Source organism: Ramlibacter henchirensis (genome assembly GCF_004682015.1).
Lineage (GTDB): Bacteria > Pseudomonadota > Gammaproteobacteria > Burkholderiales > Burkholderiaceae_C > Ramlibacter > Ramlibacter henchirensis.
This window is the reverse complement of record NZ_SMLM01000001.1, coordinates 1,934,187-1,990,839: the sequence shown is the minus strand read 5'-3', so window position 1 is coordinate 1,990,839 and position 56,653 is coordinate 1,934,187. Positions and strand designations below refer to the sequence as shown.

Genomic DNA, 56,653 nt, shown 5'->3' with positions numbered 1-56,653 from the left:
GCCGGCGTTCTGGCCCTGGTAATCGCCGCCGACGCGCACCTGGCCTCCGCCGGACTGGCCGCTCGCGTCGAGGTTCGCGCCGGCGAGCAGACCCACCCGCTGGCCGAAGACGTCGATGCTGCCGCCCTGGTCGCCGGCCTTCGCAACGATGGCGCCGTCCACCAGCGCATCGCCCCCGGCCCGCAGTACCACCTTGCCGCCCTGCACCGTGGCCGCGCTGGCGTTCACCAGCCCGCTGTGCCGCAGCGTGCCGGCGAAGATGCCGACCGCGTCGCCCTGCAGCGTGCCCAGGTTCACCGCCTGGTCGGCCGGCGCCTGCACTTCCAGGCGGATGCCCTCCAAGCCGCGCCCCGTGACTTCGACCTTCTGTCCCGCGGCCAGCACGGTGGCGCCCTGCGGGCTCTGGATCACGGCTTGCGAACCAGCCTGGACGTCGGTGCCGATCAGCACCACGTCGCCGACGCGGGCCAGGATCTGGCCATCGACGCGCAGGGCGCCGGCCACGCTGCCGTCACCGAAGCGCAGCAGGCCGGCGATCGCGTCGGCATCGCTCATGCGCAGCGTGGAGGCGGTGAATCCCGCCGTGTCCACCACCGCGCCGGCGCCGACCGTGATGCCGGCGGGGTTCACCAGCACCAGCCGGCCGTTGGACGACAGCGTGCCGAAGATCGCGCTCGGGTTCGCGCCGATCACGCGGTTGATCGAAGTACTGGCCGCATCCGGCTGGGCGAAGTGCGTCGTCGAGCCGCCCGGGATGCTGAAGCTCTGCCAATTGATCGCCGAGTGCCGCGTGCCCGCGCCATTGGTCGTGGTGACGACCAGGCTGGAGCCCTGCGGCTTGAGCGCGGCGCTGCCATGGATGGCTTGGGCACCCGTCGGCTGCGCCCGTGCGGGCGGCGAGGCGGCGAATCCGGCGGCTAACGCCATGGCCAGCAGCAGCGGGCGATGGCCAGCCGCGGCCGGAGCGGGCGCGGCTGCCTGGGCAAGGAGCCGGGAGGGGATCTGGCGTGTCGTCATGGCCGTGCCACCTGTCAAAGTTGACATTGAAAGTATCATATTGTTACGAGACAGGACAACGGCAGTCCTTGACATACTTGAGAGCCGAGCTTCCGAAATCCGGCAACCCTGCGGCAAAAGTCACGGCGCCGCGTCGCGCAGCCCCGCATGTCCGTCTTCGTCAGCATCGCCGCCTACTGCGACCCGGTCCTCGGGTTCACGCTCGGGCGGGCACACGAGAAGGCGCGCCGGCCGCAGGACCTGCATTTCGCCATCGTCGACCAGAGCCCGCAGGGGCCCGCCGTCTCTTCGATCACGGCCGCGCTGACGCCTGCCCGCGTGAGCTACCAGCGAATCGATCCGGTGTTCGCCCGCGGGCCCTGCTGGGCACGGACGCTGGCGATGGCGCTCTACGACGGCGAGGACTGGTACCTGCAGCTGGACTCGCACATGGACTTCGAGCCCGGCTGGGACGAGCGGCTGATCGATCAGGCGCGCGCGCTCGCGCCGGGACGCAAGGGCGTGGTGCTGTCCGCATATCCCAATGCTTTCGCCTTCGAGAACGGCCGCCCGGTCGCGCGCCCGACCACGAACAAGGTTCTGGCGCATGTCGTGAAGCCGGGGGTCAACTTCGAGGCCGACCACCTGGTGCTGTCGTTCGAGGCACAGCCCGTGGAGACGGACGAGCCCGTCCCAGGCTTTCACCTCGGCGCGGGCTGCCTCTTCGCGCCGGGCCGCTTCGCGCTGGAGTTCCCGTACGACCCGGCGATGTACTTCCACGGCGAGGAGCAGGCGCTGGCCGCGCGCCTGTACACGCACGGCTGGGACATCTTCCACATGCCCGGCCTGCCGGTCTACCACCTCTACAACGACGGCAGCGCCGGCGTGCCGGCGCGCCCGCTGCACTGGGATGCGGCGCATGAAGCCGGCCGCACGCAAAGCTGGTGGGAGCTGGAGCAGCGCTCGCGCGCGCGGCTGGGCGCGCTGCTGGCCGGCCAGCCGCTGGGCGTGTACGGGCTGGGCCGCGAGCGCACGCTGGCGCAGTACGCCGACTGGTGCGGGATCGACTACGCGAACCGCACGCTGGGGCCGCAGGCCTACCGGCCGCTCGTGGCTTAGCAGTTCAGGCGTCCACGCCTTCCATCAGGTCCATGGCCAGGCACAGGTCGGCCCAGGCCTTGGCCTTGTCCTGCAGGTTGCGCAGCAGGTAGGCCGGGTGGTAGGTGACCACCACCGGCACGCCTTCGTAGCGATGAACGCGTCCGCGCAGCCGGCCCACGGGCTCCTGCGACTGCAGCAGCGTCTGGATGGCGAACCGGCCCATGGCGAGGATCACGCGCGGCTGCACCAGAGCGACCTGCCGGCGCAGGAAGGGCTCGCATTGCGCCACCTCCTGCGGCTCCGGATTGCGGTTGCCCGGCGGGCGGCACTTGAGCACGTTGGCGATGTAGACGTTGCGGCGGCGGTCCAGCCCCGCCGCGCGCAGCATGTTGTCCAGCAGCTTGCCGGCCTGGCCGACAAAGGGCTCGCCCTGCAGATCCTCATTCTCACCCGGCGCTTCTCCGATCACCATCCAGTCGGCGCGCGCGGGGCCGACGCCGAACACGGTGTTGCGGCGCGACTCGCACAGGCCGCAGGCGCGGCAACCGGCGACCGCTTGCGCCAGGTCTTCCCAGTCCAGCGATTCGATGCCGGCGGGGCGGTCGCCCAGGACACGCGGCGCGGCGACGGGCGAAGCTGCCGGTGCGAGCGCCTGCGGTGCGCGCGTATCAGGCAGAGTCGCCACACGCATTTCGACGGCAGCTTCGGTTTCACGCCCCGTCGCCTCGGCCACCGACACGGGCGGGAGCAACCGCAGGCCCATCTCCCGCAGCATCGCGATGCGGCGCTCGTCCAGTTGCAGCGTCACAGCTTGAGACTCATCACGATGGCGTCTTCGCGCCGTCCTGCAGAGGACGGGTAGTACGCCTTGCGCTGGCCCACGCGCCGGAAGCCGCTGCGCTCATAAACCTTCTGCGCCCGCACGTTGCCCACGCGCACTTCGAGCCAGAGCCACTGCGCTCCCTGGCCGCGCGACCAGATGGCCAGCGCATCCAGCATCAACCGGCCCCAGCCCTGCCCCTGCAAGTGCGGCGCGACGGTCAGGTTGAGCAGGTGGACCTCGTCGACGCCCTTCATCGCCACGAAGTAGCCCAGCACCTCGTCGCCCGCGCACAGCAGCTGCGCTTCATAGCCCGCGCGCAGCGAGTCGGCGAAGTTGCCAGAGGTCCAGGGATGCTCGTAGGCGCTGCGCTCGATCGGCAGCACCTGGCCGAGCCGCGCCTCGGTCATGGGCTCGAAAGCCGCTTCGCGGGTGTCCAGGACGGCGCTCATGGCGACATTCTGGCCTGCGCAGCCGCCGCCGCGCGGACCGCCTCGCGTTCTGCCGTGGTCTGCGCCACCTTGTCACGCACATAGAGCGGCAGGGCCTGCTCGGCGGGGCGCCCCTCGCCGTCCGCCAGCAGGCCCGGCGCGAGCCTCAGCAGAGCCGCCGCGAGCGGCGTCGTGACCACGGCCTGGCGGCCCTCCATCGGGATGCGGCTGCCGTATGCCGCGAAGACGTTGCCCGCCAGGAGGGAGTCCGGCGGCAGCTGCAGCGCCTGCGGCGCGGTGAGCGCGATGTCGCCGTCGCGCCGCCAGAGCCGGCCGTCGTGGCGGTAACGGGCCGCGTACACCTCATCCATGCGCGCATCGAGCAAGGCCAGCACATCGGTCGCGCCCATGAGGCGCCGCGCATCTTCGGCGACGGCCATGAGGGTCTCGACCGGCAGCACCGGCACGCCCGCGCCGAGCGCCAGGCCCTGTGCCACCGAACACGCCGTGCGCAGCCCGGTGAAAGACCCCGGCCCGCAACCGAACACCACCGCGTCGAGTTCGCGCAGCGTGAGGCCGGCGCGTCCGAGCAGGGTCATGGCCTGCGGGATCAGCGCGGCCGAGGCGTTGGCGCCGCCCCGGCCCAGGTACTCGAGCACGGGCGCATCGCCGTGGGCGACGGCGATGCTCAGGGCTTCGGTGCTGGTGTCGAACGCGAGCAGGTTCAAGGGAGGAAAAAGCGCGGGCGCTGGGGAAAGCCCCGGATTATCGAGCCCGGGATAATCCACCGATGCGTTTCCTGCTGCTCCTGGCCGCCTTCGTGTGCGGCGGCGCCCTGGCGCAGTCGCTGCCGCCCGAGATCGACATCGCACTGGCGCGTGCCAAGGTTCCGCGCGATTCGGTGACGCTGCTGGTCACGGACGTGAATCCCGCGGCGCCGCCCCGCCTCAGCCACCGCGCGCAGGAGCCGGTGAATCCGGCTTCGATCGCCAAGCTCGCCACCACCTTCGCGGCGCTCGAAATGCTCGGCCCCGCCTTCACCTGGGCGACCCCGGTGTTCGTGGACGGCCCGGTGGTCGACCGCACGCTGCAAGGCAACGTCTACATCAAGGGACAGGGCGATCCCAAGCTGGTGCTGGAGCGGCTGTGGCTGCTCTTGCGGCGGCTGCGCGCCCTCGGCATCGACCGCATCGCGGGCGACATCCTCCTGGACCGCACCGCCTTCGAGCCGCTTCCGACCGACCCCTCCGCCTTCGACGGCGAACCGCTGCGGCCTTACAACGCGGCCCCCGACGCCCTGCTGCTGAACTTCCGCTCGGTGGTCCTGAACTTCACGCCGCAGATCGCGCTGGGACAGGCGCGCGTGGCCGCCGATCCGCCGCTGGCCGGCGTGCAGTGGCCGGCGCAACTGCCGCTGTCCACCGGCGAATGCGGCGACTGGCGCAGCACGCTGCGCCCCGACTTCAGCGATCCGCTGCGGCCGCGCTGGAACGGCAGCTACCCGGCCGCCTGCGGCGAGCGCAGCTGGGCCGTGGCCTTCGCCGATCCAGCCAGCCATGCGGCACGCGCCGTCGCCGGTCTGTGGCAGGAAGTGGGCGGCACGCTGGAGGGCCAGGTGCGCGAGGGCCGCGTGCCGGTCGGCCTGGTGCCGGTGTTCGAGCATGTGTCGCCGCCGCTCGCGGAGGTGGTGCGCGACATCAACAAGTTCAGCAACAACGTGATGGCGCAGCAGGTCTTCCTGACGCTGAGCCTGCAGCTGCGCGGGCAAGGCAACCGCGAATCCTCGCGCGAGTTGCTGCGAGGCTGGTGGCGCGAGCGCATCGGGGCGGACACGCCCGTCTTCGACAACGGTTCCGGCCTCTCGCGCGACGAGCGCGCGACGGCGGCGCAGCTCGCGCGCCTGCTGCAGTACGCGTGGGCTTCGCCGCTGATGCCGGAGCTGGTCGCTTCGCTGCCCGCCGCGGGCGTCGACGGCACCATGCGGCGCGCGCGGGCCACGGCCGCGGCGCACCTGAAGACCGGCAGCCTGCGCGACGTTTTCGGCGTGGCGGGCTACGTGCACGCCGCGAGCGGCCGCCGCTACGTGGTGGTGGCCATCGCCAACCATCCGAACGCGCACCAGCTGCGGCCGGTGATCGAGACGCTGCTGGCCTGGACGGGACAGGAGCGGTGATGCCGGGCTGGATCGAATGGGTCGGCTACCTGGCGGCCTTCCTGACCACCTGCAGCTTCGTGCCGCAGGCGTGGCTGACGTTCCGCAGCCGCGACGTGCGCGGCATCTCGCTGGGGATGTACAGCGTGTTCGCGACCGGCGTGGCGCTGTGGCTCGCGTACGGGCTGCTGCTGCGCGCCTGGCCGCTGGTGATCGCCAACGGCGTCACGCTGGCCCTGGCGCTGGCGATCCTGGCGATGAAGCTGCGTTACGGCTCAGCCGGCGCCGCGGATCACCAGCGCTCGCGCGCGCGGTCGAAGGCGTAGTTGCCGAAGGACACGTTGCCCGCGGGCGTGAAGTACACCGGGTCCGCGAACAGCGTCGTGCCGGGAGCGCCCGTCGCCAGCGTGCCACCCGTGCAGAGGGCGGAGTTGACCTGGCCGGCACCGATGCCGATGCCCGCGCCGGCGTCGACCGAGTTGCAGGCCACGGTGGTCACGTCGGTGAAGCCGAAGCCGGCTGGCGCGGCGGTCACCAGGTTGAAGTGGAGCGCCGCGTCGACGTAGAGCACGTTGGCGCCCAGGTTGGCGATCGAGATCTTCAGCGCGTTGTTGAACTCGGTGGTGAGCGACTCCACGAAGCCTTCCTGGCCCCTGCCCTTGGCCCAGGGCGAGCGGCCCAGGTTGTAGGGGCCGACGACGATCAGGCGGTCGGCGCCCGCATCGACCAGCCGGCGCGCCTGCGCGCCGAGCTCGCGGCCCGCCTGCCTCACGGCCTCGATGGCCTGGGCCTGCGACTGCGATCCAGCGTTCAAGGCCGCCATCTGCACCAGGATGTCCGCCACGCCGCCCGCCAGGACCACCAGGTCACCGGAGCCGGGGGCGCCGGCCGCGAGGAAGGTGCCGATCTGCTCGGTGATGCTGGGAGTGGCTGCGTCACCGCCTGCGTCCGGCCGCACCGATATGCGCGCGCTGCCCGTCGCGAAGGAAGTGCCTCCGCCGTTGCTCGGCGCCAGCGTGAGCCCATAGCGGCCGGCCAGTTGCTGCGTCCAGTTCGTCGCGCCGGCGTCGTTGATCGTGTAGCGCACGCCGCGCTGGCCGGCGTCAGCGAACGCGTCGCCGAACGCCACCACCCGGGTCGGCTGGAACTCCGACACGATGTCGCCGCCGCCGCAGGCGGCGAGCACGATGGGCAAGGCACAGGCGGCCGTGAGCAGCGCACGGCGCAGCGGGAAAGGCATGGGGATCTCCGTCGGAAAGCTTGGGGTAGTTTAGCGAGCGCTCATGCGGCGGCCGCGCGCTGCAGGCGGTCGCGCACGCCGTCCCACTCGATGCCGTCGGGGGGCGTTTCGACCCAGATCAACTTCACGCCCTGGTCGTCGAACTCGCGCAGCACCGCGAACAGCAGCCGCGCCGCCTCTCGCGCATCGTCCGGCATGCGTCGCCGCAGCACGCGCGACGAGCGGGTCTGCAGGATGACGCGCGACCAGGTGGCGATGCCGACCGCCTGCTCGCCGAGCACGTCCAGCGCGGCCTGCAACGCCTTCGCATCCATCAGCCGAACTTTCGCTCGCGGCGCGTAGTGCGATTCCAGCGTGCCGGAAGCGCGCGGCGCCGCCTGCTCCACTTCCTGCGGCAACGCCAGCCGCTCGCCGCCGGCCGACTCGACCTGCTCCGCGGTCAACACGCCCGGGCGCAGCAGCACCGGGCGGCCGCGGGTGCAATCGACGATCGTCGATTCGATTCCCACGTCGCACGGCCCGCCGTCGAGCACCAGCAGCGCGTCGCCGAATTCGGATTGAACGTGTGCCGCCGTCGTGGGACTCACGCGGCCGAACTTGTTGGCGCTGGGACCGGCCAGGCCGAGGACCGGCGGCGACGCGTGCGCGCAAGCCTTCAGCAGTGACTGCGCCACCGGATGCGCGGGACAGCGCACGCCGATCGACCCCTGGCCGGCCGCCGCGGCGCCCGCCACTCCTTCGCGGCGGGGCAGGATCAACGTCAGCGGCCCGGGCCAGAAGGCCTGTGCGAGGCGGCGGGCGTAGTCCGGCATCTCGCTTGCGAAGTGCGTCGCCGCGGAGAGCTCGGGCACGTGCACGATGAGCGGATGGTCGGCGGGTCGGCCCTTGGCGGCGAAGATGCCGGCGACCGCGTCGTCGTTGCCGGCGTCTGCCCCCAGGCCGTAGACCGTCTCCGTCGGGAATGCGACGAGGCCGCCGCCCTGCAAGGTTTGCACCGCCTCGTGCAACGCGGCGGGATCGCCCGGGTCGCGGATCATGGCTTCAGAACGGCTCGAGGCCGAGCAGGCCGCAGGCACGCAGCGCCGTGTCGCGTGCGCTGGCCAGGTCCGCCGCGGTGAAGGTCAGGTGCCCCATCTTCCGGCCGGCGCGCGCCTGCGCCTTGCCGTACAGGTGCAGGTGCGCGCCGGGAAGCTCCAGCACTCGGTCCCATGCGGGCGGCTGCTCGCGTCCGCCGGTGAACCACAGGTCGCCCAGCAGGTTGAGCATGACGGCGGCGCTGTGCTGCCGCGGCTGCGTGAGCGGCAGGCCGGCCATCGCGCGCACCTGCAGCTCGAACTGCGAGACGTCGGCGCCATCGAGGCTCCAGTGGCCGCTGTTGTGCGGCCGCGGCGCCATCTCGTTGACGACGAGCGAGCCATCCTGCAGCAGGAAGAACTCGACGCACAGGACGCCGACGTACGAGACACCTTCGGCGATGGCCCGCGTGGCCTCGATGGCCTGTCGCGCAGTCGCGTCCGGCAGCACGCCGGGGCCGACTTCCGTGACCGCCAGGATCCCGTTGCGGTGCAGGTTGCGCTGCACCGGCAGATGGACCATCGCGCCGTCGGCGCCGCGCGCGACCACGACCGAGCATTCGGCCGCGAGCGGCAGGAGTTTCTCCAGCACGCAGGGCACGCGCCTGAGCTCTTCCCATGCGCGCGCGAGCGCGGCGCGGTCCGCCACCCGCACCTGGCCCTTGCCGTCGTATCCGAGGCGCGAGGTCTTCAGCACTCCGGGCAGGAAGTCGTCGCTGACCGCCTGCAGTTGTTCGGGTTTCTCGATGACGGCGTGCGGCGCGCAAGGCACGCCGCAGCGCGTGAAGTGCGCCTTTTCCTGCGCGCGGTCCTGCGCGATCGCGACGGCATCTGCCCCGGGCGCGACCGGGCGCTGCTGCGCGAGCCGGGTGAGCGCCGCCGCCGGCACGTTCTCGAATTCGGTGGTGATCGCCTGCGAAACCGACGCCAGCTGCGCGAGCCCGGCCTCGTCGAGGTAGCCGGTGCGCACGTGGAGATGGCTCACCGTACCGGCGGGGCTGTCCTCATCCGCATCGAGCACGGCAGTGCGGTAGCCCAGCTGCTGGGCGGCGTGCACGAACATGCGGCCGAGCTGGCCGCCGCCCATCACACCCAGCGTCGCGCCCGGCAGCAGGGGACCCGATGGCTTGCTCGTCATGCGGCAGGCGGAAGCGCCATCGCGCGGGCCGCTTCGGTCTGGCGGGTACGGAAAGTCTCCAGCTGCGTGCGCAGCCGCTCATCCGAAGCGGCCAGCATGGCCACCGCGAACAGCGCCGCGTTCGCGGCGCCCGCGGAGCCGATGGCGAAAGTGGCGACCGGGATTCCCTTGGGCATCTGCACGATGCTGTGCAGCGAATCGACACCCTGGAGGTGGCGGCTGGGGACCGGCACGCCCAGCACGGGCACGGTCGTCTTGGACGCGAGCATGCCCGGCAGGTGCGCGGCGCCGCCCGCACCGGCGATGATCGCCCTGAGCCCACGCCCGGCCGCCTGCTGCGCGTACGCGAACATGTCGTCGGGCATGCGGTGCGCGGAGACGACCTTCGCCTCATGGGCGATTCCGAATTCCTGGAGAATCTGCACTGCGTGCTGCAGGGTGTCCCAGTCGCTGCTGGACCCCATCACCACGCCGACCTGGACCGGGGGCATGAGCTGCTCCTAAAGGTCGAATTTTAAGGTTTGCGAGTCCCTGCCCATGATCGACGTCACCCTAGAGAACTTCGAATCCGAAGTGATCGCCGCTTCCATGACCCAGCCCGTGCTGGTGGACTTCTGGGCGCCCTGGTGCGGCCCGTGCAAGGTGATCGGCCCCCTCCTCGAGAAGCTCGAGACCGCCTACGAGGGCCGATTCAAGCTGGTGAAGATCAACTCCGACGAGGAGCAGCAGCTGGCCGCGGCCTTCGGCATCCGCAGCATCCCCACCTGCGTCCTGCTGATGAACGGGCAGCCGGTCGACGGCTTCATGGGCGCGTTGCCCGAGGGCCAGCTGCGCCAGTTCCTCGACAAGCACCTGCCGCCCGAGGATGAAATGCAGGAGGAGGAAGCGATCGAGGAAGAAGCGCCGCCCGACGCACAAGGCCAGCTGGAGAAGCTGCAGCAAGCCGTCGCCACCAACCCGGCGGACGACGAGGCTCGCTTCGAGTACGTCAAGGCGTTGCTCCTGATCGCCCGTCTGCCGGAAGCCAAGTCCGCGTTCGGGCCGCTGGCGCCCAAGGCGGCGGGCGTGCGCCGGTTCGAATCGCTGCAGCGCGTGATCGATGCGATGGAGTTCGCGTCCACGCAGGGCGACGCTGCGATGGCCGTCGCCGCGCAGGACGCACGAATCGCGGCCAACAAGCGCGACTTCGAAGCGCGTTTCGCCCGCGCGCGCCTGCTGGCCGCGCAGCGCCGCTGGACCGACGCCATGGACGAACTGCTGGAGATCCTGATGCGCGACAAGGCCTGGAACGAGGACGCCGCGCGCAAGACCTACATCGGCATCCTCGATGTCATCGAGCCGCCCAAGCCCAAGGTGGCCGAAGGCCAGATCCCGCCGGACGATCCGACGGTGGCGACGTACCGGCGGCGGTTGTCGAGCGTGGTGCTCAGCTGAAGCGCTGAGAGAGCGGCTGCGACCGGCGCCGCGTCGGCCGAGCGACGTGTGCGCTTGGCGCGCTATTTCTGCGGCCCTTCCTTCAAGCGCTGGTTGAGCCAGTCGCGCATGTCGTGCCACTCGACGGTCGGGTCACCCACGACGACTCGGCGCTGCCGGGCTTCATCCCGCAGCGCGAGCGTCCACTCGGCTTCGTCGACCTTTTCCGCCAGCGCGCGCACCATGAAGCTGTGCGGCGTCTGCTCGTTGGCCGCTGCAACACGCGCGATGCGCTCGCGCAAGTCATCGTCGATCCAGATCTTGGCTGTGCTCATGGAAAGCTCCGTGACGCACAGATGTAGCACAAGCCTTCCGTTGAGGGCATGTGGCCGGATCAGGCCGTCAGCCGCTCCAGCGCCTCGCGGTACTTCGCCGCGGTCTTCTCCACCACTTCCTGCGGCAGCCGGGGCGCGGGAGGGGTCTTGTCCCAGGGCTTGCCGTGGATGCGCACCTGCTCCAGCCAGTCGCGCAGGAACTGCTTGTCGAAGCTCGGCGGGTTGCGGCCCTCGCGCTGCGCGTCTTCGTAGCCTTCGACGGGCCAGTAGCGCGACGAGTCGGGCGTGAGCACTTCGTCCATCAGCACGACGTCGCCGTTCTCGTCCAGGCCGAATTCGAACTTGGTGTCCGCGATGATCAGGCCCTTGGCCAGCGCGATCTTCGCGGCTTCCTTGTAAAGCGCGATGCTCACGTCGCGTATGCGGGCCGCGATGTCGGCCCCGGCGATCTCGACCGTGCGCTCGTAGGTGATGTTCTCGTCGTGCTCGCCCGCCTCGGCCTTGGCAGCCGGCGTGTAGATCGGCTGCGGCAGCCGGCTCGCGTTGGTCAAGCCCTTGGGCAGCGGGACGCCACACACGGCCTGGGTCTGTTGGTACTCCTTCCAGCCGCTGCCCGCCAAGTAGCCGCGCACGACGGCTTCCACCGGTATCGGCTTGAGGCGCTTGACCAGCATCGATCGCCCGACCACCTGCTGCACTTCGGCCGACGACACCACGCTTTCCGGCAGCTCCCCGGTGAGGTGGTTGGGGCACAGGTGCGCGAGGCGGCCGAACCAGAACAGCGCCATGTGCGTCAGCAGCTCGCCCTTGCCCGGGATGGGCTCGCCCATGATGACGTCGAACGCCGAGATCCGGTCGCTGGCCACCATCAGGATGCGGTCGTTGCCCACCGCGTAGTTGTCGCGCACCTTGCCGCGGGCCAGCAGCGGCAGCGAAGTCAGCGAGGAGGTATGCAGGGCGTTCGTCATGGCGGGTCCGGAAAGAAAACGGCCCGCGACGAGGCGGGCCACTGATTATCGCAAGCGGGGCAGGCGGGTCAGTTCACCGTCTGCGCCAGCTCGCCCTTCTCGTACTTCTGCGCCACCACCTGCAGCGGGTGGCCCTTGATCTTCTTCGCCTGCCCTTCGCAGCCGAACTGGAGGTAGCGCTGCTTGCAGATCTGCCGGGCGGCCTCGCGCGCGGGCTTCATCCACTCGCGCATGTCGAACTTGTCCGGGTTCTCGGCCATGAACTTGCGCACGGCGCCGGTCATCGCCAGGCGGATGTCGGTGTCGATGTTGATCTTGCGCACGCCGTGCTTGATCGCTTCCTGGATCTCCTCGACCGGCACGCCGTACGTCTCCTTCATCTTGCCGCCGTACTGCCGGATGATTTCCAGCAGGTCCTGCGGCACCGACGAGGAGCCGTGCATCACCAGGTGCGTATTCGGGATGCGGCGATGGATCTCCTTGATCCGGTCGATGGCCAGGATGTCGCCGGTGGGCTTGCGGGTGAACTTGTACGCGCCGTGGCTGGTGCCGATGGCGATGGCCAGCGCGTCCAGCTGGGTCTTCTTGACGAAGTCGGCGGCCTGCTCCGGATCGGTGAGCAGCTGCTCGCGCGTCATCGTCGCCTCGGTGCCGTGGCCGTCCTCCTTGTCGCCCTTCATGGTTTCCAGCGAGCCCAGGCAGCCGAGTTCGCCTTCCACGGTGACGCCCAGCTTGTGGGCCATGTCGACCACCTTGCGGGTGACGTCCACGTTGTAGTCGTAGCTGGCGATGGTCTTGCCGTCGGCCTCGAGCGAGCCGTCCATCATCACCGAGGAGAACCCCAGCTTGATGGCGCCGGCGCACACGTCCGGGCTCTGGCCATGGTCCTGGTGCATCACGAGCGGGATCTCGGGATACGCCTCGAGCGCGGCCTGGATCAGGTGCTTCACGAACGGCTCGCCCGCGTATTTGCGGGCGCCGGCGCTGGCCTGCAGGATCACCGGGGCCGCCGTCTCCCTGGCGGCCTCCATCACGGCCTGGACCTGCTCGAGGTTGTTGACGTTGAACGCCGGGATGCCATAGCCGTTCTCGGCGGCATGGTCCAGCAGTTCGCGCATGGAAACGAGGGGCATCGTGCAGTCCTGTAGTTGGTAAACCGGCGCCGCGCGCGAGCGCGGTCAACTGCTGAAAATTCTAGCGACTGGGGTATGCGCCGGGGCGGCGCACGGTCGCGCTGGGGCTGGCCCGTTCAGGCTACCCGGCAGATCTTGAGCATGTTGGTGCCGCCGGGCGCGCCCATCGGTTCGCCGCAGGTGATGGCATAGATGTCGCCGGACGAGACGATGCCGCGCTTCTTGAGATGGGCCTCGGCATCGCCGAGCGCCGTGTCGCGCTCGGCGCTCTGGTCCATCAGCAGCGGCCGCACGTTGCGGTACAGCGCCATCTTGCGCTGCGTCGCGACCTTGGGCGTGAGCGCGTAGATCGGCACGTGGATGCGGTGCCGGCTCATCCAGAGCGCCGTCGAGCCGGAATCGGTGAGCGCCACGATCGCCTTGCAGCCCAGGTGGTGCGCGGTGAACAGCGCGCCCATGGCGATGGACTGGTCGATGCGCGCGAAGCTCATGCCGGTGAAGTCGGCATCCAGCTGCACGTCCTCCGCCATCTCGGCTTCGGCGCAGATGTTGGCCATCTCGATCACGGTCTCCAGCGGGTACTTGCCGGCCGCGGTCTCGGCACTCAGCATCACCGCGTCGGTGCCGTCCAGCACCGCGTTGGCCACGTCGCTCACCTCGGCGCGCGTGGGCACCGGATTCGTGATCATCGATTCCATCATCTGCGTGGCGGTGATCACCACCTTGTCGCAGTTGCGGGCCAGCCGGATCATGCGTTTCTGCAGCGCCGGCACTGCGGCGTTGCCCACTTCCACCGCCAGATCGCCGCGCGCGACCATGATGCCGTCGCTGGCCTTGAGGATGGATTCGAGGTTGGGGATTGCCTCCGCGCGTTCGATCTTCGCGATCAGGAACGGCTTGTGCCGGTAGTCGGCCGCGGCCACGTTGCACAGCTGGCGCGCCATCTCCATGTCGGTGGCGGTCTTGGGGAAGCTCACCGCGACGTAGTCGGCCTGGAAGCTCATCGCCGTGCGGATGTCCTCCATGTCCTTGGCCGTCAGCGCCGGCGCCGACAGGCCCCCGCCCTGCTTGTTGATGCCCTTGTTGTTGGACAGCTCGCCGCCGAGCTTGACGGTGGTGTGGACCTGCTCGCCCTTGACCTTGTCGACCGTCATCACGATCAGGCCGTCGTTGAGCAGCAGCGTGTCGCCGGCGCGCACGTCGCGCGGCAGCTCCTTGTAGTCCAGGCCCACGCCTTCGAGGTTGCCCAGCTCGGTCCGCGAAGCATCGAGCACGAACTTCATGCCCGGTTCGAGGAGCACCTTGCCTTCCGCGAACTTGCCCACTCGGATCTTCGGGCCCTGCAGGTCGGCCATGATGGCCACCTCGCGTCCGGCGCGCTGCGCGGCCTCGCGAACCAGGGTGGCGCGGTCGATGTGGTCCTGCGACTTGCCGTGGCTGAAGTTCAGGCGCACGACGTTGACGCCGGCGCGAATCATCTGTTCGAGCAGCTTGGGGTCGCTGGACGCGGGGCCGAGGGTGGCGACGATCTTGGTGGCGCGACGGGCCATGGGACTTTCCTGCGGGCGATTGGCGGAGGGCGGCATTCTCACACGCCGCCGCGGCCCGGGTGCCGGGCCGGGGTTGGGCATCAGCCGGCGGCGCGCCTGGCCAGGATCTCGAACGCGGGCAGCGTCTTGCCCTCCAGCACCTCAAGGAAGGCGCCGCCGCCGGTGGAGATGTAGCCGACATCCTTCTCGATGCCGTACTTGGCGATGGCGGCCAGCGTGTCGCCGCCACCCGCGATGCTGAATGCAGGCGACTGCGCGATGGCGCGGGCGATGGTCTCCGTGCCCTTGGCGAAGGCGTCGAACTCGAACACGCCCACCGGCCCGTTCCACACGATGGTGCCGGCGGCCTTGAGCTGGGCCGCGAGGCGCTGCGCCGTCTGCGGGCCGATGTCGAGGATCAGGTCGTCGGCCTCGACGTCCCTCGCACCCTTCACGGTGGCCGGCGCGTCGGCCGCGAACGACTTGGCGCAGACCACGTCCGTGGGGATCGGCACTTCGGCGCCGCGCGCCTTCATCGCTTCCATCACCGCTCGGGCCTCGCCGACAAGATCGTGCTCCGCCAGCGACTTGCCGATCGGAAGACCCGCCGCGAGCATGAAGGTGTTGGCGATGCCGCCGCCCACGATCAGCTGGTCGACGTTCCTGGCCAGCGACTGCAGGATGGTCAGCTTGGTCGACACCTTCGACCCCGCGACGATCGCGGCCAGCGGACGCTTCGGCTGCGCCAGCGCCTTGGTGATGGCGTCGATCTCGGCGGCCAGCAGCGGCCCGGCGCAGGCCACCTTCGCATGCTGCGCGATGCCGTAGGTCGATGCTTCGGCGCGGTGCGCGGTGCCGAACGCGTCGTGCACGAACACGTCGCACAGGGCCGCCATCTTCTTCGCCAGCGCCGGGTCATTCTTCTTCTCGCCCTTGTTGACGCGGCAGTTCTCCAGCAGGACGACCTCGCCCGGCTTCACGTCGACACCGTCGATCCAGTTCGACTTCAGCGGCACCGGCCGGCCGAGCAGCTGCGACAGGCGCTCGGCGACCGGCGCAAGCGAATCCTCCGGCTTGAACTCGCCTTCGGTCGGCCGCCCCAGGTGCGACGTGACCATCACGGCCGCGCCGGCATCCAGCGCCAGGCGGATGCAGGGCACGGAGGCGCGCACGCGCGTGTCCTCGGTGATGCGACCCTGGTCGTCTTGCGGGACGTTGAGGTCGGCGCGGATGAAGACGCGTTGGCCGGCCACCTGGCCGCGGGCACACAGATCGGAAAAGCGCAGGACGTTCATGCTGTTGCTGTTGAGGAAGACGCCGACAGGGCGAAGCGGCGGATTGTAAAAAGCGAAGGGCCCGCTGGGGGCCCTTCTGGTGCTTGCGTGCTAGCGAATCACTTCGAAGGCTCCGAGACCGGTGCTGCGCCCAGCGGTGCGCCGCCCGGACCGGCCTTGAACGTCAGCGGGGTCACCGCGACCTGCTGCCCCACGCCGGGCTTGCTCCAGTCGCACACGCCGCCGGGGAACACGGCCGCAAGGCGCGCCCACTGCGCAGGCGTGAACACGGCGCTGCCGTAGTCCGATGCGGACAGCGGCTTGAGCTGGCACTTCAGGATGTTTTCCGCGCGCGGACCGCCGGCCACCTGCCGCGGCGAGAGGCTGGGCTTCAGGTACGGATCGGCATCGCACTGGGCCTGGTCCTTGACCTTGACCGACTGCGTCGGGTCGGTGCTCAGGTAGCAGAGGTCGGCGGCCGCCGCCGGACGGGCATCGCGCACCTTCTGCTCCAGGGTGGCGGCGCTGGTATCGGTCACGAGCGTCGTGAGCCACTGGTCCATCACGTTCAGGGCTTCGATCCCGAGCGCGCTCGGCGCCGGGAAAGTCGGCCGCGAGAAGCGCCACATCGCCTGGTTGCCCGCGTCGCGCGATGCCGACTCCGCGGCCAGCCGATCGCGGATGGCGAAGCTGTACCAGATGTGGTGGATGCCGGTCGCGCCGAAGAAGCCGGGCGGCGTATTGGCGGGCAGGAGCGACTCGTCCCAGCCGCGCAGGTCGATGATGGCCGTCTTCGCAAGCTGCGCGCCGCTCATCACGATCCCCGAGCGGTAGGCGATCTCGAGCGCTTCAGGGTCCGCCGTGCTGCGCTGCGCGCGCGCAGTGGAATCGCGGTCGATGCCGCCGATCACCTCGTTGAGCGTGACGAACTCTTCCGCGCTGATCACGCCGTCGCGCAGCGCCTTCAGGCCGTACTGCACCCCGACGTTGTCGCGCGTGTCGCGCGCCTGGTTCGTGCCGGGGACCTTGCCCCAGATGTTCTCGGCCCAGCTCCATGCGTTGCAGCGCGGCAGGTTGGCGGTGGCGGGGTTGGCCGGGTCATAGACGGCCGTGTTCGGCAGCTCGCAGTTGTTCGTCGGCGTGGGCGACTGGCGGATCACGCCGGTGATGTGGTCGGCAGCCGTGGCGGCTGTCGCACCGACAACGCGCTGGAAGTACAGGCCCGCCTTGCCGTTGCTGCCGAACAGGTTGAACCAGGCATGGCACGCCGTCTGGTCGACGTGGCCGTTGATCGCCGCCTTGCGCGCGTTGACCTGCTCCTGGTTCAGTCCCAGGGTCGTCCACGCGTTGAGCATCCTGGCGTTCTGGTAGGCCTCCACCAGCAGCACGCAGTCGCCCACCTCCATCGACGTGGTTTCCGAATCGGGATAGGTGCAATCCGTGATCACGCCATCGAGCAGGCCCGGCATGATCGACGCGTTCATGTTGGAGTTGATCGAGCCGCCCGAGCAGCCCCGCGCCACCGTGTAGCGGATCGGGCCGTAGCTGTCGGCCACGTGCTCCTTCATCATCATCGTGGTCTCCGCCATCAGCACGCGATTCGAGTTGCGGGCCGAGTCGGTCATGCTGTTCATCGCCACGAGGTAACCGCGCCGGATCTGCTCGTCGAGCGAGACCCATGTGGTGGCGGGACGTACCTGGCGGCGGGGCTGGCCGGTGCTGGCGCCGAACGAGAAGTACAGCTTGCCGTTCCATCCGCGCTGGGGCGCCAGGGCATTCCAGGGCTGGGCGGGATCGAACAGCACCGCGATGTCGTAGATGCCGCGGTTCATCGTGCCGCGCTCGACGCGCACGATGTAGTCGACCTCCACCCCTGCATCCGTGGTCGCCTTCGCCATGTCGGCGGGTTTGGGCGCGGACGGGTCGTAGGGCTTGAAGCAGGCGGTCGCGGCTTGCGTGGGCTGCGCGGGAATCGACGTGGAGTTGTGGCTCTGCGGGGCCCACACCGGGTCGGGCATGGCCGTGGAGCCGCTGTTCGAGCAAGGGGCGCTTGTCCGGTAGTACAGCTTGTATTCGGTGGCGATGGAGCAATTGGCGTCGGGCGTGCCCGACAGGCCGCTGGCCGGCGTGGCGGGCGTGTTGCCGTTGACCGGCTGCGGCGTTGGTTGCGCGCAATAGAACGGCTTCACCTGCTCGCCGGACAGCACCGGCCCGCTGCGCGGCGAGTTGGTGATCGCCAGCTGGGCCTTCTTGCCGCCGCCGACTTGGGCCTCGAGGAGGTTCGCGCCATTCGCCAGCCCGGTGAGAAAGCCGAGCACGCGGCCGTCGTCGCGCGGTGCGAAGGCGCTCGTGACGTCCTTGCCGCCGAGCGACACCTTGAGCGAGGCAAGCGCCGCGCGGTCGGGCAGGATGAGTTCGACGAGCGCATCGCCGTCGCTGATGAGATCGGCGCGGTTGTTGACCGTCCGGATCTCGAGCACCTTCTCCAGCTTGTCGGAGCGCAGCTGAACGGCCGTGGCAAGGCCACCGCCGTTTGAATCTGCACCACCCCCGCAACCGGCCACCACTGCGGCGGCAATGGCCACTGCCCAGCGTCCATTGGGCCCGAGCGCTTCCCTTTTCATGCTGACTGCCTCCCTGTTGAGATAGGAGGCTCAGCTTAAAAAGCCGTCTCGTTACTGTGTGTCAAACAGGCCCGGTGGTTTTCACTAGGAGCCTGTCGCGCAGACGTCTGCTACCAGCCGAGCGCCAGTCGAAGCGGCAAGTAAACCGCCATGCCCGCGACGATGGTGGCGAGCACGCTGCGGCGCCAGAAGAACACCGCAGCACCCGCGAGCGCGCCGAACACGCGCGCGTCCCAGCTTTGGATGAGCTGCCCGTGCGTCGTCACGATCTCCGGGATGACGACCGCCGCCAGCGCCGCGATCGGCGCGTACTTCAGGCCGCGCTCGGCCCAGCGCGGCAGTGCCCAGGCGCGGCTGGAGATGAAGAAGAAGCTGCGCGTCACCACGGTCACCACGGCGAGGCCGGTGATCACCGCGAGCGTCCAGACGTCGCTCACTCCAGCACCTCCGCGCGTTCGCGCCGCGACGGCAGTCGTTCCATGGTCATGCACAGCAGCACCGCGATGGCGATCGCCAGCACGATGTTCAGCTTGAGCGGGAGCGCGTAGGCGGCAACGGCGGCGACGCTGGCCACGATGGCCGAGACGACGCGCAGTCGCGTGGTCGCCAGCGAACAGAGGATGCCGACGAGGCACAGGATCCCGGCGAAGCCCAGACCCCAGTGCGTGGGGATGAAATTGGCCAGCGCGATCCCCAGCAGGCTGGCGGCGACCCAGCTGGACCAGTTGACCGCGCAGCTGCCCGCGAGGAACGACTCCTGCGCGCGCCGGCCTTCGTCGTCGGCGGCGGGCTGCGGGAATCGCTGGGTGAAGATGGCGTAGGCCATGTCGGCCGTCACGTAGCCATGCGCGAGCCGCTGCCAGAGCGGCAAGTGAACGAGGTAGGGCCGCAGGTGCAGGCTGAACACCACGAAGCGCAGGTTGACGCAGAAGCCCGTGGCCAGGATCACCCACGCCGGCGCGCCGGCGACGATCAGCGGCAGCGAGGCCAGCTGCGAGCTGCCGGCGTAGACCAGCAGCGCCATCAGCGTGGATTCGGCCAGCGACAGGCCGGATTTGGCCATGGCCACGCCCGTCATCAAGCCCCAGGCGGCGACACCGGGCGCCTGCGGCGCCATTGCGCGCATGCCGATGCGGAACTCCGGGTGACGCCGCACCAATGCGGCCAGGAACATCAAGGCGCGGTCACTCCGAATCGCAGGCCGGGCGTGATCGCCGCGCCGCGCAGGAAATCGGCCGCGCGCAAGCGCTTGCCGCCCGCGCGCTGCAGCTCCGTCAGACGCAGCACGCCATCGCCGGTGGCGACGTCGATGCCGTCGGGAGCGGCCGCGAGCACCGTGCCGGGAGAGTGCGGCGCCGGCCGGCCGTCCATCACCTTGCCGCGCCAGAGCTTCAGGGCTTCGGTGCCGACGCGGCTGGTTGCGCCGGGGAAGGGATCGAACGCGCGCAAGCGGCGCTCGATGACGGCCGCCGGCTGCGACCAGTCGACCTGCGCTTCGCCCTTGTCGATCTTGTGCGCGTACGTGACGCCTTCGCCGGGTTGCGGCGTGCGAACCAGGCCACCGCAGGCGGCGAGTTCGAGGGCTTCCACGATCAAACGCCCGCCGAGAGCGGCCAAGCGATCGTGCAGGCTGCCCGTCGTGTCTTCGGGCGTGATCGGCTCGCGTTCGACCAGCAGCATGTCGCCGGTGTCGAGGCCCGCGTCCATCTGCATGATGGTCACGCCGCTTTCGCTGTCGCCGGCTTCGATCGCGCGATGGATCGGCGCGGCGCCCCGCCAACGCGGCAGCAGCGAAGCATGGATGTTCAGGCAGCCGAGGCGAGGCAAGTCGAGCACCCACTGCGGCAGGATCAGCCCGTAGGCCGCGACCACCATCACGTCGGCGCGCGCCGTCTGCAAGGCCTCTTTGGCCAGCGATGCGTCCTGCGCGAACTTGCCGTCCAGCCGCAGGCCGCGGGGCTGCGCCACCGGGATGCCATGCTGCTGCGCGAACTGCTTGACGGGCGAGGCTTGCAACTGCAGGCCGCGGCCGGCCGGACGGTCGGGCTGGGTCAGGACGAGGGCGATGTCGAAACCCGCTGCGTGCAACCGCTCGAGGGCGGTTCGGGCGAAGTCGGGCGTACCTGCGAAGACGAGCCGCATCCGTGGCGGCTCAGAACGCCCGGTCCGGCGGGGCGTTGATGAATTCCATGCCCTGGTGCGCGCGCTGGACGACGCCGCGCGGGTCCAGGTAGACCCAGTAGAACATGTCGCTGCGGTCCACGTCGCGCCAGCGGTACGTCATGATTGGGCCGTTCCAGCTCGACACGCCGTCGACGCGGGCGGGCGGGCCGAACTCACGTTCGATGTCGTCGCGGGTCCACTGGCCCGGCACGATGCGGTTGAACTCGGCCGCGTGAAGGACCTGGCGCGAACGCACGACACGTCCGGTGCCGTCCAGGTCGACCATCCAGGCATAGCGGCCCAGGGGCTGCAGTGAATACTGCAGGCGCTCGCCGCCCGGGATGGGCACGACGCGGGTCGGCTGGCCGAGTCGGCCGATGACGTCCTGGCGGCTCTCGCCGGGCTGCACGTTCCAGGCGTTGAAAGGATTGGTGGCGCACGCGGCCAGCAGCGCCGCCAGCGAAAGGGTCAGGAACAGGCGGCGCATGGTGTCGCTCTCCTCAGACGCGATCGGTCTCGCGGCGGGCCTTGAGCATCTTGGTCTTGATGCGGTTGCGCTTGAGGGGCGACAGGTATTCCACGAACACCTTGCCCATCAGGTGGTCCATCTCGTGCTGGATGCAGACGGCCAGCAGGCCCTCGGCCTCGATGGTGCGCGGGTCGCCGTGCTCGTCGAGCGCCTTCACGCGGACCGCCGACGAGCGCTCGACACCGTCGTAGATGCCGGGCACGGACAGGCATCCCTCGTCGTTGATCTGCTTGTCCTCGCTGGCCCAGACGATCTCCGGGTTGATCAGCACCAGCGGGCGATTGCGCTCTTCCGAGACGTCGATGACGACCACGCGCTCGTGCACGTCGACCTGGCTGGCCGCCAGGCCGATGCCGTTGGCGTCGTACATGGTCTCGAGCATGTCGGCCACCAGCTGGCGGATGCGGGCGTCGATCGCCTCCACCGGCTTGGCGACGGTGTGAAGGCGCGGATCGGGATAGCAAAGAATGGGCAGAAGGGCCATAGGGAAGCGGGAAGGCTGTCGCTATTTTCGCAACTTTTGCGGAGGCGGGCCCGCGGGCGCGACCATAAACGTTGCCCGATCAAGGGCTTGACTCCAGAATCGACAGTGGTTTGTCAAGTTCCGTTACGAACGAGGAGGAGTGCTCATGATGGCGCAACGCGAGGCCGTGTCCGGCCGTCCACCGTTTGCAATGTGCGCCGCGGCCGTACTGGCCGCCGCCGTGCTGACGGCGCTGCCCGCGACGGCCCAGCCGGTCACGCCGGCCCAGCGCTCCACCGCCGACCAGGTCGCCCAGAGCGGCGTGCCGCTGAGCGAAATCGCACCCAACGCTCCCGACACCTACACGGTCAAGCTGGGAGACACCCTCTGGGCCATCTCGCGCATGTACCTCCTGAGCCCGTGGCGCTGGCCCGAGCTGTGGGGCATGAACATGCACGAGGTGAACAACCCCCACCGCATCTACCCCGGCCAGGTGCTCGTGCTGGAGAAGACCGGCGATCGCGCACGGCTGCGCGTGCAGCAGGCCCAGGGCGACGTGCCGACGGAAACCATCCGCGTGTCGCCGCGCGTGCGCATCCAGTCGCTCGCCGACACTTCGCTGCCGACACTGCAGCCGCACCTGATCGAGCCCTTCCTGGCCGAGCCGGTGATCCTCGAGGGCGGCGTGCTCGAGCGCGCCCCGCGCATCGTCGCGGCGCCGGACAACCGGGTGCTGATCACCCGCGGCGACCGCATCTACGCCCGCGGCAGCGAGAGCGCGCTGGCCGCACGGGCCACGGGCCCGAGCGAGGAGTTCCGCGTGTTCCGCAGCGCCACCCCGCTGCGCCATCCGATCACCAAGGCCGTCCTCGGCTATGAAGCCCAGTACCTCGGCAAGGCCGTGCTGGTGCGCGGCGAGGGTACCGAGAGCGTTCTCACCTCGGGCGGCGAAGGCCGTGTGACCGCGGTGCCCGCCACGCTGGACGTCGTGTCCGCGCGCAGCGAGATGCGAGTGGGCGACCGTCTGCTGCCGGAACCGGGCCGCCAACTCGTGAGCTACACGCCGCGCGCGCCGCAAGGCCCGGTCGAAGGCGCGATGGTGGTCTCGATGTACGGCGACGCCGTGGCGCTGGCCGGGCAGAACCAGGTGGTGGTGATCAACAAGGGGACGGCGGACGGACTGCAGGCCGGCCACATCCTCGCCATCGAAAAGGCCGGCACGAGCCTGGTCGACCGCTCGCAACCGGGCGAGCGCACCCAGATCAAGCTGCCCAACGAGCGCAACGGGCTGATGATGGTGTTCCGCCCGTTCGAGCGCCTCTCCTACGCGCTGATCCTCGAGACCAACGAGGGCGTGAAGGTCGGCGACCGCGTGATCAGCCCGCGCTGATCCTCGCGCCATGGAGCGCGAAGAACTGGCGGCGTGGCTGCGCCTGGCGATGGCGCCGGGCGTGGGCCGCGGCACCGCGCGCCGGCTGCTCGCCGCATTCGGCCTGCCGCAGCAGATCTTCGATCAGGGTCCCGAGGCGCTCGCCACCGTCGCCGGCGCTGCCCAGGTGCAGGCCTTGCGCTCCGAACCGGAAGGCTGGGCGCAGCTGGTCGGGGTCACCTGGGCCTGGCTCCAGCAAGACGGCGCGCACGGTTCGCGCCGGGTGCTCACGTTGGCGGACCCGGGCTATCCGCAGCAGCTGCTGCAGACCGAGGATCCGCCGCTGATGCTCTACGTGCACGGCATGTCGCTGGCCGAGTGGCCCAAAGGCATTTCCATCGTCGGCAGCCGCAACCCGACGCCTCAGGGCGCAAACAACGCGCAGCAGTTCGGGCGCAGCTTCGCGCAGGCCGGCTGGACAGTGGTGTCGGGCATGGCGCTCGGCATCGACGCCGCCGCGCATCAAGGAGCGCTCGAAGGCGGCAGGCCGGGGCAGGTGGCGACCATCGCCGTCGTGGGCACCGGCCTGGACCGTGTCTATCCCAGCCAGCACCGCGAACTGGCCCACCGCATCGCCGCGCAGGGCCTGCTCGTCTCGGAGTACCCGCTGGGCATGCCGCCGCTGGCCGAGAACTTCCCTCGGCGCAATCGCATCATCGCTGCGCTCGGGCAGGGCACGCTCGTGGTCGAGGCAGCGCTTCGATCCGGCTCGCTGATCACGGCACGCATGGCCGCGGAGCAGGGCCGCGAAGTGTTCGCCGTGCCGGGCTCGATCCACTCGCCGCAGGCACGCGGCTGCCATGAGCTGCTGCGCCAAGGCGCGAAGCTCGTGGAGACCGCGCAGCACGTGCTGGAAGAACTCTCCTCGGCCGCGCCCGCGCGGGTCGCTACAGCAGCACCGGCACCAGCGACGGGACCTGCAGCCGAGTCGTTCCTGCTGCAAGCCCTGGGACACGATCCCGTGGGGCTGGATGCGCTCGTCGCTCGCACCGGAACATCCGCAGCGGACCTTCAGGCGCAGTTGCTGGAACTCGAACTCGAGGGCCACGTCGCGCGCCTGCCCGGTGGCCTGTTCCAGCGCCTGGAGCGGGGCTGAGCGCCCTTGGGGCGTCGATGCGCCAGCGCAACACAGCGCTGAAGATCGGCTCCAAACGCGCGCGCGTTCTGGGCTATATTGGCCTGCATGTTTGAAGTGCTGGTGTTTGTCTACGAGAACTACTGGCGCGGGGATGCATGCCCCGAATTGCACCAACTGGGCCGCAAGCTCAGCGCCCACGGCTTCGAACCCGAAGAGATCCAGCAGGCCCTCACCTGGCTCGACGGCCTCAACTTCGCGGCCCAGAGCACCCAGCTTCCCGACCCGGCGCCCGCCGCTCCTTCGCAGCACAGCATGCGGGTGTACTCGGTGGCCGAACAGGATCACCTCGGCGCCCAGTGCCTGGGCTTCGTCAGCTTCCTCGATTCGGCCGGCGTGATGCCGCCTGCCATGCGCGAGATCGTGCTCGATCGCGCGATGGCCGCACCCGGCGGCCCCGTCTCCCTGGACGACCTCAAGATCATCGTGCTGATGGTCTACTGGAGCATGGGCCGCGAGCCCGACGCGCTGGTGCTCGACGAGCTGTGCGACGACACGGCGGACCGCCTGCCCCACTAGCCCGATCACACAAAGAACAAGGCCCGCAACGCGGGCCTTGTTTTCTTCTGGAGCGTAGCGGTCTACGCCAGCAGCCTCTCCGGATTCGCATCCAGCTTCGCCAGGGCATCGCGCGTAGCGCGCACCGTGAGCGCCTCTTCTTCCGCCGGCAGCAGCAGCCCCGCTTGCAGGTAGGAGGCCAGCCGCCGCAGCTGCACCAGGAAGCTGCGCCCTTCGACTGAAGCGAGCAGGTGCAGCTGACCGCGCTGGCTGCGCCAAACGTACTGCACCTGGTGCACCTTGCCGTTGTGATCCAGCGTGAACCAGTTGCCCTGCTGCAGTTCGGCGGCCCAGGCCAGCATCGCGTCGCTGGGCTTGGAGCCGCCGTCGGTCACCACCTCGATCATCGAGGCGTCGATGCCCAGCATCATCTCCAGCGCTTCCTGGTCGAGCTCGAGTTCGACCGAAGGATCGTCGGCGATGAAGTCCTCGAGGTTCTCCAGCCGCTTGCCGATCGCGTCGATCTGCTGCTGCGGAATGGTCTCGGTCTTGGACATGAAGGCGTCGGCCAGCGTGTCGCCGATGACCTTGATGTGCTTCTCCTGCTCGGCGCCCTGCACGCCCAGCAGGTTCATGCCCTTTCGCAGGCGCTGCAGCAGCGCCGGCAGTTCCTGGATCACCTTGGAGCGCTCGGCGCGGTTCGGCTTGGCGCTGGCCGACCACACCAGGTCGGCGGCCGACTTCTTCAGCATCACTGTTTCCTGGTGCTGCGGTCCGTGCTTGACGGCCGCGACCGCCAGCACCTCGGCCCAAACCTTGAACAGGAACTCGCGGATCTCCTCGCGCACCGGGATGTCGCTGAGCATCTTGCGCAGCTCGATGGTGTACTGGATCGCCATCGCCTCCTTCTGCTCGACCTGCTGCGCGACGCCCACCAGCCGCTGGGTGTCGCCCTTCTCTGTGAGGTACTTGGAGAGGAACTTCTGGAACTCGTCGTACACGAGCTGGAAGACGCGGCGGCCGGTCTCCGGGTACTGCTCGATGACCTGCACGACACGCTTGATCTCGATCTCCAGCGCGCTGCCGTTGATCGTGGCGGCGTTGAAGCCCAGCACGCACGATCCCATGCGGTCGATCAGCTGGCGGGCAGGGTGCTGCAGGGTGCCGAAGAATTCGGGCTCGGCCAGCGCGACGCGCAGCACCGGCATCTGCAGCCGCGCGAACCAGACGCGCACGGCGGCCGGGATGCGCTCCTCGGAAAGGATGCTCTGGAACATCAGGGCCACGATCTCGATCGTCGCCTTCTCGCTGCTGGTGGTCGCCTTTTTCTTGAGCTCGCCGGTTCGCTGCCGCAGGTCGACCGCGGCCCGCTCGACCGCGGCGTCGTCATAGACCACGACTTCACCGACCGTCTCCCCGCCCACCTGCGTCTGGACTTGGGTCTGCACCAGCGTGGCCTGGCGGCTGATCGCCTCCACCAGTGCCGGCGAAGGTTCCGCCGCGGCCTTGTTGGGATCGAACCCCGCCTTCTCGGTGAGCAGCCGCTTGAGCTGGCCGATCACGCCCGTGGCGCGCATCCGGGCGCGCGCCAACGGCGTGGTCGAGGTCATCATCCTCGTCTCTTCCGAGACGCCGCCGCCCAGACCGCGGGTCTGGCCCCCGCCAAAGCTGGACGCGGGCGCACCGTGGCCACCACCGCCTCCGGGACCCCCGGCCCCGCCGCCCACCCACGGGCCGCCGGCGAATTGCGAGGTCGGACCTGTGCCTCCCGGACCGCCGCCGGATGGGCCACCACCGCCACCTCCCCAGGAGCCGCCACCTCCACCGCCTGGACCGCCGCCGCCTTGGCCAGCGGAGCCCGATCCGGCGCCGCCATAACTGCCGTCCGAGCCGCCGCCGCCGAAGCCACCGCCGGATTCGCCAGCGCCAGCGCCACCGTCACCGGCCCCACCACCCGCGGAGCCGCCATTGCCGGAGCCGCCGCCGACCCCACCGGCGCCAGAGCCACCGCCGGAACCCCCGCCACCGGAGCCGCCTCGGCCGCCCGATCCACCTCCGCCGGATCCACCGCCTCCGAAGCCGCCGCCCGATGCACCGCCGCCGGAACCGCCACCGGACCAACCGCCTCCGGAGCCGGAACCGCCCCCGAAGCCACCTCCGCCGGAACCACCTCCGCCGCCAGCACCGCCAGGGCCGCCAGCTCCTCCGCCGGGACCGCCACCGCCGAATCCACCCCCGGGGGGCCCGCCGAATCCGCCCCCACCTAGGTTGCCACCCGTCGCTCCCGGTCCGTAAGCGCCCGAACCGCCACCGCCCGGACCACCGCCGTAACCGCCCGGCCCGGAAGAACCCGTGCCGCTGAAACCGCTGGCGCCCGAGCCGGTGCCGCCGAACCCGCTTCCTGCAGCAGGGCCGCCGAATCCGCTGCCACCACCCCCGCCGGCGCCGTGCGCTCCCCCTTGGCCGGAGCCGCCGCCCTGGGCACCACCCGGACCACTTCCCCCGGCTCCAGCAGTGCCGGCGCTGCCCGCAGGCGGTGGCGTGCGACGCGGCGGCACGGCGGAGGTACCGCGCTTGACCCGGGTGCTCAGGTCGATGTCCGGCAGCACGCCCCGCTCGACCAGGAAGTGGTTGGTCGACTTGTACGCCGCCACCATCTTCTCGGTCATGTGCTTGGCGATGACGTCCTGCACCATTGCCCAGACGGGCCGCGGGAGCCCGTTCGCACCCCATTGGTCGACCATGAGTTGCGCCACGGCTTCGGCGCGCAGCACGTCCTGGGAGCCCAGCTCGGCGCCATCCAGGTGCTGCATGCGGGCCTTGAGATCGTTCAGCTCCCAGGTGGCCTTTTCCAGCACGGAGAGCGCGACCCGCGAGGACAGGATCTTGTTCTCAACCACCTCGTCGCCGATCAGCGAGAGGTTGGCGGCCTCAAAGCGCCCGCGTGGGTTGCCGGACGCGGCGGCCGGCTTGGCGGCCGCACGCCAGGCCTTGGCCGTGCCCTCCTGCCAGCCGCGGCGCTGGCGCTCGAAGTCGAGCATGGCGTCACGGCGTTCCTGGGAATCCCGGGTGCTGGTGGCGCCGTCCACCAGCTCCATCAGGCGGGCGCGGATGGCGTCGGACAGCGGTTGCAGCACGCCTTCCAGCTGCGCCACGAAATGCTCGCGCGCCTGCCGCGCGATGGCGGCCTGGGAGGGGGGCTGCAACGGTTCGCTCACAGCCCGGCCGTCAGACCACCGCCCCCGCGTTGGGGTCGTTGGGGTCTTCCTTGCGAGGGCCGGACTTGACCAGGTCCTCGCGCTTGACGCCCAGCCACATGGCGATCGCGGCCGCCACGAACACCGACGAATAGATGCCGAAGCAGATGCCGATGGTCAGCGCCAGCGCGAAATAGAACAGCGTGGGTCCGCCGAACAGCAGCATCGACAGCACCATGATCTGGGTGGAGCCGTGGGTGATGATGGTGCGGCTGATCGTCGAGGTGATCGCGTTGTCGATGATCTGCAGCGTGTTCATCTTGCGGTAGCGGCGGAAGTTCTCGCGGATCCGGTCGAAGATCACCACCGATTCGTTGACCGAGTAGCCCAGCACCGCCAGCACCGCGGCCAGCACCGCGAGCGAGAACTCCCACTGGAAGAACGCGAAGAAGCCCAGGATGATGATGACGTCGTGCAGGTTGGCGACGATGGCCGCCACCGCGAACTTCCACTCGAAGCGGAAGGCCAGGTAGATCATGATGCCGATCACCACCATGGCCAGCGCCTTCAGGCCGTCGGTGGCCAGCTCCTCGCCGACCTGCGGACCGACGAACTCGGTGCGGCGCAGCGAGACGGAAGCGTCGCCCTGCTTCAGCGCCGCCAGGACCTTGTCACTTTGTTGTGCCGAACTCACACCCTTCTGGGCGGGCAGCCGGATCATCACGTCGCGGGCGGTGCCGAAGTTCTGCACCTGGACGTCGGCGTAGCCCTGGTTGGCGACGGTCTTGCGGACGCCTTCGACGTCCGCCGCCTGCGCGTAGCTGACGTGCATCACCGTGCCGCCGGTGAACTCCACCGACAGGTGCAGTCCCCTCGTGACGAGGAAGAACACGGCCGCGGCGAACGTGAGGAAGGAGATCACGTTGAACACCAGCGCGTTCTCCATGAACGGGATGTCGCGGCGGATCTTGAAGAATTCCATTTTCTACCCTGCCCTCACTCCGGCTTGGTTATAGCCTGCTCCGCTGCCGGACGCCAGACGGTGCCGATGGACACCGACTTGAGCTTCTTCTTGCGGCCATACCAAAGATTTACAAGTCCGCGCGAGAAGAACACGGCCGAGAACATCGACGTCAGGATGCCGATGCAGTGCACCACCGCGAAGCCGCGCACCGGCCCGGAGCCGAAGGCGAGCAGCGCAACGCCCGCGATCAGCGTGGTGACGTTGGAGTCCAGGATGGTCGCCCAGGCCCGGTCGTAGCCGGCGTGGATGGCCGCCTGCGGCGCCGCCCCGTTGCGCAGCTCCTCCCGCACGCGTTCGTTGATCAGGACGTTCGAGTCGATGGCCATGCCCAGCGCCAGCGCCATGGCCGCCATGCCCGGCAGCGTCAGCGTGGCCTGCAGCATCGACAGGATCGCCACCAGCAGCAGCAGGTTGACCGCGAGCGCCAGCCCGGAGATCAGCCCGAACAGCATGTAGTACACGGCCATGAAGGCCACGATGGCCGCGAAGCCCCAGGCCACGCTGTGGAAGCCCTTGGCGATGTTCTCGGCGCCCAGGCTCGGCCCGATGGTCAGCTCCTCGATGATCTCCATCGGGGCCGCCAGCGAGCCGGCACGCAGCAGCAGCGCAAGGTCGTTGGCCTCGTTCACCGTCATCGAGCCGGAGATCTGGAAGCGCGTGCCCAGCTCGCCCTGGATGACCGGCGCGGTCAGCACCTCGCCCTTGCCCTTCTCGAACAGCAGGATGGCCATGCGCTTCTTCAGGTTCTCGCGGCTGACGTCGCGCATGATGCGGCCGCCCTTGGCGTCGACCGTGAGGTCCACCTTGGGCTGCTGCGTCTGCGAGTCGAAGCCGGGCTGCGCATCCGTGAGGCTGTCGCCGGTCAGGATCACCTGCTTCTTCACGATCACGGCGCGGCCATCGCGCTCCAGGTAGCGCTCGGAGCCGAACGGCACGGGCCCGGTGCCCAGTTCGGCGCCGCGCGCCTCGGCGCTCTCGTCCACCAGCCGCATCTCCAGTGTCGCCGTGCGGCCCAGGATGCTCTTGGCGCGGCCGGTGTCCTGCACGCCCGGCAGCTGCACCACGATGCGGTCCACGCCCTGCTGCTGGATCACCGGCTCGGCCACGCCGAGCTCGTTGATGCGGTTGTGGAGGGTGACGATGTTCTGCCGCAGCGCCTGCTCCTGCACCCGGCGGGCGGCCTCGGGGCGCAGCGAAGCGACCAGCTTGTACTCGGTGCCCTCGGTCTGCTCGCTGGTCTGCAGGTCGCCGAACTGGTCCTGGATCACACGCTGCGCGGCCGCGACGCTCTGCGAATCGCGCAGGCGGATCTCCACCAGCTGCCCGTTGCGGCTGATGCCGCCGTGCCGCACGTTGGCTTCGCGCAGCTGGGTGCGCAGGTCGCCGGCGAGCGACTCGGCGCGCTTGGTCAGCGCCGCCTGCATGTCCACCTGCAGCATGAAGTGCACGCCGCCGCGCAGGTCCAGGCCCAGGTACATCGGCGCCGCGCCCACCGCGGTGAGCCAGCGCGGCGTGTTGGACAGCAGGTTCAGCGCGACGACGTAGGGCGCATCGTCGGGGTTGGGCGCGAGAGCCCTCTGGATGGCGTCGCGGGCGCGCAGCTGCGTGTCGGTGCTGTCCAGGCGCACCTTGACCGAGTTGGTGTCGAGCGTGATCGCCTCGGGCTTGATGCCGGCGGCGGACAGCACCTGCTCCACGCGGGCCTGCGTCGTGGCGTCGATCTTGACGGTCGACTTGGCCGAGGAGACCTGCACCGCCGGCGCCTCGCCGAAGAAGTTGGGCAGGGTGTAGAGCACCCCCACCACCATCGCGACCACGAGGATCGCGTATTTCCAGATCGGATAACGATTCATGAGGGGAGCCCGGAAACCTCCAGGACAAGGCCGCCGCAGCAGCCTTGTTTCGACTTACTTGATGGTGCCCTTGGGCAGGACCTGCACGACGGCGCTGCGCTGCACCTGGATCTCGACGCCGTTGGCGATCTCGACGCCGATGTACGTATCGCCCAGGCGCGTGACCTTGCCCAGCACGCCGCCGGCGGTGGCGACCTCGTCGCCCTTGGCCAGCGCCTCGATCATGGCGCGGTGCTCCTTCTGGCGCTTCATCTGCGGCCGGATCATCACGAAGTACAGGACCACGAACATCAGCACCAGCGGCAGCATGCTCATGAGGGACGACTGCATGTCGCCGCCGCCGGCAGCGGCCGGTGCGGTCTGGGCGAAGGCGGAGGAAATGAACACGGTGGCTCCAGCGCGTAGGACGGTTGCTTTGTAGTTCACGCGCCGACGCGCAGCCCCGGGGGCTGCGGCCGGGCGCGCAAGCGCTGGATTGTAAGACGCGCCCGCTGAGGGACCGTTCCCGCGGGCTGTGCAAAAAGTGGAACTGCGCCGAGCGGCCGGCTCAGGCGGCCCGGCGCGCGTCGCCCAACCCGCCCCAGCGCTGCATCAGCGCCTCCCATCGCGGGCGGGCGGCCGCGAGGTTGCGCTCCTTCACGTGGCCGAAACCCTTGATCTGCTCGGGAATGGCCGCGATCTCCACGGCCAGCGAGTGGTTGCCCGCGTCGAGCCCGGCCAGCACCTGCTCGATGCTGGCACGGAATTCGCCGATCAGGGCGCGCTCGGTGCGACGCTCGTGCGTGCGCCCGAAGGGATCGAGCGCCGTGCCGCGCAGCCCCCGCAGCTTCGCCAGCACCTTGAAGCCCAGGCCCATGGCCGGCCCGTACTTGCGCTTGACCAGCTCACCCTTCTCATTTCGCTTGGCCAGCAGCGGCGGCGCCAGGTGGTAGTTCACCTTGTAGTTGCCCTCGAACATCGACGCGATGCGCTCCTGGAAGCCGGTTTCGGCATGCAGCCGCGCCACCTCGTACTCGTCCTTGTACGCCATCAGCTTGAACAGGTAGCGGGCCACCGTCTCGGCCAGCGTGGCCCTGCCCAGCGGCGCCTCGGCCGCGCGCACCTTCTCGACGAAGGCGGCGTACTCGCGCGCATAGGCGGCGTTCTGGTAGGCGGTGAGGAACTCGACCCGCCGCGCCACGATGCTCGCCAGCGTCTCGCGCTTCTTCAGCTCGATCACCTGGGCCGGCGTGAGCAGCTGCTCGAAGCGCGCCGGATCGTGCGCGGCGCAGCGGCCCCATTCGAAGGCGGTCTTGTTGCTCTCGACCGCGACGGCGTTGAGTTCGATGGCGCGCAGCAGCGATTCGCGGCCCAGCGGGATCCAGCCCTTCTGCCAGGCATAGCCGAGCAGCATCGGGTTCGTGTAGATGCTGTCGCCCATCAAGCGCGTCGAGGCCGCGTCGGCGTTGAACGCGCCCATGCCGTGCACGCCGACGGCCTTGGCGATCTCGGCCGTGCAGGCCTCGGCCGGATTCGCCCAGCCGGCGTTCTTCACGAAGGCGGCGGTGGGCGTGCTGTGCGAGTTGAGCGCCACGTGCGTGCGGCCCTCGCGCATGCGCAGCACCGTCTCCTTGCCGGCGGTGACGATCGGGTCGCAGCCGATCACCAGGTCGGCGGCGGCCATGCCCACCCGGGTGGTGTGGATCTCGTCGGGGCTCTGGCCGATCAGCACATGGCTCCAGGTCGCGCCGCCCTTCTGCGCCAGGCCCGCCGCGTCCTGCGTGACGATGCCCTTGCCCTCGATGTGCGCCGCCATGCCCAGCAGCTGGCCGATGGTGATCACGCCGGTGCCGCCGACGCCGGCGACCACGATGCCGTAGGCGCCTTGCAATTGCGCCGCATCGGGTTCCGGCAATTCGCCCCACTCCGCGGGCGTGGCCGCGGCCTTGGCCTTCGCCTTGCCTTTGAGCTTGCCGCCCTCGACCGTGACGAAGCTCGGGCAGAAGCCCTTGAGGCAGCTCGTGTCCTTGTTGCAGGTGCTCTGGTTGATCGTGCGCTTGCGGCCGAATTCGGTCTCCAGCGGCTCGACGGACAGGCAGTTGCTCTTCACGCCGCAATCGCCGCAGCCTTCGCACACCAGGTCGTTGATGACGACGCGCAAGGCGGGGTCGACCATCGATCCGCGCTTGCGGCGTCGCCGCTTCTCGGTGGCGCAGGTCTGGTCGTAGATGATCGCCGTGGTGCCTGCGATCTCGCGGAACTCGCGCTGGATGCGATCCAGTTCGTCGCGGTGCTCCACGCCGACGCCCGGCGGCAACTTCGCCACCGTGTACTTCTCGGGTTCGTCGGTGACGATCACCAGCTTCGTCACGCCTTCGGCGACCAGGCTCTGCGCGATCTGCAGCACCGAATGGCCTTCGGGCCGCTCGCCGACCTGCTGGCCGCCCGTCATCGCGACCGCGTCGTTGTAGAGAACCTTGTAGGTGATGTTCACGCCGGACGCGATCGATTGCCGGATCGCCAGCAGCCCGCTGTGGAAATAGGTGCCGTCGCCCAAGTTGGCGAACACGTGCTTCTCGCCCGTGAACGGCGCCTGGCCCACCCACGGCACGCCCTCGCCGCCCATCTGGGTGAAGCCGACGGTGGCGCGGTCCATCCACGTCGCCATGAAGTGGCAGCCGATGCCGGCCATCGCGCGCGAGCCTTCCGGCACCACGGTGGAGGTGTTGTGCGGGCAGCCCGAGCAGAACCAGGGCTGGCGGTCGGCCTTGACCTCCAGCACCTGCATCGAGCGCTCCTTGGCTTCCAGGATCGCCAGCTGCGCGTCGATGCGCGCCTGCGTGTCGGCGTCGAGCCCCAGCCTGCGCAGCCGCTTGGCGATGGCGCGCGCGATCAGCGCGGGCGACAGGTCGGCATTGGCGCGCAGCAGCGTGCGTGCAGTGGGGTTGGGCGTCGACCACTCGCCGCCACCGCCTTCGACCTCGTCGAACTTGCCGACCACGTTCGGCCGCACGTCGGGGCGCCAGTCGTACAGCTCCTCTTTCAGCTGGTACTCGATGACCTGGCGCTTTTCTTCCACGACCAGGATCTCGCGCAGGCCGGTGGCGAATTCGCGCGTGATCTGCGCCTCCAGCGGCCACACCACGGCCACCTTGTGCAGCCGGATGCCCAGGCGGCGGCAGGTCTCGTCGTCCAGGCCCAGGTCGGCGAGCGCCTGGCGCGTGTCGTTGTAGGCCTTGCCGCTGGCGATGATGCCGAAGCGGTCGTTCGGGCCTTCGATCACGTTGTAGTTCAGGCGGTTGGCGCGCACGTACGCCAGCGCCGCGTACCACTTGTAGTCGAACAGGCGCGCTTCCTGCTCCAGCGCGTGGTCCGGCCAGCGGATGTGCACGCCGCCGGGCGGCATGGCGAAGTCCTGCGGCATCAGCACCTGCACCCGCTCGGGATCGATCATGGCAGTGGCGCTGGATTCGACGATCTCCTGGATCGTCTTCATGCCGGTCCACACGCCGGCGTAGCGGCTCATGGCGAAGGCGTGCACGCCCAGGTCCAGGATCTCCTGCACCGTCGTCGGGAAGAACACCGGCAGGCCGCAGGCCTTGAAGATGTGGTCGCTCTGGTGGGCCGCCGTGGAGCTCTTGGCCACGTGGTCGTCGCCCGCGACGGCGATGACGCCGCCCCAGGGCGTGGTGCCGGCCATGTTGGCGTGCTTGAAGACGTCGGAGCAGCGGTCCACGCCCGGACCCTTGCCGTACCAGATGCCGAAGACGCCGTCGAACTTCTGCTGCTCCTTCGGCGCGAAACCGAGCTGCTGCGTGCCCCAGATCGCGGTCGCCGCCAGTTCCTCGTTGACGCCCGGCTGGAAGACGACGTTCTGCGCCTGCAGGTACTTCTTGGCCTTCCAGAGCGCCTGGTCGTAGCCGCCCAGCGGCGAGCCTCGGTAGCCGCTGATGAAGCCGGCGGTGTTCTTGCCGGCCATGGCGTCGCGCTGGCGCTGCAGCATCGGCAGCTTGACCAGGGCCTGGACGCCGCTCATGAAGGCGCGCCCGTAGTCGAGCGAGTACTTGTCGTCCAGCGTGACGGTCTCGAGCGCCTTGCGGATGTGTTCGGGCAGGGGGGCGTTCACTTGCGCATGTCTCCGGGGAATAGCCGCAAAGTGTATGCAAGCAGCCCCGATATGTCTTTGCTTTTGATGCCCGGATAGGGCTAGGATGAGAAAGGAATGTTCTCGGATGGTCCGAATATGGAAAGACTCGACAAGTTCGACCTTCGCATCCTGCATGAGCTGCAGGCCGACGCCCGGCTGACCAACGCCGAACTGGCCCAGCGGGTCGGCCTCTCGGCCGCGCCCTGCTGGCGGCGAGTTCGCGCGCTGGAGGAGGCTGGCTACATCAGGGGCTACCACGCCGAGATCGACCGTCACAAGATCGGCCTGGGCGTTCTGGCCTTCGTGCGCCTGGACGCGGACAAGAACACCGGCGAGCGCACGCGTGAGATGGAGGAGGCGATCCGCCGCATCCCCGAGATCGTGGCCTGCCACTACATCAGCGGCGCGGGCACGTTCGAGTTGCAGGTGGTGTCGCGCGACCTCGATGCCTTCTCGCAGTTCGCCCGCAAGGTGCTGATCAACCTGCCGAACGTGAAGGACATCCACACCAGCTTCTCGCTGGGCGAGGTCAAGGCGAGCAGCAGCTGGCCGCTGGGGCACCTGGGCGCCGAGCCGGCGGCTTGATCCCGCGCGCGGCTTACTTGGGCGCTTCGGTGCCCGCGGCGCAGCGCACGATGGGCGCCAGCGGGTAATGCAGCAACGCGCCGCGGCCATCGGCGCCAAGGCCGAACTCGGCGCGCAGGCCCTCGCTGCTCCACACCGTGTGCTCCGGCGTGAAGCCACCCGCATCGCGGCCCAGCCGCTGCGCGCCACCCGGCAATCCCTCGATCACCACGTAGTCGCCCTGCGACAAGAGGCGGAAGCTGCTGCCGTCGCTGCAGGTGTACTGCTTGCCCGGGCGCGGGTCCGGCGTGGGCCTTTCGGGTGGTGCGGGCTCTGCAACCGCTGGGGGCGGAGCAGGAACTGCAGGTACTGCGCTGGCCGGTGGCGCGGGCGGGACCGGGAGCGGCTGCGGAACAGCGGCGCAGCCCGCGACAAAGGCCGCCGCCCCCACCAGGAACCCCGCGCGCCGATCCCTCACTTGGGCCACAGCACCCACATCCGCAAGGGCTGCTTGAGCCTTCCCGCCAGCTCGCCGGCTTCGGCGCCCCAGCCGGCGAAGTAGTCCGCCCGCAGGGCGCCCACGATGGCGCTGCCGGTGTCCTGCGCGAGCACCAGCCGCTGCAGCTTCAGCAGCGGGCCGTTCGACGCCAGCCAGACCGGCGTGCCGTACGGAATGCTCTCCTTGTCCACCGCGATCGAGCGGCCCGGCGTGAGCGCGACGCCCTGCGCGCCGCGCGGGCCGAATGCCGCATCGAGATCCCCCAGGGGCTCCTCGCGGAAGAACACGGTGCGCGGATTGCTCCACAGCATCTCCTGCAGCCGGTGCGGGTTGTCGCGCACCCAGGCCTTGATGCCGGGCCAGGACGCGTCGCGCACCGCGCCCTGCTGCAGCAGCCAGCCGCCGACGCTGCGGTAGGGATGCTCGTTGCTGCCGGCGTAGGCGAGGCGCACCAGCCGCTGGGAGCCGTCGCGCTCGGTCACGCGCACGCGGCCCGAGCCCTGGATCTGCAGCACCAGCGCGTCCAGCGGGTCGGCCAGGAAGGCGATCTCGCGCCCGCGCAGCTGCGCCTTGGCCTCGGGCAGCGTGTCGATCTCCTGCCGGCTGTACCAGGGCTTGCGGCTGGCCAGGCTTGCGGGCGGTCGGTACAGCGGCACCGTGTGGCGCGCGCTCGGTTCACGCGACGCTTCCAGCAGCGGCTCGTAGTACGCGGTGAGCAGGCCTTCGGCCGGACCTTGCAGCGGCTCGACCCGGTAAGGCTGCAGATGCCGCCGCATCCACTCACGCTGCTCGGCGGGGCCGGCGATGGAAAGCTGCCGCACCTGCGGGCAAAGCGATGCAAAGGCCGGCAGCGGCCGCTCGCAGCTGCGCAGCCACGCGTTCCAGGCCTCGTGCAGCGCGTCGTCGTCGAAGCCCGGCAGCTCGCTCCACGCGACGGGATGCCAGCGGCTCTTGCCTTGCAGCAGCGGCGCACCGGCGACGGGCGCCTCCATGGGCGGCGCAGGCACCGGGGGCAACGTGATCACTGCGGCCGGCGTGGGTGCGGTCGGGGAGGGCGTGTGCGGCACGGGTTCATCCAGCGGCACCGAGCCACAGCCGGCCAGCGTTCCTACAATCGCCGCGACTTTCGCGAACCTGCTCCACGACAAACTTGACATGCTGCTGATTCTGCTGGAAGCCCTGCTCGCGCTGGTGGTGCTGGTGCTCATCGTGTGGTGGACCATGTTCTCCGGCCGGCCTCGCGGCGAGCCGCCGGCGCAAGACGACGAACAGCCGCCCAAGACCTAGCGCGCGTCCGCCACGTCGCGCAGCACGTTGGCCAGCTCGACGGCGGACTTCACTTCCATCTTGTCGAACACGCGCGCGCGGTGGACCTCCACCGTGCGCACGCTGATGGCCAGCTGGTCGGCGATCAGCTTGTTCGGCAGGCCCCGCGCGACCAGCTGCATCACGTCGCGCTCGCGGTCGGTGAGTTCGGCCACGCGCGCCGCCAGCCGGTCGCGGGCGCGCTTTTCGGCCAGCACGCGCGCGGATTGCTGCAGCGCCTGCTCGACGCGGTCCACCAGCGCGTTGTCCGAGAAGGGCTTCTCGCAAAAGTCGAACGCGCCGCGCTTGACCATGCCCACGGCGGTCGGCACGTCAGCATGTCCGGTCAGGAAGATCACGGGCACGGCCTGCACGAGTCCGCGCTCGGCGATGCGTTCGAACAATGCCAGCCCGCTCATGCCCGGCATGCGCACGTCCAGCAGCAGGCAGCAGGGGTTCGAGGGCGAGAAGCCCGACGCCAGCATGGCTTCGAATGCCTCCGCGGTGGCGAAGCGCTCGCTGGCCAGGTGGCGCGACCGCAGCAACCAGGCGAGCGCCTCGCGCACGCTTTCGTCGTCGTCGACGATGAAGACGGTGGCGTCCGGCGCGGGTTGCATCAGGCGGTGGTGGCGGCCAGCGGGGCGGCTTGCGGCGCGGGCACCGCGGCGGCGTCAGTGGGCAAGGTGAACCGGAAGATCGTACCGCGCGGCCGGTTGGGCTCGAACGCCAGGAAGCCGCCGTGCTGCTCGACCACCGTGCGGCACAGCGACAGGCCCAGCCCCATGCCTTCGGCCTTGGTGGTGAAGAAGGGCGTGAAGAGCTGCTCGCGCACCTCGGGTGCGATGCCGGGCCCCTGGTCGGCCACCGAAAACTCCAGCCAGCCCTTGCCTGCCTCCTCGCCGGCGCGCCGCACCTGCAGCACCAGCGAACGATGGGCCACGCGCGCCTCGTCCATGGCCTGCATCGCATTGCGCGCGAGGTTGAGCAGCACCTGTTCGACCATGGTGCGGTCGCAGACCACCGGCGGCAGCGACGGCGCGACGCGCGTCTCCACCTGCACGCGCAGCTTGCGCGCCTGCAGGCTGACCAGCGGCATCACCGCGTCGAGCAGTTCTTCGGGCCGCACCGGTTCGCGCGCCTTGTCGCGGCGCCGCACGAAGTCGTGCACGCTCTTGATCACGCGGCCGGCGCGCTCGGCCTGCTGGGCGATGCGCTGAATCGCCAGCCGCAGGTCGGCCGGCTCGGCGTCCGGCAGGCCCGCGCGCGCCTGCAGCAGGTTGAGCGAGCCCGTGGCATAGCTGGAGATGGCGGCGAGCGGCTGATTGAGTTCGTGGCTGAGCAGCGAGGCCATCTCGCCGACCGTGGCCAGCCGCGCGGTGGCCTGCAGGCGCTCATGGCTCGCGCGCGAGAGCTCCTCGATCCGGCGCTGCTCGCTGATGTCGAGGAACGCGCTCATCCAGCCGGTCTGCACGCCCTGGGCGTTGATCAGAGGCGCCTCGATGATCAGCACCGGGAAGCGCGAGCCGTCCTTGCGCATGAACACGGACTCGAAGCCTTCGCGCGGCGGCGCATGCCGGCCCGCGAGGCGGATCTCCTGCCGCTTCTGGTACTCGCCCACGAATTCCGGCGGCCAGTAAGGGGCGGGCGTCGAGTGCCCGAGCAACTCCTCGGCCGAGAAGCCGACCATCGCGCAGAAAGCCGGGTTGACGTAGGTAATGCGCCCGGCGAGGTCGCGGGCGCGCAGGCCGGTCACGAGCGAGTCCTCCATCGCCTTGCGGAAGGCCAGCGCCTCGGCCAGGTCCTGCTCCACCTGCTGGCGCCGCCGCATGTCCTTGCCCAGCAGGAACAGCACGATCAGCAGCGCGATCGACATCGCGGTGACCAGCGCCGTGAGCACGTTGGGGAACAGGTCCGGCGCGCCGCTCCAGCTGTCCATGCGCAGCACCAGCGTGTTGCCCGGCAGGTCCAGCAGCTGCTGCGCCGTGAACACGCGCCGGCCGCGGCCGGAGCCGCCGTGCAGCGCGAGCCGCGTACCGTCGGCCTCGGTGAACGAGATCTCCTGCCCGCGCGCCAGGTCCGGCGCCACCAGCGCCAGCACCTCGCTCAGCGCGTAGGTGGCGACCACGTAGCCGCTGGGCACGCCGCCGCTGGCCTGCGGCAGGCACAGCTCCATGACTTCCATGCCGATGCCGTCGACCTGCGGCACGAAGTAGCTGGCGGAATAGCCGGGGCCGCTCAGGCGCCGCGCAGCGCCGCAGGCCAGCTGCACGTCGGGCTGCGCATTGGCGCGACCGAGCCGGCCGAACACGGGCTGGCGGAAAGGGGTGTCGACGGCGGCCAGCACCCTCATCCGCGGGTCGCGCCATTCGATCCGCACCAGTTCACGGTGGTCGTGCAGCAGTCGCAGCGCGTCGTTGGCCCAGCCCACCTGCGAGCCGGCGGGCGACCCGGCATGCATCGATTGCAGCGCCTGCAGCGACTGCACGTTGCGGGTGAGCGCGGTGCGGATCTCGGCCACCGCCTCGGCCGTGTCGCGCTCGATCCGTGTCTGCAGCTGGGTGGCCTCGTAGCGCCCCGCCAGCCAGACCAGCGTCACGAGCAATGTGGCCACGAGCGCGATCAGCCAGACCCACAGCGACCAGCGGTGGCCCGGCGCTCGCAGCGCCGTCGCCGCGCGGGTCCCGGCGGCGGACAGCCGCGGGCTCATAGCACGCGGTGCTCCAGCGCGGGCAACTGCCGGCGCCAGCCGGTAAGGCGTTCAGCGTCGAGATCGGCCACGACAAGGCCTTCGCCATCCTCTTGGCGGCAGGCGATCACCTGGCCCCAGGGATCGACGGCGAGCGTGTGGCCCCAGGTACGGCGGCCGTTCTCGTGGGTGCCGCCCTGCGCGGGCGCGAGCACGTAGGCGAGGTTCTCGATGGCGCGGGCGCGCAGCAGCGCCTCCCAGTGCGCCTGGCCCGTGACATGGGTGAAGGCGCTCGGCACCAGCAACACGTCGGCCTGCAGGCGCCGGTACAGCTCGGGAAAGCGCAGGTCGTAGCAGACCGACATGCCGATGCGCCAGTCGCGCCCGTCGCGGGCCCGCAGCGTGAAGGCCACGGGCTCGCTGCCCGGCTCGATGCTGCGCGGTTCGTCGCGGCGCTCCCCGCCGTCGTCGAACCAGAAGAGGTGGATCTTGTCGTAGCGCGCCACGCACTCGCCCTGGGGCGAGAAGGCGAAGCTGGTGTTGCGCACGCGAACGTCGTCGGAGGCCCGCAGCGGCAGCGTTCCGCCCACGAGCCAGATCCGGTGCTCGCGCGCGGCCGCGGCGAGAAATGACTGGATCGGACCACGGCCGGGCTCCTCGCGCGCCGCCAGCTTGTCGCTGTCCTGCCGCCCCATCAGGCAGAAGAACTCGGGCAGCACCACGAGCTCGCAACCCTGCGCGGCCGCCTGCGCGATCAGGCTGGCGGCGGCGGCCAGGTTGTCCCCTACCCGCGGGGTGGACACCATCTGCAAGGCTGCGGCCTTCATCGTTGCGCCTCCTGCTCCTGGGGCGGCCCCCCGGCGGCCGACTGCCGCGCCAGCTTGGTGACGCGCGGATCGGCCCAGGTGCCTTCGATCTGGAACTGCTGCGTGGCGGCGCGCGCCAGCGGCTCGCGCAGGAACACCTGGGCGAGGAAGGTGCCCAGCCCGATGGCCGGGTTGATCACGGCGGCTACCAGCGAGGCGGTGCCGGCGTTGATCTCCGGTACGACCACGACCCGCAGGTCCTGCGTCTCGCGCGCGATGTCGGCCTTGCCTTCCATCAGCACCGCCGCGTTGACGCCTTTCATCTGCAGGTTGTTGGTCGCGGCCACGCCGTTTTGGATGGTGATGTCGCCACGCACGAAGTCGAACGCGAAGCCCTGGCTGAACACGTCGCGGAAGTCCAGCGCCAGGCGGCGCGGCAGCGACTGCAGGCTCAGCACGCCGAGCAGCTTGGCCAGGCCCGGGTCGGCCTTGAGGAACTGACCGGCCTGCACGTCGACGTGGAAAAAGCCCTGCATCGACGGATAGTCGAAGGCCAGCGGCGAGCCGAGCCAGGCCACTTGGCCCTCCATGCGGCCCTGGCCGCGCCGCACGACGTCCTTCATGCCCACGCGAGTGAGCAGCTGGCCCGCGTCGCCGATGTCGAGGCGGAAGTTCATCACCGTGCGACGGCGCTCGGGCGGCGTGCGCGGTGGCCGCGGCCCGCCCGGCGGAGCAGCCTGTGCGTCCACCGCCGCCCAGTTGCCGGTGGCGCTGAACGTGCCCTCGGGCGTGATGAGCGCCAGCTTGTTCAGGCGCCATTCGCGGATCCCGCCTTCGCGCACGACGGCTGCGCCGCCGCGGTTGACCGCGTCGATCTCCAGGCGCCCGAGCTTGCGGCCGCGCAGTTCGAAATCCTCCACCACCACGTCCAGCGCCGGCATGCTGGCGGGCTGTTCGTCCAGCAGGGTCTCCACCGCATTGGCCGTCGAAGCGGCGATGGACAGGCGAGCGAGCCGCGCGTGGACCCGGCCCGCGCCGCTGCCGGCGGGCTGGCGGTATTCGACGTAGCCGTTCAGCTCGTCGGCGTCGACGTTGCCGCGCCAGAGCAGGCCGTCGCGCGAGCCGCCCACCACCAGGTTGTGCAGGGTGCGGCCTTCGACGGTGAGTTCCTTGGCGCGCAGGGCGATCGTGGTGGGCAGGTAGCCGAGGGCCGCTGCCGCACTGGCCGGCCTTGCGGGCGCGGCGGCGGCAGGTGCGGACGCGGGTGCGGCGGCAGTCGCCGGCGCGCCGCCCTCGAACACCTGCTCCCATGCATCGACATTGGTGGAGCCCAGGCGCACGTTGGCCGTGACCCCCTGGTCGGGCAGCGAGGCCGACTCGCCCTGCGCCAGCCCGATGGCGATGGACCCGCGCAGCACCTTCGGCTCGGCGCCCGACACATCGCGGACGTAGGTGACGGAGGCCACGCGCCCGATGTCGACCGAGAGCTGGTCGTGCATCGGGCCGCTGGCGTCGGCGGCGAGCAGCACGTTCTCGTAGCGCAGCGGCATGGCCGCCTCGGCCGGCTTGGACAGCGGCGCGGGCAGACTTAGCGCCAGCCCCTGCAGGCTGCTCGTGACCTGCACCTCGGGCGTGCCGCGCCGGAACGAGAGCACGGCCGAATAGCTGGAAGCGCCGGTCGCATGTTTGGCCAGGCGCGAGACGAAACCGAGTTCGCGGGCCTGCCGCAATCCTTCCGCGGTCGCGGTGCCCTGGGCGCGCAGCACCACCGAAGGCTCAGCCCCGCCGGGGCGGCTGCCGCCTTCGATGCGCATGTCGCCGCCGAGTGCGCGCGCCTGCGTGCCCACCAGCTGGAAGCCGCGCTCGCTGAACAGCACCGAGCCGCGGGCGCGCTGCAGCGGCGGGCTGTCCGGCGTGATCTGCACGTCGTTGCCGGCCAGCGTCACCGTGCCCTGCACGCGGCTGCGCTGGATCTGCTCGATCGGCAGTTCGAGACCCAGCTTCACCTCGGTGTTGCCGTTGGCAGTGGAGCGGGCCAGCGTGTCGTTCATCAACGCCGAGATCGGGGAACGCTGCACCACACCCAGCGCTTCGGCGAGCGGCCCGCGGATCTCGCCATCGAGGCCGACGACCGCTTGCGACAGGTCCGGGATCTGTGCTGAAGCCTTCACCCGCAGGTTGGGCGCGCCGGTCAGTCGTCCTTGCGCGTCCTCGATCCGCAGGCTGGTGCGGTCGAACACCAGCCTGGCGGACAGCTGCGACAGCGCCGGCCATTGCAGCGGGCCGCGCGTCACGGACCGGGGCGCGAACGCGTACGTGGCGTTCCTCACCTGCGCGGTGACGAGGAAATCGCCCTGGCGTTGCGGGAAGGGGAAGTCCTTGAGGTCGCCGCGCACGCGGAAACGCGCGTCGGCGACGTCGCCTTGCTGCACGGCCTCGCGCACGTAGTCGCGCGCGTCCTGCGGCACGCCCAGCGGCAGGTAGCGCCACACCCGCGCGCCCTTGGCCCGCAAGAGGCTTGCCTGCAGGTCGAGCACGCCCGGATAGCGATGGGCCGGCTGGTCGCCGGTGCGCCAGCTGGCCTGGCCTTCGCCCTGCGCGTCGGCGTTGGCGAACCGCAGGTTGGCCACGTTCACGGTGATGCGCTCGCCGGCCAGCTGCCATTGGAGGTCGCCGGAGAGGCGGTCGAACGCCAGCACCGGCTCCTGGAACACGCCGGGCAGTTCCAGCTCACCGGCGTTGAGCGACAGGCGCGCCTTGCCGCCGGCTTCGTTCAGGTCGAAGTCGAGCGATGCGTTGCGCACGCCCGGCAGCGCGCCGGTCGCATGGCCGTCCTCGACCGAAGCCGGCACCGCGGCAATCTGCAGGCCGGTGACGCGGCCACGGGCCTGGTACCGGGCGGGGGAGGGCAGCGGCCCCTGCCATTTCGCGATCAGGTTCTCGACGATCCCACGGGGCGCGTGCCGCGCCAGGGCCGCATGCGTCGCCTCGCCCAGAGGGAGCGCGCTTGCGACCTGGCCGAGCGCCCCCAGGTCCACCCGGTCGGCGCGCAGTTCGCCCGCGCCCTCGCGGCGTCCGTCGGGCTCGGTGAAGGTGAAGAACACGTTGCCGGCCGGCCAGCGCTGGCCCTCGGCCGTCGTGAACTGCAGCTCGCGCGCCTCGACTTCGAGCCCGCCCGGCAGCAGGCGTCCGCCGAGCCGGCCCGAGACGGTCGCGAGCGCGAGCGGTGCGAGGCCGTTGCGCAGCGTGGTGGAGACGCCCGCCGCGGCGAGATCGGCCACTGCGCCGGTGACTTTTCCATCCGCCACGTCCACCCAGGCGCGCACGGCGCCGTGCCCGCCGTGCACTTCGAAGCCGAGCCGGGTGTGCTTGCGCAGCTCGCCCAGGTCGACGCGGTGGAAATCCGCATGCAACTGGCCGTCCCAGTCCTGCCAGCGGCCCGGGTGCGCGGACAGGAACGGCTGGCGGAAAGCGGCCTGCACCGTGAAGCGGTCCCCCCACGCAGGAGGCGGCGTGGCGTCGAGACGTATCGCGTGGCGCCGCGACGTGTTGCGCACGACGAAGTCGACCTGCTCCAGCTGCAAGGGCGGTGCGGCCAGCATCTCGTCGGTCCAGCGCACGGTGCCGCCGCGGATCACGAATTCGCGCTGGCGGAAGAACCAGTCGGCCATGCGGCCGTCGTCCTCCTGCCCCTGCGCCAGCTCCAGCCCCGCGACGACCAGGCGCCCCTGCGCCGAACGACGCACGTCCAGCACCGGACTGTCGATGTAAAGCTGGTCGAAACCCAGGTGCAACAGCGAGCGCGGAGAGAGCGACGCCACGACGCGCGGCAGGCTCAATGCTTCCCGGCCCTGCGGGTCCAGCAGCACCACCGATTCGAGCTGGAACGAGGGCACCAGGCCTTCGCTGCGCGCGCTGATCGCGCCGATCCGCACCGGCACGCCGAGCAGCTGCGTGGCCCGGGTTTCCAGCACGGGGCGAAAGTCACCGATTCGCGGCACAATCCAGCCGTGCACCGCTCCCCAGGCGAGCGCCAACAGCAGCCAGGCGGCGGCCAACAGCCACAGGAGCCCGTTCGCGACAGCGGCGTAAAGCTTCAGCGGGCCCGAGGGGAGCGGGGGCGAGTCGTTCATGAAAACTACGAGGTGGCAGGAATTATGAGCCCCGGTGCTGCAGGGGCGGCCGCGGTTCGGAGCCTCACGGAAGGCGACGTCGTGGTCCCTGGTCAGACGCCCGGCGCTCCCGCCGGTTCCATGCATTCGCGGTTCGTTCAGCGGATCAGGCGCCGCTACGCCGCCGAACTGGCGCTCCTTTCCCCGGGCCTGCCGACCCGCGAAACCCTCGAATCCACCTTCGAAGCCCTGAGCACCCGCGGCCATGCGCTCGGCGCGGCGCTTCGCATCCTTCGCCAGCTGGTGCTCGAGCGCCTCGCGCAGCTCGATTGCGAGCAGCAGGCGCCGCTGGCCGGCGTGACCGGCGCCGTGACGCTGCTGGCCGAATTCGCGCTCGACCGGGCCTGCGTGCACGCGCTGTCGGAACTGTCCGCGGTGCACGGCACGCCGCTGGCGCCCGACGGCCGGCCGGCACAGTTGTGGGTCATCGGCATGGGCAAGCTCGGTGCGCGCGAGCTGAACGTCTCCAGCGACATCGACCTCATCTATGTCTACGACCACAACGGGGAAACGCCCGGCGTGGACGGGCGCGGCCGCATCAGCCACCAGGAGTTCTTCGCCAAGGCGGTGAAGAACATCTTCGCCCTGGTGGGCGACACCACGGAACACGGTTTTGTCTTCCGCGTCGACCTGGCGCTGCGGCCGAACGGCAATTCGGGCCCGCCGGTGGTGTCGCTCGACGCGCTGGAGGAGTATTTCCTGGTCCAGGGCCGCGAATGGGAGCGCTTCGCCTGGCTCAAGAGCCGCGTGGTCGCGCCGCGCAGCGCCGTCGAGGACCGCTCGGCCCAGGCGCTGCGAGGGGTCGTGCTGCCGTTCGTGTTCCGCCGCTACCTCGACTACGGCGTGTTCGACTCGCTGCGCGTGCTGCACCGGCAGATCCGCGAGCATGCCGCGCGCCGCAGCGCCGGCCGGCCCGAGCGCGCCAATGACGTGAAGCTGTCGCGCGGCGGCATCCGCGAGATCGAATTCGTCGTGCAGTTGCTGCAGGTGGTGCGCGGCGGCCAGTTCCCGGAGCTGCGCACCCGTCCCACATTGCAGGCGCTGCAGCGGGTTGCGGCGGCCGGCCTGATGCCGCAGGCCACGGCCGAGTCGCTCGCCAGGGCCTACGAGTTCCTGCGCCGGGTCGAGCACCGCATCCAGTACCTGGACGACCAGCAGACCCACGTGCTGCCCATGGGCTGCAACGCGGATGAGGACGACGGCGACCTGGCCTGGATCGCGCACACCATGGGCTACGCCGACTGCTGCCCCTTCCTGCACGAGCTGGACAGCCACCGCGAGTTCGTGGCGCAGGAGTTCGACAAGCTGCTCGGCGGCCAGGAGGAATGCAAGGCTTGCGTCGGCCCCAAGGGCTCGCGCGCGGCGCCGGACCTGGAATCGCTGCTGGAGCAGATGCCGCCCCAGTTGCGCGAGCGCATCGGCCGCTGGTGCGGCCATCCGCGCGTGATGGCGCTGCGCGAGGATGCGCGCCATCGGCTGTCGCGCCTGATCGCGCGCACCGGGCAATGGCTGCTGGAGGGGCGAGTCGGCGAGCAGGCCGCGGTGCGCATGGCCGACTGGCTGGAGCCGCTGCTGCGGCGCGAAAGCTACCTGGCGCTGCTGCTGGAGCGCCCCAACGTCCACGAGCGCCTGCTGCGCCTGCTGGGCGCGGCCAAGTGGCCGGCGCGCTACCTGCTGCGCCATCCCGGCGTGATCGACGAACTGGCCAGCGAGGCGCTGTTCTCCGAGCGCTTCACGCCGGCCGAGTTCGAGCAGGACCTGGAAGACCGCCGCCGCGCCCTGTGCCGCACCGGCGAGGATGACGACGAGGCGCTGCTGAACCTGCTGCGCCGCGCGCACCACGCCGAGGTGTTCCGCACGCTGGCGCGCGACATCGAAGGGCGGCTGACGGTGGAGCAGGTGGCCGACGACCTGAGCGCGCTGGCCGACGCGGTGCTGCGTGTCACCACGCGCTGGTGCTGGGACCGGCTCAAGAGCCGCCACCGCGAGACGCCGCGCTTCGCCATCATCGGCTACGGGAAGCTGGGCGGTAAGGAACTGGGCTACGGCAGCGACCTGGACATCGTGTTCGTGTTCGAGGACGAGGACGAGCGCGCCCAGGAGGTGTACGCCGCGTTCGTTCGCAAGCTGATCAACTGGCTGACCACCAAGACCGCCGAAGGCGACCTGTACGAGATCGACACCGCCCTGCGGCCCAACGGCAGCTCCGGCCTGCTGGTCACCACCTTCTCCGCCTACGAGAACTACCAGCAGGGACGGGGCAGCAACACCGCGTGGACCTGGGAACACCAGGCCATGACGCGCGCCCGCTTCGTGATGGGCGAGCCCGCGCTGGCGCAGCGGTTCGACGGCGTGCGCGAGGCCGTGATCACCGCGCCGCGCGACCACGACGCCCTGAAGCAGCAGATCGTGGCCATGCGCCAGCGCGTGCGCGCGGCCCATCCGGTCAAGGCGGGCTGCTTCGACGTCAAGCACAGCGAAGGCGGCATGGTCGACGCCGAGTTCGCGGTGCAGTACCTGGTGCTGGCGCATTCGGGCGCGCACCGGGAGCTCGTGCCCAACCTCGGCAACATCGCGCTGCTGCAGCGGGCCGAGGCGGCCGGGCTGCTGCCTGCGACGGTCGGGCAACGCGCCGCCGCGGCCTACCGCGAGCTGCGGCGCATCCAGCACGGCGCCCGGCTGAACGAGGAGCCGACCCAGGTCGCGCCCGAGTCGCTGACCGCCGAGCGCGAAGCCATCCAGAAGCTCTGGACCGCCGTCTTCGGCTGAAAAGAACCCAGATCGCCCCGGCGGCGGCCCGGCTAATTCTTCCTTAATCAATCGTTTGATTCAGGGTGGTTAAATGCGGGCCCTCATGCCCGCGACCGCCTCCCGTACCCGTCCGCTGCGCCAGCCGCCCGCGCCTGCCGTGCCCAAGGGCGCGGCCGGGGAGCAGGCCCGCGAACGTCTGCTCCTTGCCGCCCTTCGTCTATTTGCGGACCAGGGCTTCGCCCGCACCTCGACGCGCGAGATCGCGCAGGCCGCCGGCGCGAACGTCGCCGCCATCCGCTACTACTTCGGCGACAAGGAAGGGCTGTACCGGGCGGCCTACACCGAGCCGATGCACAGGACGCGCAACGACCTCTCGGTCTACGAGCAACCCGGCCTCGACATGCACGCCGCATTCGTCCTGTTCATCGGCAGCTTCCTGGAGCCGATGAAGCTGGGCGACGAGCTGCTGGACCAGTCGATGCGGCTTCGCTACCGCGAGATGCTGGAGCCGAGCGCGCTCTGGCAGGAGGAAGTGGAGCAGGGCATCCGACCGGCGCATCAGGCTCTCGTGCGCCTGCTGTGCCGCCACCTCGGCCTGCAGCACGAGGACGACGAGGTGCACCGGCTCGCCTTTGCGATCGTCGCGCTGCCGATGCACCTGTATGTCTGCCGCGACCTGGTCGAGCGTTTCCGGCCCGCACTGCTGGATGGCGAGGACGCGGTGCAGGCCGCGACCGAACGGCTGGCCGATTACGCGCTCGGCATGGTCGACGCCGAGGCGCGCCGCCGCGCGGCGCTGAAAAAAAGGAGAACGCAGGAATGACCAACCGGCTTCGCATGCCTGCCGTGCTCGCCCTCGCCCTGATTCTGGCGGGCTGCGCTGTGACGCGGCCGCCATCGCAGGTCGAGGCCCCGATGCCGCCCCAGTTCTACGCGCCGCTGCCGCATGGCGGCCAACTGGCCGACATGAGCCGCTGGTGGGATCAGCTCCAGGACCCGGTGCTGGTTTCGCTGATCGACGCCGCGCAGGCCGCGAGCCCCACCATCGCCGCCGCGGCGACGCGCATCGAAACAGCGCGCGCCACGCGCGTGGCCGCCAGCGCGGCGCTGCTGCCCAATCTGGATGCGACCGCATCGGCCAACCGCGGCTTCACCCAGCCGCCGATCCCGCTGGCCACCACCGTGCAAGCGGGCCTGCAAACACAGTGGGAGATCGACCTGTTCGGCGGCAACCGCGCCACGGCCGACGCCGCGCAGGCGCGGCTGCAGGGCGCGCAGGCGGGCTGGCACGACGCACGCGTGTCGGTGGCGGCCGAGACTGCCAACAACTACATCGCGCTGCGCACTTGCCGGCGCCTGCTGGCGGTGACGGAGAACGATGCGCGCTCGCGCGCCGAAACCTCGCGGCTGAACCAGCTCAGCGCCGAAGCCGGCTTCACCGCGCCGGCCACCGCTGCACTGTCGCGGGCCAGCGCGGCCGAAGGCTCGGCGCGCCTGACGCAGCAGCGCGCGCAATGCGAGATCGATCTCAAGACGCTGGCGGCGCTCACCGCCGTGCCGGAACCCGCTTTGCGCGAGCGCCTCGAGACGTCCTGGAATGAGCCGGGGCCTGCGCCCCTGTTCGGCGTGACCGAAGTGCCCGCGCAGGTCCTCGCCCAGCGGCCCGACGTATTCCAGGCCGAGCGCGAAGTGGCGGCCACCAGCGCCGACGTCGGCGCCGCGCAGGCGCAGCGCTACCCGCGCGTGTCGCTCACCGGCTCGGTGGCGGCCGGCATGGTGCGGCTGGGCGGCGAGTGGACCGACGCGCAGACCTGGTCTCTCGGGCCGCTGGCGGTGACGCTGCCGCTGTTCGACGCGGGCCGGCGCGCCGCGAATGCGGACGCCTCGCGCGCCCGCTACGACGAGGCCGTAGTCGCCTACCGCGCCCGGCTGCGGCAGGCCGTGAGCGAAGTGGAGCAGGCGCTGGTCAACCTGGACAGCGCGCGCCGCCGCGACGAGGACGCGCGGACCGCGGCCGAGGGCTATCGCGCTTCGTTCGCCGCCACCGAGGCGCGCTTCCGCGGCGGGCTGGGCAGCCTGTTCGAACTGGAAGATGCGCGCCGCACGCTGCTGGCGGCGGAGACTGCGCTGGTGACGCTGCAGCGCGAACGCGCCGCCGCCTGGGTGGCGCTGTACCGGGCCACGGGCGGCGGCTGGCGCCGCGACGAGGCCCCTGCGGGCGCGGCCCGCTGAACCGGAACGAGGGATATCGGATGAAGAAGATCGGAACAATTCCCGTGCGCACGCTGCTCGCCGCGGCCGCCGTCGTGGCGTTGATCGTCGCCGGCGTGATCGCCACCACGAGCGGCTCGAGCGCGGCCGAAGAAAAGCCTGCCGCCACCGCCAAGCCGTCGCTGACTGTGTCGGCGGCCGTGCCGCGTCGCGTCGAAATGCCGATCACGCTGGCCGCCAACGGCAACATCGCCGCCTGGCAGGAAGCCAGCGTCGGCGCCGAGTCGCCGGGGCAGCGCCTGACCGAGGTGCGCGTGAACGTGGGCGACCGCGTGCGCAAGGGCCAGGTGCTGGCCGTCTTCGCAACCGACACGCTGCGGGCCGAAGCGGCGCAGGCGCGTGCCGCGCTGGCCGAGGCCGAAGCGGCCGCGGCGGAAGCGGCGGCGAACGCCGAGCGTGCGCGCGGCTTGCAGACCACCGGCGCGCTCAGCGCCGCGCAGATCAACCAGTACCTCACGGCGGAGAAGACGGCGCAGGCCCGCGTTCAGGCCGCGCGCGCCAGCTTCGAGGCGCAGCAGGTGCGCGTGAACCAGACGCAAGTGCTGGCGCCCGACGACGGGATCATCTCGATGCGCACGGCGACGGTCGGCGCCGTCGTCGGCAGCGGCACCGAGCTGTTCCGCCTGATCCGCCAGGGCCGGCTGGAGTGGCGTGCGGAAGTGACGTCCACCGAACTGGGGCGGGTCAAACCCGGCACGCGCGCGATGGTCACCGCTGCAAGCGGAGCGCAACTCGAAGGCAGGGTGCGCATGATCGGCCCGACCGTCGATCCGCAGACGCGCTCGGCGCTGGTCTATGTCGACCTGTCGCCGCTGCCGGGACCCTCGAACGGCAGCGCACGCGCAGGCATGTTCGCGCGCGGCGAGTTCGAGCTGGGCGCGAGCGCGGCCTTGACGGTGCCGCAGCAGGCCGTGGTGCTGCGCGAGGGCTTCAGCTACGTGATGCGCCTCAACCCGGACAACCGCGTGACCCAGGTAAAGGTGCAGACCGGCCGCCTGGTGAACGGCCAGGTGGAGATCATCTCGGGACTGCAGCCCGACGCCAGGATCGTGGCCTCGGGCGGCAGCTTCCTGAACGACGGCGACCTGGTCCGCGTGGTCGAGGCCGCGGCGCAGACCGCCGCGCGTCCGGCGTCGGCCGCGGCGGCGGCCCGCTGAAGGAGCGCTCTTCATGATGAACGTCTCCTCCTGGTCGATCCGCAACCCGATCCCCGCAGTGATGCTGTTCGTGCTGCTCACGTTCGGCGGAATGCTCGGGTTCAACGCGATGAAGGTCCAGAACTTCCCCGACATCGACCTGCCCACCGTCACCATCAGCGCCTCGCTGCCCGGCGCATCGCCCTCGCAGCTGGAAACCGACGTCGCGCGCAAGCTCGAGAACTCGATCGCCACCGTGCAGGGCGTCAAGCACATCATGACGAAGGTGCAGGACGGCGGCGTGACGCTCACCGTGGAGTTCCGGCTGGAAAAGCCGGTGCAGGAAGCGGTCGACGACGTGCGCTCCGCCGTCTCGCGCGTGCGCGCCGACCTGCCCGCGGACCTGCGCGATCCGATCGTCGCCAAACTCGATCTGGCCGGCCAGCCGGTGCTGGCCTACACCATCGCTTCGTCTCGCCTCGATGACGAGGCGCTGTCCTGGTTCGTCGACAACGAGGTCTCGCGCAAGCTGCTGGCCGTCAAGGGCGTGGGCGCGGTCAACCGCGTGGGCGGCGTGACGCGCGAGATCCGCGTGGCGATCGACGCACAGAAATTGCAGGCACTGGGCGCCACGGCTGCCGACGTGTCGCGCCAGTTGCGCCAGGTGCAGACCGAAAGCGCCGGCGGCCGCCTCGACCTGGGCAACGGCGAGCAGCCGGTGCGCACGCTGGCCACCGTCAAGACGGCGCGCGAGATCGGCGAGATCGATGTTTCGCTGGCGAGCGGGCGCAGCATCAAGCTGCGCGACGTGGCGACCGTCAGCGACACGACCGCCGAGCCGCGCGCGGCCGCGTTGCTGGACGGCAAGCCGGTGGTCGGCTTCGAGGTTTCGCGCAGCCGCGGCGAGAGCGAGGTCGAGGTGGGCGGCGGCATCCGTGCGGCGCTGGAGGAACTCAAGGCCGCGCACCCGCACATCCAGCTCACGCAGGCTTTCGACTTCGTGACGCCGGTGCAGGAAGAGTACGACGGCTCGCTGCACCTGCTGTACGAGGGCGCGCTGCTCGCGGTGCTGGTGGTGTGGCTGTTCCTGCGCGACTGGCGCGCCACGTTCGTGTCGGCCGTGGCGCTGCCGATGTCGGTGATCCCGGCCTTCCTCGGCATGTACCTGCTGGGCTTCTCGATCAACGTGGTCACGCTGCTGGCGCTGTCGCTGGTGGTCGGCATCCTGGTCGACGACGCCATCGTGGAGGTCGAGAACATCGTGCGCCACCTGGGCATGGGCAAGACGCCTTACCAGGCGGCGATGGAAGCGGCCGACGAGATCGGGCTGGCCGTGATCGCCACCACCTTCACGCTGATCGCGGTGTTCCTGCCGACGGCCTTCATGAGCGGCATCGCGGGCAAGTTCTTCAAGCAGTTCGGCTGGACGGCGGCGCTGGCGGTGTTCGCGTCGCTGGTCGTGGCGCGCGTGCTCACGCCGATGATGGCGGCCTACCTTCTCAAGCCCGTCAAGGGCGGTCACAAGGATCCGGCGTGGATGCGCATCTACCTGCGCTGCGTGCAGTGGAGCCTGCGCCATCGCATCGCCACCGTGCTGATGTCGGCCGCGTTCTTCGCCGGCTCGCTGGCGCTGATCCCGCTGCTGCCCACCGGCTTCATCCCGCCGGACGACAACTCGCAGACCCAGGTGTACCTGGAGCTGCCGCCCGGCTCGACGCTGGAGCAGACGCGCAATGCCGCGGAACAGGCGCGCCAGCTCGTGTCGAAGGTGAACCACGTGCGCAGCGTCTACACCACCATCGGCGGCGGCGCGGCGGGCACCGATCCCTTCGCCGGCAGCGGTCAGGCCGAGGTGCGCAAGGCGACGCTCACCATCCTGCTCACCGACCGCGGCGAGCGGCCGCGCAAGCAGCCGATCGAGAACCAGATCCGCACCGCGCTGCAGGACTTGCCCGGCGTGCGCAGCAAGGTCGGCCTGGGCGGCTCCGGCGAGAAGTACATCCTGGTGCTCACCGGCGAGGACCCGCAGGCGCTGCAGGCCGCGGCGCTGGCGGTGGAGAAGGACCTGCGCACCATCCCCGGCCTCGGCAGCATCGCATCGACCGCCAGCCTGGTTCGGCCGGAGATTGCCGTGCGGCCCGACTTCACGCGCGCCGCCGACCTGGGCGTGACCAGCGCCGCCATCGGCGAGACGCTGCGCATCGCCACCGTCGGCGACTATGACGTGTCGCTGCCGAAACTGAATCTGTCGCAGCGGCAGGTGCCCATCGTGGTGCGGCTGCAGGACGAGGCGCGCCAGGACCTGTCGGCGCTCGAACGCCTCACGGTGCCGGGCGCGCGCGGGCCGGTCATGCTGGGGCAGGTGGCGACGCTGGAGCTGACCGGCGGGCCGGCGGTGATCGACCGCTACGACCGCTCGCGCAACATCAACTTCGAGGTGGAGCTGTCCGGGCTGCCGCTGGGCGACGTGGCGGCGCAGGTGCAGGAACTGCCCTCGATCCGCAACCTGCCGGCCGGCGTGCGGCAGGTCACCATCGGCGATGCCGAGGTGATGGGCGAGCTGTTCGCGAGCTTCGGGCTGGCGATGCTCACCGGCGTGCTGTGCATCTACATCGTGCTGGTGCTGCTGTTCAAGGATTTCCTCCATCCGGTGACCATCCTGGCCGCGCTGCCGCTGTCGCTGGGCGGCGCCTTCGTCGGCCTCCTGATCGCGCAGAAGAGTTTCTCGATGCCTTCGCTGATCGGTCTGATCATGCTGATGGGGATCGCGACCAAGAACTCGATCCTGCTGGTGGAGTACGCCATCGTCGCGCGACAGAACGGCATGAGCCGGCTGGATGCCCTGATCGACGCCTGCCACAAGCGCGCGCGGCCGATCGTGATGACGACCATCGCGATGGGCGCGGGCATGCTGCCGATCGCGATTGGCCTCGGCGCGGCCGACGCGAGCTTCAGATCCCCGATGTCGATCGCCGTGATTGGCGGGCTGATCACGTCGACGGTCTTGAGCCTGCTGGTGATCCCGGTGGTGTTCACCGTGGTCGACGACGTGGAGGGGCTGTTCAGGCGCATCGGGCGGAAGCTGCGGCGGCATCCGCCGCTGGCGAAGCCGGCGACCGAAGCCGGCACGCCGCACTGAAGCCCGGTCAGCCCCGGATCTTCTTCACCAGCGCCGTCGTCGAATACCCGTCCACGAATGGCAGGGCGACCGCGCGGCCGCCCCAGCCCTGCACCACGGCCGTTTCGGGCAGCCTGGCAACGTCGTAGTCGCCGCCCTTGACGTAGATGGCCGGACGCAGTTCCGACAGCAGTTGCACCGGCGTGTCCTCGTCGAACCACGTGACCAGGTCGACGCAGCCGAGCGCGGCCATCATCACCGCGCGGTCCTGCTCGTTGTTCAGGGGACGGTCGGGACCCTTGCCGAGGCGGCGCGCCGAGGCATCGGTGTTGAGCGCGACGACGAGGCTGGCGCCCAGCGCCCGCGCCTGCGCGAGGTACGTGACGTGGCCGCGATGCAGCACGTCGAACACGCCGTTGGTGAAGACGACCGGTTGCGCCAGCGCCGCCAGCGCTTGCGGCGCGCTCTTGCGCTCGACGATCTTGCGCAGGAAGCCCGGCGGCGCCGCGGGAGCCGCCATCAGGCCGCGCTGGGCGTGGGCGTGCTGCCCTGGGTGACCGACGCGGTCAGCTCCTTGCGGTAGCGATTGAGCTCCTGCACGCTCTTGAAACTGCGGTTCATCAGCAGGCTGAGGTTGTGCAGGATGCGCTCGACCACCTTGCTCTCCCACACCGCGTCGAAGTCGATCTGCTTGTCCAGCCAGTGCTCCAGCCACTCGGGGTTGGGCAGGCGGCTCTGGATCGTGTCGCGCGGGAACAGGGCCTTGTTGACGTGCAGGTTGGTGGGATGCAGAGCCTGCGCGGTGCGGCGCGCGCTGGCCATCAGCACGCCGACCTTGGCGAACGCGGCCTTGGCTTCGACGCCGAAGTTGTTGATGGCCCGCTTCATGTAGCGCAGGTAGGCGCCGCCGTGGCGCGCCTCGTCCTGGCTCAGCGTCTGGTAGATGTGCTTGATCACCGGCTCCGTGTGCCACTCGGAGGCGCGGCGGTACCAGTGGTTCAGGCGGATCTCGCCGCAGAAGTGCAGCATCAGCGTCTCCAGCGCCGGCGCCGGTTCGAATTCGAAGCGCACTTCGTGCAGCTCCTCCTCGGTGGGCACCAGGTCGGGACGGAAACGCTTGAGGTATTCCATGAGCACCAGCGAATGCTTCTGCTCCTCGAAGAACCAGATCGACATGAACGCGGAGAAGTCGCTGTCGTTTCGGTTGTCGCGCAGGAACATCTCGGTGGCGGGCAGCGCCGCCCACTCCGTGATCGCGTTCATCTTGATGGTCTGGGCCTGCTCGTCCGACAGCTTGCTCGCGTCGAACTTGTCCCAAGGGATGTCCTTGTCCATGTCCCAGCGGACGGACTCGAGTTGCTTGAACAGTTCGGGGTAGAGCATGGAAGGGGGCGCGGCTTTCACTTTTGTGCAATTTTAGTTGTCGCGGTTGATGGCCCGCTGACGGCCGATGGAGCTCACGGGGTCTCCGTACGGCCTTTTCGGGTGTCGGCCAATAGGCCGCATGCCGCCCACTGCCTCTTGCGCCCGCGCACAATGGGCTGAGTTCTTCCCGGGGTCGCCCATGCTTCGCGTCTTTGTCCTCTGCCTCGCCTTCGCCGCATCGGCGGTGCCGCTGCCGTCCTCGGCCCAAGCCGCCGGGTCAGGCGGACCCGGCTGCCCCGCGCTGCTGAACCAGCAGTTCCCGCGGCTGCAGGACGAAAAGCAACAGTCCTTGTGTCAATACGCGGGGAAAGTGCTGCTGGTCGTGAACACCGCCAGCTACTGCGGCTTCACGCCGCAGTACAAGGGACTCGAAGAGTTGTACTCACGCTTTCGCGACCGCGGGCTCGTCGTGCTCGGCTTTCCTTCGAACGACTTCGCGCAGGAGCGGGGCAGCAACCAGGAAATTGCCGAGTTCTGCCAGAACACCTTCGGCGTGAAGTTCCCGATGTTCGCCAAGACCAGCGTACGGGGAGGAGACGCGAACCCGCTGTTCCGGGAACTGGCCGCGCGCACGGGCCAGGCGCCGCGCTGGAACTTCCACAAGTACCTCATCGCTCGCGACGGCAGCGTCGTGGCCCAATACTCGAGCATGACGACCCCACAGGACAAGGCGCTGCTCGGGCAGATCGAGAAACTGCTCGGCAGTCCCTGAGCTGCGCAGCGCCGGCGCGCCTCACAAATCTTTACCGTAAAGCCAGCGCAGTGGGCGGAACCGGGGCCGGCGCAGCGTGTCCATAAGGGCACGGAGCGCGGCTCCGAAAAGAATCGAGTTATTGCTGCGAAGCCTTCCGGGCGTAGTCCCGGACTGCAATCCTGGGACGACTCTTCTCCTCCTCCCTCCCTCCCTCCTTCGTTCCGGGGCGCTTCGCAGCATTTTTCTTCCCGGCCTGAGCCGGCGACGGGCGACCGTCCCCGGCTCAGGCGTTTCTGGGCCATGCGGCGGCGCGCCGGAGGCGCGTCGGTCTGCTGGAGAAGCGGAGCGCGGCCGGTCAGGCCGGCCGGGAGTCCTGGAAGCTCGAACGCTGCATCAGCTTGGCGTACAGCTTGTCCAGGTTGGGATAAGGGGTGCGCCAGTCGATTTCCGGGAAGCGGAACTCGAGGTAGCCGAGGGCGCAGCCCACGGCGATGTCGGCCAGGCTCAGATGGATCCCCGTGCAGAACGGCTTCTCGCCCAGGCCCTGGCTCATTGACTTGAGGCTGGCCTGCACCTTGGCCA

General features: G+C 70.0%; 47 protein-coding genes (2 of these 47 only partly in view). 14 read left to right on the top strand and 33 right to left on the bottom strand.

Annotated elements, in window-relative coordinates:
* Positions 1-927, bottom strand: partial view of a two-partner secretion domain-containing protein gene (locus EZ313_RS09790; protein WP_420849305.1) — the beginning only. 2,448 nt of this gene lie to the left of the window's left edge; the window shows 927 of its 3,375 coding nt (coding positions 1-927); it begins with the start codon at positions 925-927; its stop codon lies beyond the left edge, outside the window.
* Between the two features lie 237 nt (positions 928-1,164).
* On the opposite strand from EZ313_RS09790, the gene EZ313_RS09785 reads away from it, so the two are divergent.
* The gene (locus tag EZ313_RS09785; RefSeq protein ID WP_135262974.1) at positions 1,165-2,115 is read left to right on the top strand and encodes a GlcNAc-transferase family protein; all 951 of its coding nucleotides are present in this window, start codon (positions 1,165-1,167) and stop codon (positions 2,113-2,115) included.
* Between the two features lie 4 nt (positions 2,116-2,119).
* Here the strand turns inward: EZ313_RS09785 and EZ313_RS09780 are convergent, their stop codons facing one another.
* Genes EZ313_RS09780 through tsaB form a run of 3 tightly spaced genes read right to left on the bottom strand, consistent with a single transcriptional unit; the run spans position 2,120 to position 4,076 of the window.
* Positions 2,120-2,899 carry a uracil-DNA glycosylase gene (locus EZ313_RS09780; RefSeq protein ID WP_240788631.1) on the bottom strand — a complete coding sequence of 260 codons (780 nt, stop codon included), beginning with the start codon at positions 2,897-2,899 and terminating at the stop codon, positions 2,120-2,122.
* 2 nt (positions 2,900-2,901) lie between these two features.
* Positions 2,902-3,369 carry a ribosomal protein S18-alanine N-acetyltransferase gene (gene rimI / locus EZ313_RS09775; protein ID WP_135262973.1) on the bottom strand — a complete coding sequence of 156 codons (468 nt, stop codon included), beginning with the start codon at positions 3,367-3,369 and terminating at the stop codon, positions 2,902-2,904.
* On the bottom strand, positions 3,366-4,076 hold the full coding sequence (tsaB, locus tag EZ313_RS09770; protein ID WP_135262972.1) for a tRNA (adenosine(37)-N6)-threonylcarbamoyltransferase complex dimerization subunit type 1 TsaB: 711 nt from the start codon (positions 4,074-4,076) through the stop codon (positions 3,366-3,368). Before tsaB ends, rimI begins: the two co-directional genes overlap by 4 nt.
* A 62-nt stretch (positions 4,077-4,138) precedes the next feature.
* Here tsaB and dacB point away from each other — a divergent pair, with 62 nt between their 5' ends.
* Positions 4,139-5,521 (top strand): D-alanyl-D-alanine carboxypeptidase/D-alanyl-D-alanine endopeptidase, encoded by a 1,383-nt coding sequence (gene dacB, locus EZ313_RS09765; RefSeq protein WP_135262971.1) that lies wholly within the window; start codon positions 4,139-4,141, stop codon positions 5,519-5,521.
* Positions 5,521-5,826 (top strand): SemiSWEET family sugar transporter, encoded by a 306-nt coding sequence (locus EZ313_RS09760; RefSeq protein ID WP_135262970.1) that lies wholly within the window; start codon positions 5,521-5,523, stop codon positions 5,824-5,826. Before dacB ends, EZ313_RS09760 begins: the two co-directional genes overlap by 1 nt.
* Here EZ313_RS09760 and EZ313_RS09755 read toward each other — a convergent pair.
* From EZ313_RS09755 to purE, 4 genes are read right to left on the bottom strand one after another with little or no spacing between them, the layout of a single operon-like run.
* The gene (locus EZ313_RS09755; protein WP_135262969.1) at positions 5,793-6,740 is read right to left on the bottom strand and encodes an SGNH/GDSL hydrolase family protein; all 948 of its coding nucleotides are present in this window, start codon (positions 6,738-6,740) and stop codon (positions 5,793-5,795) included. The genes EZ313_RS09760 and EZ313_RS09755 overlap by 34 nt on opposite strands.
* A gap of 41 nt (positions 6,741-6,781) precedes the next feature.
* Positions 6,782-7,777, bottom strand: coding sequence for an L-threonylcarbamoyladenylate synthase (locus tag EZ313_RS09750; protein WP_135262968.1), 996 nt, complete (start codon positions 7,775-7,777; stop codon positions 6,782-6,784).
* A 4-nt stretch (positions 7,778-7,781) separates the two neighbouring features.
* Positions 7,782-8,951 carry a 5-(carboxyamino)imidazole ribonucleotide synthase gene (locus EZ313_RS09745; RefSeq protein WP_135262967.1) on the bottom strand — a complete coding sequence of 390 codons (1,170 nt, stop codon included), beginning with the start codon at positions 8,949-8,951 and terminating at the stop codon, positions 7,782-7,784.
* Positions 8,948-9,442 carry a 5-(carboxyamino)imidazole ribonucleotide mutase gene (gene purE / locus EZ313_RS09740; RefSeq protein ID WP_135262966.1) on the bottom strand — a complete coding sequence of 165 codons (495 nt, stop codon included), beginning with the start codon at positions 9,440-9,442 and terminating at the stop codon, positions 8,948-8,950. Before purE ends, EZ313_RS09745 begins: the two co-directional genes overlap by 4 nt.
* Positions 9,443-9,488: 46 nt before the next feature.
* Here purE and trxA point away from each other — a divergent pair, with 46 nt between their 5' ends.
* The gene (gene trxA, locus EZ313_RS09735) at positions 9,489-10,385 is read left to right on the top strand and encodes a thioredoxin (protein ID WP_135262965.1); all 897 of its coding nucleotides are present in this window, start codon (positions 9,489-9,491) and stop codon (positions 10,383-10,385) included.
* A 62-nt stretch (positions 10,386-10,447) separates the two neighbouring features.
* Here trxA and EZ313_RS09730 read toward each other — a convergent pair whose 3' ends face one another.
* From EZ313_RS09730 to def, 11 genes are all read right to left on the bottom strand, one after another.
* Positions 10,448-10,699 carry a CopG family ribbon-helix-helix protein gene (locus EZ313_RS09730; RefSeq protein ID WP_135262964.1) on the bottom strand — a complete coding sequence of 84 codons (252 nt, stop codon included), beginning with the start codon at positions 10,697-10,699 and terminating at the stop codon, positions 10,448-10,450.
* 59 nt (positions 10,700-10,758) lie between these two features.
* Complete coding sequence (locus tag EZ313_RS09725) at positions 10,759-11,667, bottom strand: phosphoribosylaminoimidazolesuccinocarboxamide synthase (protein ID WP_135262963.1); 909 nt, start codon at positions 11,665-11,667, stop codon at positions 10,759-10,761.
* Between the two features lie 68 nt (positions 11,668-11,735).
* Positions 11,736-12,800 (bottom strand): class II fructose-bisphosphate aldolase, encoded by a 1,065-nt coding sequence (fba, locus tag EZ313_RS09720; RefSeq protein ID WP_135262962.1) that lies wholly within the window; start codon positions 12,798-12,800, stop codon positions 11,736-11,738.
* Between the two features lie 116 nt (positions 12,801-12,916).
* Complete coding sequence (pyk, locus tag EZ313_RS09715; protein WP_135262961.1) at positions 12,917-14,350, bottom strand: pyruvate kinase; 1,434 nt, start codon at positions 14,348-14,350, stop codon at positions 12,917-12,919.
* A gap of 80 nt (positions 14,351-14,430) precedes the next feature.
* Entirely contained in the window at positions 14,431-15,624 is a 1,194-nt protein-coding gene (locus tag EZ313_RS09710) for a phosphoglycerate kinase (RefSeq protein ID WP_135262960.1), read from the bottom strand.
* Positions 15,625-15,722: 98 nt separating this feature from the next.
* Positions 15,723-18,227, bottom strand: a complete 2,505-nt coding sequence (locus EZ313_RS09705; RefSeq protein WP_135262959.1) for a DUF6351 family protein — start codon at positions 18,225-18,227, stop codon at positions 15,723-15,725.
* Between the two features lie 110 nt (positions 18,228-18,337).
* Positions 18,338-18,664 (bottom strand): AzlD domain-containing protein, encoded by a 327-nt coding sequence (locus EZ313_RS09700; protein WP_135262958.1) that lies wholly within the window; start codon positions 18,662-18,664, stop codon positions 18,338-18,340.
* Entirely contained in the window at positions 18,661-19,401 is a 741-nt protein-coding gene (locus EZ313_RS09695; RefSeq protein WP_135263632.1) for an AzlC family ABC transporter permease, read from the bottom strand. The genes EZ313_RS09700 and EZ313_RS09695 overlap by 4 nt, the downstream gene beginning before the upstream one ends.
* Positions 19,401-20,369 carry a methionyl-tRNA formyltransferase gene (fmt, locus tag EZ313_RS09690; protein WP_135262957.1) on the bottom strand — a complete coding sequence of 323 codons (969 nt, stop codon included), beginning with the start codon at positions 20,367-20,369 and terminating at the stop codon, positions 19,401-19,403. Before fmt ends, EZ313_RS09695 begins: the two co-directional genes overlap by 1 nt.
* A 10-nt stretch (positions 20,370-20,379) precedes the next feature.
* The gene (locus EZ313_RS09685; RefSeq protein WP_135262956.1) at positions 20,380-20,877 is read right to left on the bottom strand and encodes a hypothetical protein; all 498 of its coding nucleotides are present in this window, start codon (positions 20,875-20,877) and stop codon (positions 20,380-20,382) included.
* 13 nt (positions 20,878-20,890) lie between these two features.
* Positions 20,891-21,403, bottom strand: coding sequence for a peptide deformylase (def, locus tag EZ313_RS09680; protein ID WP_135262955.1), 513 nt, complete (start codon positions 21,401-21,403; stop codon positions 20,891-20,893).
* A gap of 145 nt (positions 21,404-21,548) precedes the next feature.
* Between def and EZ313_RS09675 the strand changes: the two genes are divergently transcribed.
* From EZ313_RS09675 to EZ313_RS09665, 3 genes are all read left to right on the top strand, one after another.
* On the top strand, positions 21,549-22,772 hold the full coding sequence (locus EZ313_RS09675; protein WP_135262954.1) for a LysM peptidoglycan-binding domain-containing protein: 1,224 nt from the start codon (positions 21,549-21,551) through the stop codon (positions 22,770-22,772).
* Positions 22,773-22,782: 10 nt separating this feature from the next.
* Positions 22,783-23,907: a DNA-processing protein DprA gene (gene dprA, locus EZ313_RS09670; RefSeq protein ID WP_135262953.1), complete on the top strand. Its 1,125-nt coding sequence runs from the start codon at positions 22,783-22,785 to the stop codon at positions 23,905-23,907.
* An 87-nt stretch (positions 23,908-23,994) separates the two neighbouring features.
* On the top strand, positions 23,995-24,465 hold the full coding sequence (locus tag EZ313_RS09665) for a Smg family protein (RefSeq protein ID WP_135262952.1): 471 nt from the start codon (positions 23,995-23,997) through the stop codon (positions 24,463-24,465).
* Between the two features lie 62 nt (positions 24,466-24,527).
* Here EZ313_RS09665 and EZ313_RS09660 read toward each other — a convergent pair whose 3' ends face one another.
* The 5 genes from EZ313_RS09660 to EZ313_RS09640 all read right to left on the bottom strand — a co-directional run bounded on the left by EZ313_RS09660 (position 24,528) and on the right by EZ313_RS09640 (position 34,623).
* The gene (locus EZ313_RS09660) at positions 24,528-27,650 is read right to left on the bottom strand and encodes a DUF1631 family protein (protein ID WP_240788579.1); all 3,123 of its coding nucleotides are present in this window, start codon (positions 27,648-27,650) and stop codon (positions 24,528-24,530) included.
* A gap of 22 nt (positions 27,651-27,672) precedes the next feature.
* Entirely contained in the window at positions 27,673-28,623 is a 951-nt protein-coding gene (secF, locus tag EZ313_RS09655) for a protein translocase subunit SecF (protein ID WP_135262951.1), read from the bottom strand.
* Between the two features lie 14 nt (positions 28,624-28,637).
* Positions 28,638-30,518, bottom strand: a complete 1,881-nt coding sequence (gene secD, locus EZ313_RS09650) for a protein translocase subunit SecD (RefSeq protein WP_135262950.1) — start codon at positions 30,516-30,518, stop codon at positions 28,638-28,640.
* 54 nt (positions 30,519-30,572) lie between these two features.
* A complete protein-coding gene (yajC, locus tag EZ313_RS09645) occupies positions 30,573-30,905 on the bottom strand; it encodes a preprotein translocase subunit YajC (protein ID WP_135262949.1) in 333 nt (110 codons plus the stop codon).
* A gap of 160 nt (positions 30,906-31,065) precedes the next feature.
* Complete coding sequence (locus EZ313_RS09640) at positions 31,066-34,623, bottom strand: indolepyruvate ferredoxin oxidoreductase family protein (protein ID WP_135262948.1); 3,558 nt, start codon at positions 34,621-34,623, stop codon at positions 31,066-31,068.
* A gap of 117 nt (positions 34,624-34,740) precedes the next feature.
* On the opposite strand from EZ313_RS09640, the gene EZ313_RS09635 reads away from it, so the two are divergent.
* The gene (locus tag EZ313_RS09635; protein ID WP_135262947.1) at positions 34,741-35,229 is read left to right on the top strand and encodes an Lrp/AsnC family transcriptional regulator; all 489 of its coding nucleotides are present in this window, start codon (positions 34,741-34,743) and stop codon (positions 35,227-35,229) included.
* A 13-nt stretch (positions 35,230-35,242) separates the two neighbouring features.
* Here EZ313_RS09635 and EZ313_RS09630 read toward each other — a convergent pair whose 3' ends face one another.
* From EZ313_RS09630 to EZ313_RS09605, 6 genes are all read right to left on the bottom strand, one after another.
* Positions 35,243-35,458, bottom strand: coding sequence for a hypothetical protein (locus tag EZ313_RS09630; RefSeq protein WP_135262946.1), 216 nt, complete (start codon positions 35,456-35,458; stop codon positions 35,243-35,245).
* Positions 35,459-35,682: 224 nt separating this feature from the next.
* Positions 35,683-36,930: a murein transglycosylase A gene (mltA, locus tag EZ313_RS09625; RefSeq protein ID WP_135262945.1), complete on the bottom strand. Its 1,248-nt coding sequence runs from the start codon at positions 36,928-36,930 to the stop codon at positions 35,683-35,685.
* Positions 36,931-36,990: 60 nt separating this feature from the next.
* Positions 36,991-37,629, bottom strand: a complete 639-nt coding sequence (locus EZ313_RS09620) for a response regulator transcription factor (protein ID WP_135262944.1) — start codon at positions 37,627-37,629, stop codon at positions 36,991-36,993.
* Positions 37,629-39,719 (bottom strand): two-component system sensor histidine kinase NtrB, encoded by a 2,091-nt coding sequence (locus EZ313_RS09615; protein WP_135262943.1) that lies wholly within the window; start codon positions 39,717-39,719, stop codon positions 37,629-37,631. Before EZ313_RS09615 ends, EZ313_RS09620 begins: the two co-directional genes overlap by 1 nt.
* Positions 39,716-40,525, bottom strand: a complete 810-nt coding sequence (locus tag EZ313_RS09610; protein ID WP_135262942.1) for a carbon-nitrogen hydrolase family protein — start codon at positions 40,523-40,525, stop codon at positions 39,716-39,718. The genes EZ313_RS09615 and EZ313_RS09610 overlap by 4 nt, the downstream gene beginning before the upstream one ends.
* Positions 40,522-44,637, bottom strand: a complete 4,116-nt coding sequence (locus EZ313_RS09605; RefSeq protein ID WP_135262941.1) for a YhdP family protein — start codon at positions 44,635-44,637, stop codon at positions 40,522-40,524. The genes EZ313_RS09610 and EZ313_RS09605 overlap by 4 nt, the downstream gene beginning before the upstream one ends.
* 120 nt (positions 44,638-44,757) lie before the next feature.
* On the opposite strand from EZ313_RS09605, the gene glnE reads away from it, so the two are divergent.
* The 5 genes from glnE to EZ313_RS09580 all read left to right on the top strand — a co-directional run bounded on the left by glnE (position 44,758) and on the right by EZ313_RS09580 (position 53,973).
* The gene (glnE, locus tag EZ313_RS09600) at positions 44,758-47,445 is read left to right on the top strand and encodes a bifunctional [glutamate--ammonia ligase]-adenylyl-L-tyrosine phosphorylase/[glutamate--ammonia-ligase] adenylyltransferase (protein WP_240788630.1); all 2,688 of its coding nucleotides are present in this window, start codon (positions 44,758-44,760) and stop codon (positions 47,443-47,445) included.
* 85 nt (positions 47,446-47,530) lie between these two features.
* The gene (locus EZ313_RS09595; protein WP_240788577.1) at positions 47,531-48,250 is read left to right on the top strand and encodes a CerR family C-terminal domain-containing protein; all 720 of its coding nucleotides are present in this window, start codon (positions 47,531-47,533) and stop codon (positions 48,248-48,250) included.
* Positions 48,247-49,659 carry an efflux transporter outer membrane subunit gene (locus EZ313_RS09590; RefSeq protein ID WP_135262938.1) on the top strand — a complete coding sequence of 471 codons (1,413 nt, stop codon included), beginning with the start codon at positions 48,247-48,249 and terminating at the stop codon, positions 49,657-49,659. The genes EZ313_RS09595 and EZ313_RS09590 overlap by 4 nt, the downstream gene beginning before the upstream one ends.
* A gap of 20 nt (positions 49,660-49,679) precedes the next feature.
* Positions 49,680-50,855: an efflux RND transporter periplasmic adaptor subunit gene (locus EZ313_RS09585; RefSeq protein ID WP_135262937.1), complete on the top strand. Its 1,176-nt coding sequence runs from the start codon at positions 49,680-49,682 to the stop codon at positions 50,853-50,855.
* Between the two features lie 16 nt (positions 50,856-50,871).
* Positions 50,872-53,973 (top strand): efflux RND transporter permease subunit, encoded by a 3,102-nt coding sequence (locus EZ313_RS09580; RefSeq protein ID WP_135263630.1) that lies wholly within the window; start codon positions 50,872-50,874, stop codon positions 53,971-53,973.
* 7 nt (positions 53,974-53,980) lie between these two features.
* Here EZ313_RS09580 and rfaE2 read toward each other — a convergent pair whose 3' ends face one another.
* Entirely contained in the window at positions 53,981-54,472 is a 492-nt protein-coding gene (gene rfaE2, locus EZ313_RS09575; protein ID WP_135262936.1) for a D-glycero-beta-D-manno-heptose 1-phosphate adenylyltransferase, read from the bottom strand.
* Entirely contained in the window at positions 54,472-55,335 is an 864-nt protein-coding gene (locus tag EZ313_RS09570) for a ferritin family protein (protein WP_135262935.1), read from the bottom strand. The genes rfaE2 and EZ313_RS09570 overlap by 1 nt, the downstream gene beginning before the upstream one ends.
* A gap of 181 nt (positions 55,336-55,516) precedes the next feature.
* On the opposite strand from EZ313_RS09570, the gene EZ313_RS09565 reads away from it, so the two are divergent.
* Complete coding sequence (locus tag EZ313_RS09565) at positions 55,517-56,089, top strand: glutathione peroxidase (RefSeq protein WP_135262934.1); 573 nt, start codon at positions 55,517-55,519, stop codon at positions 56,087-56,089.
* Positions 56,090-56,426: 337 nt separating this feature from the next.
* Here the strand turns inward: EZ313_RS09565 and EZ313_RS09560 are convergent, their stop codons facing one another.
* Positions 56,427-56,653, bottom strand: the 3' portion of a protein-coding gene (locus EZ313_RS09560; protein ID WP_135262933.1) for a glutathione S-transferase N-terminal domain-containing protein. The gene runs 388 nt beyond the window's last position; the window shows 227 of its 615 coding nt (coding positions 389-615); its start codon lies beyond the right edge, outside the window; the stop codon is at positions 56,427-56,429.

What these genes read in the sequence shown, in the direction of transcription:
- trxA (WP_135262965.1), top strand. Translation starts at nt 9,489, where the DNA reads ATGATCGACGTCACCCTAGAGAACTTCGAATCCGAAGTGATCGCCGCT.
- EZ313_RS09745 (WP_135262967.1), bottom strand. Translation starts at nt 8,951, where the DNA reads ATGACGAGCAAGCCATCGGGTCCCCTGCTGCCGGGCGCGACGCTGGGT.
- EZ313_RS09580 (WP_135263630.1), top strand. Translation starts at nt 50,872, where the DNA reads ATGAACGTCTCCTCCTGGTCGATCCGCAACCCGATCCCCGCAGTGATG.
- EZ313_RS09750 (WP_135262968.1), bottom strand. Translation starts at nt 7,777, where the DNA reads ATGATCCGCGACCCGGGCGATCCCGCCGCGTTGCACGAGGCGGTGCAA.
- EZ313_RS09685 (WP_135262956.1), bottom strand. Translation starts at nt 20,877, where the DNA reads ATGCGCCGCCTGTTCCTGACCCTTTCGCTGGCGGCGCTGCTGGCCGCG.
- purE (WP_135262966.1), bottom strand. Translation starts at nt 9,442, where the DNA reads ATGCCCCCGGTCCAGGTCGGCGTGGTGATGGGGTCCAGCAGCGACTGG.
- EZ313_RS09595 (WP_240788577.1), top strand. Translation starts at nt 47,531, where the DNA reads ATGCCCGCGACCGCCTCCCGTACCCGTCCGCTGCGCCAGCCGCCCGCG.
- EZ313_RS09760 (WP_135262970.1), top strand. Translation starts at nt 5,521, where the DNA reads ATGCCGGGCTGGATCGAATGGGTCGGCTACCTGGCGGCCTTCCTGACC.
- EZ313_RS09585 (WP_135262937.1), top strand. Translation starts at nt 49,680, where the DNA reads ATGAAGAAGATCGGAACAATTCCCGTGCGCACGCTGCTCGCCGCGGCC.
- dacB (WP_135262971.1), top strand. Translation starts at nt 4,139, where the DNA reads ATGCGTTTCCTGCTGCTCCTGGCCGCCTTCGTGTGCGGCGGCGCCCTG.
- pyk (WP_135262961.1), bottom strand. Translation starts at nt 14,350, where the DNA reads ATGGCCCGTCGCGCCACCAAGATCGTCGCCACCCTCGGCCCCGCGTCC.
- def (WP_135262955.1), bottom strand. Translation starts at nt 21,403, where the DNA reads ATGGCCCTTCTGCCCATTCTTTGCTATCCCGATCCGCGCCTTCACACC.
- glnE (WP_240788630.1), top strand. Translation starts at nt 44,758, where the DNA reads ATGCATTCGCGGTTCGTTCAGCGGATCAGGCGCCGCTACGCCGCCGAA.
- EZ313_RS09590 (WP_135262938.1), top strand. Translation starts at nt 48,247, where the DNA reads ATGACCAACCGGCTTCGCATGCCTGCCGTGCTCGCCCTCGCCCTGATT.
- fba (WP_135262962.1), bottom strand. Translation starts at nt 12,800, where the DNA reads ATGCCCCTCGTTTCCATGCGCGAACTGCTGGACCATGCCGCCGAGAAC.
- EZ313_RS09730 (WP_135262964.1), bottom strand. Translation starts at nt 10,699, where the DNA reads ATGAGCACAGCCAAGATCTGGATCGACGATGACTTGCGCGAGCGCATC.
- rimI (WP_135262973.1), bottom strand. Translation starts at nt 3,369, where the DNA reads ATGAGCGCCGTCCTGGACACCCGCGAAGCGGCTTTCGAGCCCATGACC.
- fmt (WP_135262957.1), bottom strand. Translation starts at nt 20,369, where the DNA reads ATGCGGCTCGTCTTCGCAGGTACGCCCGACTTCGCCCGAACCGCCCTC.
- EZ313_RS09675 (WP_135262954.1), top strand. Translation starts at nt 21,549, where the DNA reads ATGATGGCGCAACGCGAGGCCGTGTCCGGCCGTCCACCGTTTGCAATG.
- mltA (WP_135262945.1), bottom strand. Translation starts at nt 36,930, where the DNA reads ATGGTCCACCACACGATGAGCACCAGCACCACCAGCGCGAGCAGGGCT.
- EZ313_RS09705 (WP_135262959.1), bottom strand. Translation starts at nt 18,227, where the DNA reads ATGAAAAGGGAAGCGCTCGGGCCCAATGGACGCTGGGCAGTGGCCATT.
- EZ313_RS09710 (WP_135262960.1), bottom strand. Translation starts at nt 15,624, where the DNA reads ATGAACGTCCTGCGCTTTTCCGATCTGTGTGCCCGCGGCCAGGTGGCC.
- EZ313_RS09755 (WP_135262969.1), bottom strand. Translation starts at nt 6,740, where the DNA reads ATGCCTTTCCCGCTGCGCCGTGCGCTGCTCACGGCCGCCTGTGCCTTG.
- EZ313_RS09610 (WP_135262942.1), bottom strand. Translation starts at nt 40,525, where the DNA reads ATGAAGGCCGCAGCCTTGCAGATGGTGTCCACCCCGCGGGTAGGGGAC.
- secD (WP_135262950.1), bottom strand. Translation starts at nt 30,518, where the DNA reads ATGAATCGTTATCCGATCTGGAAATACGCGATCCTCGTGGTCGCGATG.
- EZ313_RS09665 (WP_135262952.1), top strand. Translation starts at nt 23,995, where the DNA reads ATGTTTGAAGTGCTGGTGTTTGTCTACGAGAACTACTGGCGCGGGGAT.
- EZ313_RS09635 (WP_135262947.1), top strand. Translation starts at nt 34,741, where the DNA reads ATGGAAAGACTCGACAAGTTCGACCTTCGCATCCTGCATGAGCTGCAG.
- EZ313_RS09605 (WP_135262941.1), bottom strand. Translation starts at nt 44,637, where the DNA reads ATGAACGACTCGCCCCCGCTCCCCTCGGGCCCGCTGAAGCTTTACGCC.
- rfaE2 (WP_135262936.1), bottom strand. Translation starts at nt 54,472, where the DNA reads ATGGCGGCTCCCGCGGCGCCGCCGGGCTTCCTGCGCAAGATCGTCGAG.
- EZ313_RS09615 (WP_135262943.1), bottom strand. Translation starts at nt 39,719, where the DNA reads ATGAGCCCGCGGCTGTCCGCCGCCGGGACCCGCGCGGCGACGGCGCTG.
- EZ313_RS09620 (WP_135262944.1), bottom strand. Translation starts at nt 37,629, where the DNA reads ATGCAACCCGCGCCGGACGCCACCGTCTTCATCGTCGACGACGACGAA.
- EZ313_RS09695 (WP_135263632.1), bottom strand. Translation starts at nt 19,401, where the DNA reads ATGTTCCTGGCCGCATTGGTGCGGCGTCACCCGGAGTTCCGCATCGGC.
- EZ313_RS09570 (WP_135262935.1), bottom strand. Translation starts at nt 55,335, where the DNA reads ATGCTCTACCCCGAACTGTTCAAGCAACTCGAGTCCGTCCGCTGGGAC.
- EZ313_RS09725 (WP_135262963.1), bottom strand. Translation starts at nt 11,667, where the DNA reads ATGACGAACGCCCTGCATACCTCCTCGCTGACTTCGCTGCCGCTGCTG.
- dprA (WP_135262953.1), top strand. Translation starts at nt 22,783, where the DNA reads ATGGAGCGCGAAGAACTGGCGGCGTGGCTGCGCCTGGCGATGGCGCCG.
- EZ313_RS09785 (WP_135262974.1), top strand. Translation starts at nt 1,165, where the DNA reads ATGTCCGTCTTCGTCAGCATCGCCGCCTACTGCGACCCGGTCCTCGGG.
- secF (WP_135262951.1), bottom strand. Translation starts at nt 28,623, where the DNA reads ATGGAATTCTTCAAGATCCGCCGCGACATCCCGTTCATGGAGAACGCG.
- EZ313_RS09565 (WP_135262934.1), top strand. Translation starts at nt 55,517, where the DNA reads ATGCTTCGCGTCTTTGTCCTCTGCCTCGCCTTCGCCGCATCGGCGGTG.